The organism is Halolamina rubra (assembly GCF_000739555.1).
Lineage (GTDB): Archaea > Halobacteriota > Halobacteria > Halobacteriales > Haloferacaceae > Halolamina > Halolamina rubra.
The window spans coordinates 1-56,122 of sequence record NZ_BBJN01000020.1 but is presented as its reverse complement, the minus strand read 5'-3'; the positions used below and the strand labels follow the sequence as shown (position 1 = coordinate 56,122).

Here is a 56,122-nt window from a genome sequence, read left to right as displayed (position 1 = left end):
GGATGTATTCGAGCATGTCCATCACGATCGAGGGGCCGATCTTTCTGTGCTGGTTCAGTTTGTACCAGAGGACGGCCATCTCCTTCGCCAGGTCGCCAGTTGTGAGTAGATCCTCAAGCCCCCAAACAGCCGCGAAGTTGTTGTCACCATCCGGATCGAGCAGATCCGTTCTAACGCCATCCTCAGTAGCGAGGTCGGGGACAGGGATCCGAATGAAATTGAATCTGCGCATGAACGCGTAGGACATCTCGTAGAGGGAGGCTTTGTCGTAGGTGTTCATCGTCCCAATGAGGCGCCATGCCGGTGTTACTGGGAAGATGTCGGGATTCGATGCGATGGATTCCATCTCCTCCTGGTCATCGACCCATCGGATCTCAACCTGGTTGTCCCGCCGATAGGGCAACTCGACTGAATCGCCTGAAAGGACCGAGAACAGCTCCCCGAATGCCTTGTCGATATCTGAGCGATTCAACTCGTCAATGACGAGCCACTCGTTGACTATCTCGCCAGGTTCCCCTGGAGAAATCCCCTCTTCTCGGAAGCAGTTCAGGAAGATCCGGGGCTGGAACTCGATTCCATTACCATCATCTGCAGGCACATGGCCGCCGATCGTATCGAAACTAGTCCAGTCGGACGTTGCGGTGGTGAAAACGTAGTCATCGACGGCCTCCCGCTGGGCCGCCGTCTCACCCAGTGCCGTCGCAAGTTCTGTCTTTCCGGTCCCCGGTGGACCTGTGAAAATGATGTTCTTCCCCGAATTCAGCGCTGCCTCGACTTGGCGTCGGATTCGGTCGCGGTCGTCGAAGTAGAGGTATTCGGGAATCGTGAAGGAGAAGTCGTCTAGGTTGGCTGTCGACGGGGTGGAACTAGTTGTTGTCGTGGTTGTCCCTGTACCTGAAACCTCGATCGTCTCCAGCGGGAGTTCTTCGCCGACCTCTTCCTGGAGCACTTCGTCGATGAGTGCAGCAAACTCATCGGGAACTTCGGTACAGTAGGCCCCTTGGTTCAGGTTGAGATTTTTGTTGAAAACGACGTTGTACTCCTTGCTGTCCTGAAGGGGAAGCAGCCGCTGCTCATACTTTGGGTGAAGAACGTCATTTACCGCGAGCGGGGATGCGAACTCGTGATACTCTTCGAGTGGGACCTTGTATGCAGGGCGCTCGCCACGATCGAGGCCCATCTCGGTGACGCCGTCATTATCCCACTTCGTGTCCTCCGGGCACGTTGTCTCCTGATACGTGTCCGCTGCGCGGGCGTATCCGGTAAAGACTCGGTCGCCTTGATCGAGGAGAAGAATGATGTCACCCGGCTTGATCTCTTTGAGGTTCCGATAAGCGACAATATCGCCCCCACCAGTCGAGGTCTGTGGGCACCAAAGCGCATCACCGACCCCCCATCCTTCCCAACTTCTGTCTTCCCGGTGGTGCTTGCTCTTCTCTATCCACACATTCGGTTCTCGGGAGTTCGCTTCAGCGTCACCGCGTTCCGAACCTTCCTGATCAGTTGGCCCAGCAGAAGAAAGAGAGCTCTGAGTCCCTTCACGTTCAGACATGTATTCGAGTCTAAACACCCACCCTAATCAAAGCTGGCTAGCGAGGCGGTAATAAGTTACAACAAGACCACATTATCGACGGCGAGCGTCAAGACGTACGTCGGCGAGACGTTTTGGGAAACAACCCTCGGCGATCAGGCTAGGCCCTGTACTGACTTCCTGCAGGAGACTGACATTCTGGGCCTGGCGTCGACATCCGTTCACCGGCTGTCGTTGTGAGATTCCTCCGCGACCTGCAGATGATACCTTCTGTGGGATGTCACAGTCAATGCAGTCAAACAGTGCTCACCCGTCGATGTTCGAGGCGGACTACACTGGTGGATATCGTACGTGATTGCCTTCCCATCGTAGTCGGCCCGGAGGAATACCGGTATCACTTCATCGAACTGCGCTGCCTCGTTCGAGAGGGCAAATACTGGGTAGGCGAGTTTGTGTTTTGGAACGGCTCCTGTGGCTCCCGTTTTTGCTTCGATGATCAACAGTACACGCTGGCCATCACGCCGCGTGACAGCGATTGCGTCGATCTCAACGTGGCCAGCATTGTGTGACAGCACGGTATCGATCGATTCGTCCGGGACAAATTCGAAGTCGAACGTCGTTGAGACCGTCGCCGGAGCTGCACCGATTGAATCTGGGTCCAAATCTAGGGCGTCACTCACGATGCCCGCCGATAGGGCGAGGTTGACTAACGAAGCCTCGGAGAACGTCGGGAGCAATCGATACCCATCGAGGATATCTCGACGGGCTTGATCGAGCCATTCGATATCAGCTCCGCTGGGTCGCATGTCCCACGACTTCGTCGGGTTGTCGAATTCGGTCTCTTCATCCAGGAAGAACGCCGAGAGGCCGCTGGGAGCGCGGACAAGTACGAACTGTGTACCTCGTTCACCAGGTGATCGGCCGAGTCGAAGCACCATCGTCTCGGCGTCGGTGAGTGCAGGCGCCAGGTCACTCCTATCGTTGATGGAAATATGCCGTGGCGTCCTGAACCGTCCCGAATCCATCCCGTGTGTCTCCAGATAGCCGTTGAAGGACGTTGGACCATACATCCCAGTGGTGGATTCATCCAGCGCCTCGAGCGCCGGGGTCCAGTCTACAGTTGGCACTGGTGACGTTCGACTCGGTGTGGGCAAAAACAGTCCGATGAATTTGGCAACTATTGACAGTCGGACGGTCTCAGAAGAGGCAGTAACGCTTTTTTCTCCAACCGATGGTGTGTCTGGAAGATGGCTGATTTCGAGATCCCGCCTGCTGGCATTCGCTTGATCCGTGAAACTCGCGAGGAGGATCGAGAGGAGTTCGCCGACGTGTTTGGCGTAACCTCAAACACAGTCGGCAACTGGGAGCGTGGTGATACCACCCCGAGAGAGGATCTCCGTGAGGCCATGCACGATGCAATCCCCGAAGACCTCACGCTGGACGAAGTTCGGGAGGCAGAGGGACAGTTCGACGACCAACCCAGTTCATACGATAACGAACAGCGGTTGTTCGGGTCAAAGTGGCTGCAGACACTCCGTGACAAACCCCGCGTTGGGGAGGAGCTTGGTGATGGGAGAGGCGTGGCCGTGCTCACTGATCAACAGCGGATGTTCGTCAAGCGATTGGACGTGACCGGTGTCGGTGGCGCTAGTCATCGCGATAGTGACCGCGTGACGAAGGTCTACTACCTCCACGGCGACGAGCGACGCGCACTCCGGCGATTCATCGAGGAGAATGAGTCGATCGTTCGCGATCAACTGCAAGATGCACCCAATCGATTCAGTCACGAATGGGACGAATGGCTCTACGGACTGCTCGAAGAGGAGTTCCGGTTCTGGCTGTACAAGTGAAGTCAGGGGCCGGAACTACTAACCGCTGAGTACACGATATACGGGTATGTCTAATCGTCGGCTTCTCGCAACCTTAGCGGTTGTTGGAGTGGTCGTTCTCGCGGGGTGTGCTGGTGGGATCAGTACCACTGACGCAGGCCCAGCTTCGACAGCCACGACGGACGACCCATCGACGACAGCGCCTGAGACGACGGAGACGGCAACGCCCGAGGGTGAGTTAGCTGTGCACCAGCTGAACGTCGGGCAGGGATCGAGTACGCTCGTGATCGGGCCAGGTGGAGAGACGATCCTCATTGATACCGGCGACTGGCGAGATGACGGTGAGGAGATCATTGCCTATCTCGAGTCCCAGGGTGTGACTCGGATCGATCATCTCGTGACGACCCACCCTGATGCGGACCATATCGGTGGTCACGAAGCGGTGATCGACCACTATGAGACTGAACTCGACGGCGTCGGCGCCGTCTACGACCCCGGGATCGCATCGAGTTCGGGCACGTACGACGAATACCTCGACGCCATCGAGCGCCACGACGTGACGCTCTATCAGACTCAAGCAGGCGATTCGATTCAAATGGATGGCGTCGACGTCCAGGTGCTTGCACCACCCGAGGGGTACGTCGCGAACGAGGACTCGAACGAGAACAGCATCGTACTGTACCTTCAGTACGGTGCGTCGAGCTTCCTCCTCCCAGGTGATGGGGAAACGGCAAGCGAGGAGTATCTCGTCGAGACCTACGGCAACAGTCTGAATGCGACTGTGCTCGCTGTTGGCCATCACGGCAGTCGATCCAGTACGAGCGAGGCGTTCCTCGATGCGGCCTCACCGCAGGCAGCTGTGATCTCGAGCGCGTATGATTCCCAGTACGGGCATCCCCACGAAGAGGTCCTCACTCGGTTGGAAGCCAACTCGATACCGACGTACTGGACGGCCACCCATGGGCGAGTGGTGTTCACCAGTAATGGATCGGCGGTGACGGTCGCCACCCAGCAGACTGCGCCGACGACGGCGACACAGCTCCGTTCGGGCGATCCGATTGAACCTGGGACTATGGGGGCGGTGACGGAACGGCTCGTTATCGACGCCGATGGCTCCGGCACGGCGCCGATTACGGACCCAGCGGAGACGACGACTGACTCGACGGCGACGCCAACAGCCACAGATGGTGGTACTGCCCTCGAGCTCGTCAACGTCCATGCGGACGCTGAAGGAGATGATGGCGAGAACCTGAATGACGAGTACGTCGTCTTCGAGAATACGGGTTCATCGTCGGTCGATCTCTCAGGGTGGACGCTTGCCGATGCAGCCGATCATACGTACACGTTCCCGGATGGGGTCGTTCTCGATCCCGGTGACCAGATTACGATCTACACCGGGAGTGGGACTGACACCGAGACTGAACTGTATTGGGGCGAGTCAGCCCCGGTCTGGAACAATGCCGGTGACACCGTCATCCTTCGCGATGAGACGGGAACAATCGTACTCGAGGAGACCTACTGACAATGTCCACCCACACATTCACTGGCGTAATCGATCGCTTCGAGGAGGATCTGGCCGTCATACTGATTGAAGCAGCTGGCCAGGTCGTCGACGAGATCGTGCTGGATCGAGCGGCACTGCCTGCTGAGGCGGCACATCCTGACGCAGTCCTTGCAGTCACGCTCACTGACGAGGGGGAGGTTACGGAGATCGAGTACGAACCCGCCGAGAGTGCGGATCGGAAAGAACAGGCTCAGTCCCGGTTTGACCGGCTTGCTGAACGGCCGCCGAGTGATGACGACGACTCGTCGTAGACAGCAATAACCACATTGACGTTTTTACTGTCTTCCCCCTCAATAGACCCTATGGACCACGATATCAAAGACATCCAAGAACACGAGCTTCGTTCAGTCTGGAAGCACGAGGAACAGGACTTCACCCGATGGCTTACAGCAAACATCCAACTCCTGGCCTCTGCACTGGGAGTCGAGCTCGAAGACGCCCGCGCTGAGGAAGCAGTCGGCGATTTCTCTTCGGACATAGTTGCCAAAGAGATGAACACTGGTGAAACAGTCGTCATCGAAAACCAATACGGCAAAACCGATCACGACCACCTCGGGAAGCTCCTAACCTATTCCTCCGGGAAAGACGCAGGCTTCTCCATCTGGTTGTCCGAAGATTTCCGCCCAGAACACCGGAGCGTGCTTGAGTGGCTGAATGAGAGTGGCCCGAAAGATGCGAAATTCTTCGCGGTCAAACCGAGGGTCGTCAGTATCGGCGACTCCGATACCCGTGGCTTCGAATTCGACATCGTCGTCGAACCCAATGAGTGGGAGCGTGAACTCGGTGGGGGCCAGTCACTCACGGAGTCGGAGCGCAGCTACAAGGAGTTCTTCACCGAGCTCGTCGACGCCTACGCTACGCAACGCCCTCACTGGAGTAAACTGAAACCGGGCATTCGGAGATATCTGACCTTCGGGGCTGGCAAAGGTGGCGTCAGCTTCGGGTGGGTATTCCACCAGGGGCCAGAGTTCAGCGTCGAACTCTACATGTCCAGAGGGGCGAAAAGCGAAAACGAGGCGATATTTGAGTCACTACAAGCAGATAAAGCCGAAATCGAATCAGCTCTCGGTGCCGAGTTAGTCTGGGAGCGGCTTCCTGAAAAACAGGCCTGTCGAATCAAGTACCCAAAGCAGATCGACGCGCGAATCACTGGGCTCTCCGAGGCGCAGCGTGCTGACCTCATCGACTGGGGGATAGAGACGATGGATCGGTTCCAAGACGAGCTGGAACCTCGTGTCTCCGATATCGAACTGAATGAGCCGTGAGCGACCTGGGCGAAGTTTGCCCTCGCTACTGTTTCCTGCAGGCCTAATCTCCCCGCACCTCGAGTAGCCCCAGGCTCAGAATGATTGTGAATACGCCGGCGTCGACTATCTCTATACAGCTCATCAGATCAAACCCATACTCAGCGTCCATCCCCTACTTTCGACACCGACAAACAGAGATCTCGCATACTCTACTAGCTAGATTCTGGGCTGTCACTGGGATCAGTAGAGACTCTGAGATTTGACCCCGCCAACTACGCGCGCACTATAGACCATGCATCCTGCCGCGCCCCGGCACCTGATGAAGACAGGAAAATCGGCTATTCATTGAGGGAGTCCCACGGCACTTCGAGCGCTTTCTCGCCGAGTGGGGTGGTTTCGTACCCGCCGGTCTCCGGGTCCTTGACGATGCAGCCTTTGATCTCACCATCGTCGCTCGTGAAGTTCCGGATCGCGCACCCCGAGACGCTGCAGTGGGTCGCGATGTCGCCGCACGTTCCGACACGCCGATCGCGAACGACTCGCAGCACCTCCATCATGTTCTCACGCTTCCCGTTCTTCACGTACGCCAGTGCTTCCAGCGGCGCCGGGACCTCGTACTCATCAATGCCTTCCTCGATGCGTTCTTCCTGGGCATCCTCGGCGTCGCGGATCGTCGTCGTGCGCTCGGCGCGAAACTCGGACACATCGCGCAGGGAATGGTCGCACTGGACCGGGTAGTCCCGACGATATCGGAGGATCTGGTGGACGACGGACGTTTTCACACAGGATAGTAGCGAAATGGTTACCGAATGTATATGTTTTCACCTTACTATTATTACTAGTTAGGTATAGCACATATTCGCGGTAGAGCCCTGTCAGAGGCAGGCCCCCCGTCAGACTTCCTTCGCCCGTAGTTTCGAATTGCTCCCAACAATCGTCTACTGCCCCGAACTCCCGAGTTCCGTGTCAGCCAAAATGCCGGCGACGCCATAGACTGCGGTACACTTCTCTCGATTGGGCCGGAAGATTCTGCCAATGCTGTAGTCACTTTCTAATTTTACCATCTCAAGCCCGATACCCATCCAATGGATATCCGGCCCAGAACGCGCCGATCGATGCTTATCTCCATCGCGGTAGCCAGTACTGTCGGCATCGCTGGGTGTGGCAGCGACGGAGACAGCAAAGACGTCACCGACGAGTCCACCGATAGGAACGGGGTATCGACCGACAGCGAAACGGACGGTCCCAGCGACACACCCCCCGAGGGGGAAGGTACTGAGAACGATCCTGGCCAGGTAGACGACATTGATGTATTTCTCCGCGAGGCCAATGGGGACGAGGTGACAATCCCGCCGGGCACCTACGAGTGGCGTGGGACTGGTCTCACGGCAAACTCAAAGATCGTGGGCGGTGGCGATCAGGGAGACGTCGTCCTCGAACTGGTCTCCGGGACGATGGACGGGACAGTCCACGGCACACTCGAGAACATCGTCGTCAGGGGTCGAAATCTTGAGTCGAAGGCGGGGATCGATTTCCATCCAGGCGGCGTGATCGATGGCTTCTGCTGGCCGGAGGGCGGCAATCGTGATCAGGACCGAGCCATCTACCATCCCACCGGCGGCGAGCGAACCGTTATTCGGGATACTTGCGTGGCAGGGCTCGCCAACAACGGCGCCTATGTGGACAAAGCACCGGTGACTGTCGAACGCTCGGCGTTCCTGAACAACAATATCGCCAACCTACGGGTCGGCCACGCCGATGTCGACACAACCTCGAAGAGCGTCATCCGCAACACGCTCATCGCCGTGACGAGTTCACCCCGCGTCGGCGTCGATGCCAGCACACAGAACCCTGTCGGTCTCCGTATCCGCCATCCTGGGCAGTTTGTGATCGAGAACTGCTGGTTGGTGTTCACGGAGGACGGCTCCTCGGCAGATGGGCTCGTGGAACTGCGAGGCGACGATATCGAAGCCGAGTTCCGCAACACCCACTTCTACAACGATTCCGAAGCCCCTCTCATCGCGAATATCGGCTCGAACAACAGTGTCACCCTCACCGATTGCACCGCGACCGGGTGTGGCCGGATGTCGACGGCTGCTATCGACTCGGGGTCGTTCACCGAGTCGGACGCACCGGTCCCGCTCCCGTCCACGGTCACCAGCTTCCCACAGGCCGACGAGTCGTACGGGTTCGACGCATCCAACGAAATTTTCGGTGCGGGCGGCGAGATCCCGGAACATCCTGGTGAGAACGTTTCCAGTGAGCAGGGCGGGAACTACGAGTCCGAGATCGAACACCGAGAATTGTGAGAGTAATCTCCCGGCGTGATCCGGGTGAACTGGCTCTGTTGAAATCCTATTGGTCAGACACTATCTGCTGTGAAACAGCCGGTAGGTGGGGTTGCACAGTTAGCAGTCGTGATAAGAGTGCTCTGACGAGCTCCGCCGTTTGAAACGGAGACCGTGACTACCCTCGCATCAAATTCATCACTTCGTCGGCGACGTCCGGTTCGACAGCAACGACGTAGCGGCTGCCGGGTGTCAGCGTTGTGTCGCGGCGGGCAATCCGGTGGCCGTCGTCGTCAGAGATTATCAACGTCCCTTCAGGAAAGCGCACATCAGTCAGTTGCTTTCCGGCGGCCGGAGCTCCCTCTGCGACGCGAACGAGTATGATGTCGAGGGTGCCCGTCACGTCCGCCAGCGTCTGGACGTCGCCACCGATGATCTCGTTCGCCGCCACTTGGGCGCCGGCCCGCTCGGGGAAGAGGACCGCGTCCACAAATCGCGTGTAGGCCTCGCCAGTTGCGTGGTCGATGCGCGCAACGGTTCGGATATCGGGATTGAGCTCCGAGGCGGCCAGACAGACCGCGAGGTTCAGCCCTGCTTCACCTGTGAGCGCCGCTATCACGTCGGCTCCCTCGATGTCAGCCTGTTCGATGATGTCGGGATTCGTCGCATCACCCTGGATGACCGTCGCTATCCACTCGTCGGCGATTTCCGAGACAACCCGTTCGTCGCGTTCGATAATCGTCACATCGTGACCGCGGTCCGCGAGTATCTCCGCTGTCTGAAAGCCGACGCGCCCACCGCCTGCGATGATGGTGTCGAGATTGCTGGTCATGGTTCAGTCTTCAGCCTCCGTCGTCATTCCGGTATCGGTAGTTGTCTGACCGCTTTCGGACGGCACTCGGAGCCGCTCAAGTGCGAAATAAGCGAGGCCCCCGAGCAAGATCCACGCCACGCTAAGCGCCAGCGCCAGCGGGTCAGTCCGGATCAGGTACTCTACGAGCACCCCGGCCAGAAGCAGGTTGAGAGCGATTCCGAGCACCGCCGGAACCGGGTAGTAGGGCATCTCGTAGGGACGGTTCATATTCGGTCGCTCCCGACGCAGCCTGATCACGGCGACGTTGACGATAATGAACGACAGCAGAAAGAACAGGCTCGCCATATTCCCGGCGCTCTGCGTCGGGAGTGCCACTGACCCGAGCATCACGACCGCGCTGGCGAGGATCGCAACGAACGGTGTCCCGTATCGGTGGTGAATTTGGCCGAACGAGGGCAGCAACTGTCCCTCTCGACCCATCGAAAACGCCACCCGTGAGGAGGCGATTACGACCGCATTGAGGGCGGTCAGCGTCGAGAACACCGCCCCAAAGACGATGAGCGCCCCGCCGTTCTGGATGATTGGTAGTCCAGTCGGCATGAACGACGTCGCCGCCGCAGCGATCCCTGCCTCGCCGGCGTCGGCGAGCCCCTCTGCCCCGAGCGTGCCGACGGCAACGGTTACAACGGCCAAATAGACTATCACGGTCGCAATCAGACTCACGAAGATCGCTTTCGGGATGTTCTCACGAGGGTTCTCGACTTCCTCAGTGACGGTCGTGATGAGGTCGTAGCCCTCGAACGCGATGAACGTAAGCCCCATCGCCGGCAGGATCGCGGTAGCTCCAGCTCCCTGGGGGAACAGCGGCTGGAACTCGGCCCCTGAGAACATCGGTGAGGCAAAACCAAAGGCGACGAACACAACCAGGATACTCACCTTGATAATAGTAAAGATCGTCTCAGCGCTTCCACTGGCAGCCGTCGAGACCGCGTTGAGTGCCACCATGCTGAGAACAGCAACGAACGCCAGCAGGAACGCAAGGGGTACCCCTACGTCAACAACCGGCAGCATGACAGCCCCCACCTCGTCCGGCGGCGGAACGATCCCATAGACGTGCAACAGTTCGAGAAAGTTCGGCGCGAAGCCGAGCGCGTACAGTCCCCCCGCGATCATATAGGCGAACCAGAGCATCCAGCCCATGATGAACGAGGGGAGATCCGAAAAGATCTCCCGGACGAACGCATATCCGCCGCCACTTTTCGGGATCGAGGCGGCCAGCTCTGCATACGAGAGACCGGTGAATGCGGTGACGACGCCGTTCAGCGCGAAGACGAGGATTGCCGCCGGACCTGCGATTTCGGCGGCCAGCCCAGTCAGTACGAAGATGCCAGCCCCGATCATCGCCCCCATACCGATCATGGTCGCGTCGAGTAGCCCGAGCTCAGCCTCCGGGGACCGGGTCTGACTTCCGCTCACTACTCACACTCACCGATTCGGTCGTCGTGTATCATACGGTTAGATAGTCTGTTAGGGCACTTAATAACCGTAGGAGGATTCTTTTATATTGAGAATTACATCGGGGTTTAATAAACCTTCAGAAGGTTCTGCGGCGCTCGAGGGGCGCGCCCGATCGCTCGGGACCGAATTACGATCGGAAACGAGACACTCGGAAAGGCCAAGCGCTGACCCAACCGAGTCGATCACGGAGTTTCTGGCACCGGAGGGGGTTGGGCAGAACTGCTAACTACATCCTCTAAATTCACGCTCTCGACGTGTCAAATTAGACTGTAAACATTATACATCCAGACAGACCTTTTGGTGGTTTTCACTAGAACGAAATAGACTGAGACTCCCCATCAAGAGTGAATGAGTTGTTCGATGATTGGATACTCTCAGAGTCATGGCTATTGCCAAACGATTCGAGATATTCAGAAGCTCCGGAGACAGAATTCTCCGTGAACGCGATCTCCCGGATATTGTCCACGAAGAACGCCTCACGGCCGTACGGATAATCGAGCTCGTTGACCCCCTCAACATTGTTTTGCTGGATCGTTATACCTCGTCCATCCTGGATCGTCCCGACACGGAACCCGAGGTCCTCAAATGAGTTGTCGACGATGTCGATGTTTCTGTGCGGATGGCCGGTTGTTTCGACTCCTTCTGCGGGGGTATGAACGATTAATACGCCAGCAGGTCCCCCGCCACCGAGATACGACTTTCCAGAGTCACGGACGCTGTTGCCCTCCACAATCACATCGTCCGTCCATCGTTCGGGGGCATAGGTCCCAGACGTATCACACAAGAAATTGATCGTCTGGTTTTGTGAGCCGTGGAGCGTATTGTCGATGATTTTGCCAGGACCACCACTAATCCGAATCGAGTTGGCTCGGTTATCTCGGACTGTATTTTCACTGACGACGAACTCTGAGTTCGCCGTTGCCGCATTCGATAGGTAATCACCCGATTGCACCTGATCGGCGACAGATGACTCAAATTCGATTGACGCAGCTGGAGAGACGCCGTTTTGCGCTTGGAACTCCGGAGTAACTGAGTCAATAGCCGGCAATGACCCACCCCGGACACCCTTCGGTGTCATCCTCTCGATGGTGTCGCCGGTCTCGGGGGCGAATACACCGATGGGATCGACATATACCGTATCGCCCTCGACACGCTCGACTGGGGCCATGAGTGACGAAACGATAATCCCATCGTCGAGAAGCCGTTCGACGTGACAATTAACTACCGTTGGGCCGCCTCGACTGTTGAGGAAATGGATTCCGTCCGCATCTGACCCAATAAGTCGGTTTGAATCAGCCGGTGGACGAACCTGAACTCGTTCGACGTGTGGGGACTGACAGTTTGCAAAGAGAACAGCGAATGACGGGGATGCATGCACGCTCACGTTCTCCAATCGAGGTTCCTCGATGTTGCTGAATTTGAGGGCCTGTGCGGATCCGGGGGGGTCACGTGCTGTAATCGCGATCCGTTTTCCTGCGCTGATCCCACGGGTTGTCGAGTTCTCGTTGAGCGTCAATCGCCACCGTCGATCGCCGAGTGACTCCATCGACGAGAATCGCTTGATTGGGAGCCCTCTCGCTCGCGTGGCGTCGATGAACGACCCGTCCGAGTCGTGGATACTTGCAAAGACTTCGCCCTGCCCGAACCGGTCCGCATTCAACGAGGGATAGTCGTCATTGAGTTCAATTACGAGCTCTCGATTGGATTCCGAGAATGACGCGATCTTCCCCTGAGTGAATGGCAACGAGTCGTAATCAAAGCTCAGATTTCGAACCGTCAGCGATTGACTATCAAACAGGTGTAGTCCACCCATTCGTGGTTCTGTGAAATAGATTGTCGAGCCGTTGCCGTCGATTGTAATCTCGTCTAAGCCAGCCGCCTTCACGTGTGGTCCCGGTGGCTTGTCGATGTCGTAGGATTCGACCGGATCAAACGCATACATTCCCTCCTCGAACCGAATCGTCGCACCCGGACGCCAGGATGCCTCTCGGAGCACCTCGCGAAACGCAGTCGTCCCCCCTCCATCGAACGTAATTACGTTGGGTTCAGTCGTGAACTGCCTCGGTTCGGCACGAACACGCTCGGCACCGTTTGCAACGGCCCGATACTCGTAGACCGTGTCAGAGTCAAGGTCTTCAATCTCGGCTTCAAATTCATCAGATTGCAGTATCTCTGTTTCAGTCCATTCCCCGTTCTTGGGGCGCCATTCGAACAATGTTTGAACGTCATCCTTGTCTGTTGCCCCTTCGAGTGATCCCTGAAGAACCGCACTATTGTAGTCTATCTCCGTTGCTGGCTCAGTCGTTACGGCGAGTGAATCATCGGCCGTCGCTTGATCGTCTGAGTCTGGCTCAGAGGTCGGGGTAAGCTCCTCCGGCGTTTCCGTTCGCTCACTCTGGCCATTACAGCCGGCAATCACCCCGAATGAAGCGCCAACGGCTGCGAGATAAGCCCGGCGAGGTATTTCACTCATCTTGGCAAACTGTTAGCTGAAGATAAATAGATTTTCTGTACTTCCAGCTATCCGACTTTCTATTCTTAGCCACTCACGCATCGCCCCTCGAGGACAGCGACAGTCAGGATAATTGTGGTGCCGTCGACGCCGACGATCTCGATACAGCTGATTGGCCCGAGCCCGATCCTCCGCGTCCCTCCCCAACATTCTATACCGACAAACAGGAACGATAGCTGCACATACTCGGCGAGATTCTGGCTTTCATTGGGATCAGGGCTGTCGCTGTGATGCGACCCCACCAACCACGCGCGCACTATAGACCATGCATCCTGGCACCCCGGCGCCTGATGAAGACAGGAAAATCACCTACTCATCAAGGGAGTCCCACGGCACTTCCAGTGCCTTCTCACCGAGCGGGGTGATCTCGTACCCGCCAGTATCGGCGTCCTTGACGATGCAGCCGTTGATCTCTCCATCGTCGCTCGTGTAGTTGCCGATCGCGCTGGCGGAGACGCTGCAGTGGGTCGCGATGTCGCCGTACGTTCCGACGCGGCGATCCCGAACGACTCGCAGCACCTCCATCATGTTTGCCCGCTTGTCGGTCTTCACGTACGCCAGCGCCTCCAGTGGTGCCGGGACCTCGTACTCCTCCAGGCCCTCCTCGATGCGTTCTTCCTGAGCTTCCTCGGCGTCGCGGATCGTTGTCGTCCGCTCGGCGCGGAGCTCGGACACGTCGCGCAGCGAGAGGTCACACCGAACCGGGTACTCGCGACGGTCTCTGAGGACTTGACGAACGAGTTCCTCGTCGATGTCCTCCCGAGTCGTCTCCTCGGGAAAGTCCCGATCGAGCAGGAACCAGTCCGAATAGTAGTCACGCACCGCTGGCTTCTCGTCGCCGTCGCGAACGTCGACCTCGTTCACCTCGACCCACCAGTCGACATCCTCGTGGCGGTTCAGCCACCGGTCGCGCGGGTCCTCGCGAACCCGTGCTCCCCACGCCAGGCCGTAGCGATCGAGCCAGCCGCGGTCCTTGTCCGACAGGCCGCAGCGGGCACCACCGAACTCCACCGGCCAGCGCTTCCAGGATGGCGTGTGGATCAAGCCCTGCCCAGGATCGAAGCCCTTGATGACCTCGGCGCCGCTCTTGCCGGAGCGGCCCACGTCGTCGATGTTGATGCTCTCCTTGAGCGTCTTGATGCCCTCGTCCTCGTTCGAGAGGACGATCTTGTTCCGCATGTTCACCCGAATCTGCCGGCGGACGTCGTTCACCTTCTGGGTCGAGCCGACCAGCAGGATGCCCCGACTTCCGCCCTGCGAGGCGATGTCGAAGATGGTCTGGGCCGTCGATCGACGCTCGGCGCTGTACTTCATGTTCTGGGGCTGGCTGGGGGCAACGTTCTTCAGTTCGCGAATCTCGAGTGCCACCCGCGGCACGTTCTTGTGTTCGTCGGCGGCCTGCCAGATGAGCTGCATCCAGAGGTCCATGATGACGTAGTGCAGCGCGCCGTGGCCGTCGTCGAGGAAGTTGCAGTTGAGGGCGGCGACGCGATCCTGCGCATTCAGCACCTCCGCCATGTCGATGTTCGTGTCGGCGCCCACGTCCTCGATCAGGCCATCGCCGGCGTACTGTGCCAGCGTGTTCGCGGCCCGCTGGAGGGTCTCGTCTTCCTCCATCTGGTAGGTGATGTCCCGGAGACTGTCGTCCTCGGGGTCTTCCATCGTGACGGTGGCCTCCATCTCGCCGGCCATCTCCTGGAGTTCCTCGACGAGGCGGTCGACGGTGCCCGAGCCCTTCCGAACCGACTCAAGCGCCCGGTTGATCCGGCGCTCGGTCGACCCGCTGGCGGTCGTCTTCCCCGCCAGTCGGAGGATAATCTCTGGCGTCAGCGTGTCGACGCCGATGGTAAACAGGCGGAAGTTCGAGGGCAACCGGTCGGGCACGCCCGGCATCGCGGGGACGTACACCCGCGTGTCGTACGCCTTCGGTTGCTGGCCCAGTCGTTCGAGGCTGCGGCGGATGGCGCCCTCGTCGTTGGGGATCGCGATCATCGGGAGTTCGTTCCGGCCGTCGTCGAGGATGCTCACCCACTTGTAGCCGTGCTGGTCCTTCAGGTTGCCACAGATCCGGGCGTTCGTCGAGTCCTTCCCCTGCCGCGGACTGGCAGTCGTCAGGATGTGGTCGCAGGCTTCGTGCGGGATGGCCGCGCTCATGTACTCGATGCTCGCGGTGGAGTCTTTTCGCATCCGCTTCCGGCCGATCGGGAGCACCGCCTCCTCGTCGACTGGCGAACTGTAGCCCTTCTTGTCGACGTGCTCCAGCGTGATCGGCGCGTAGTCAGTCTTGTCCGTGGCCGCCGAAAGGTAGCCCTGGGCTTTGGCGACCTCAAGCAGCACTGGGTACTCATCTTCTGGATCGGGGCGACGCCCACGGGTGCGGAGCCGGTGGATGCGCGTGAACTGGCTGGCCGCCCAGTTCGGGAGCTCGTCGCCCCGGAGTACCGCCTGTCGGTCGGGGTCGAGCCACAGCATCCAGTGGGCTCGCGAGAGCAGCGCCTCCGGATCGTCGTCGGTCTGGCCGACCAGGGCGGCCTCGGCGTCGCTGATGAGCGACCGAACCTCGGCCTCGATCTCGAGGTTCTCCTGATAGAGTTGGTGTTCGACACGCTCCTTCAGGAGGTTCTCGGCGGCTGTTGCTGTGTCTGTTCGATCGCGGGTCTGGATGTCGTCGTAGCTGTTGCTCATGGGTTTGGGAGAACTAACTATGTTGAAAGTGTGTATTATTCTGACTAAGCAGCGTTCATAGATCCTGCATAGAGGAAATTAGTTCACTGAACAATAGAGATACCAGTCCAAACTAGTACGAGAAAAACTGTCCATTGATGCGCCCGAGTCCTTGCATGGTTCATTACAATTTGCTCTAACTCATCAAGTTCGAGAACGCTCTCAATTTCAAAAGGTCTCTGTAGCAATATTTGGTTGTCTCCGTTCTCAAATTCGGCTAGGAATACTGCTTGCTCAATACTTCTAACGCCGCCTCCCCCAAAGGCTATTCCTGACTTACTATCGGGTTTATCAGAATGCACCTGAACAAACTGCCTAACCGTCCGATTCGGGGGGATGCGGTCATCGAGGGCGGCTTCAATCTGAGAAAATCCAGTATCATCCGGTTCCAGATAGCTTTGTTTCTCTACTCGATTATTCTGGTTGTCCCCTATGCCTGTTTCGTCCCAGTTTCTCAGTGACTCGATACCGATACGAGCCTCTTTGATATACAGAGAATATTTCGGGTAAAGGATGGGCAATACCGCAATCAAAGCTGCCAATACTACAGATGAAACCTCCGCACCGGAAAGACCGGAAATCATTGGTTTACACCTTTAACCCGAGTTTGATGATAAATATTGTTGGGTGAATCAGAGTTGTTAGGTTGATTTTGTTAACAGGGAATTGGTCGCATTAGATTTTTATTGCTTGTTAGATATCATAGTATGATGAGTGGATCTGTTGACGATTGGCATCCAGGATTCTTAGCACAAATTTACGAGCAAATCACTGGGACGGAAGTTGAAGTAGAGGATGACTCATCCAAACAGGTCCCTCCGCCTAAAGTGACTAGAGTCGATTCTACCGCCGAATCTATAGTAGTCGAATTTATTGCTGTGAATCCAGACACGATGAGCGTCGAAAACTACAAGAAACGTATAGACAGAGACGACGTGGTCAGAGCTACAGAAAACCACCCCCGAACTGATCTCTGAATTGTTCACCCAGTTTGATCTGGGTGAAGGCCAACTGTCTCGCCGACCTCTGCTATTCGCAACTCGGAAGCCGAAAGCCACGAGTCGATTCATCCGGCTCGACGGCCGGAAGGCTGTACCGGTCGGGCATCTGCCGGATCGGGAAGCGATCGGAGAAGCTGGCCCGGAGTTTCGCCACGTCTGGCGGTAGCGTCTCCGTCCGGGCGCGGACGGTCGTGACCTCCCGTGCTGCGTCGGCGCCCGGATCGTGAACTCGTGTTCGACGAGTGTGTTCGGCACGAGTTCGTCGTAGCACTCGGCGACGAGATCGGGGTCGTAGCCCATCCCGACGAACCGCAGGCCCATCCAGATGTACTGGCGGTCGTGCTCGACGACACGCTGGGCCAAGACCTCCTTCGGGAGCATCCCGTCCTCGGAGTCGAGCACCGTGTTGACGAGCTGGTCCATCACCTGCGGCTTCTCCATATTCTCCCGCCAGCCGGCGAAGTTCAGGATGTAGCGATCCAGACACCACGCGTAGCGCTCCTCGATCGCCGGCGATGGGTGGTAGCCGTAGGCACGTTCGAGCGCCCGCGTCGCGAGCGTGTCGATCAGCTCCTCGCGGTCCGTCGACGCGTAGGTGCGACCCGCGAGAAAGCCCATGTGGCAGGTCATTCCCTCGGCGTCGACAGTCTTCACGAGCACCGCGATCTCTTCCCACGTCTCGCCGCCGCGATCCTGCCGAAGACTGCGCAGGCGGCGCTGTCGGAGCCACTGGTCGCCGCGATAGACGCCGACGCCGACCAGCAACGCGCCAGCCAGCAGCGACGGGTAGAGCCACCACTGGACCCAGAACTGGACGAGGATGAGCTCGAGAACGAACACGATCCCCGCCGGGACCAGCAGCTTCCAGATCACGTCATCCGTCCGAAGGCCGGTCGCGAGGTCCATCCGCCACAGCTTGAACCGCTCGGCGTTGCTGGGCGCGTCCTCGTCTGTTTCCTGTTCCGGTCCGCCATCGTCGTCGGTCGCCCGCCTCGGGAGATTCATGTCGTCCGAGGCGCCGCCTGGCTCGTCGACGACCTCTCCCGACGGTTCGGTTTCTTCGTCGAAGGAGATCCGGTCGTCCTGACCGTTGAACGCCTGACGGATGCGCTCTCGAGCGCTCTCGGTGTCGTCGTCGCCGAAGATGATCGCCCGGTTCGTCCCGTCGGTAGTGCGGATCTCGTCGGCCATCCGTCCGACAGTCTGTGGCTCGTGGCCGGTCTCGCGGGCGGCCTTCACGATCCGGGCCTTGCGGATGCCCCAGATCGACCCGCGGCCGAAGACGATCGCCGCGAAGACGTAGCCCCAGCCCGACGTGGCCCACTCCAGGACGGCCGAGAGGAGTGGTGCGCTGGAGGCCGAGACCTCGACCTCGGCCTGGGTAATGTAGAAGACACCCGCCCCGGCGACGCCGGCGAGAGCGAACACCACGACCAGCAGCGCCTTCGACGCCGGCGACGCCGTCCGGATGCCCGTCACGGCGTTCCAGAGCTTCTTCGGGATACGGAACGGGAACAGGACGAGCCGGAGGAGTAGCCTGAGCAGGCCCTTCAGGAACGCCACCGCACTGGTGAGTAGCCCCATCAGTCATCCCCTCCGGTGCCGGCGTTGCCCGGCCCGAACATCATCTGGTCTTCCTCTTCGACTTCCTGGATCAACTGGGCCACGTCATCACGCGTGTCGCGGTAGAGGTGGCCGAGGTTGTGTTTCGTCTCCATATGTTCGAGGGTGGCCTTGATCTCGCCGAGAGCCTGCTTCGCCGTCGGGATGCGGTTCGAACGCAGGACGGGTTCGAGCCACGAGTCCTCCAGTGAGTCTGTATCCAGATCCTCGACGCCACCGTGAACCTGTTCGAGCCCGTCCTCGGTCTGTCGGTGAGCGCCGAAGGCGGCCATGCGGGCGAGTTGCCCGGCGCTCCGGACGCCGTGGCCGTCACGCCAGTAGACCGCGTTCGAACCGACCGCCGGCACCTCTTCGAGCGGCACCTCGTCGGCGGTCTGCTTCTGCTCCTCGTAGGCGAGTTCGAGCTCGCGGCGCTTGCGCTCGGCCCGGCCCACGTCGTTCTGCAGCGCTTCGAGCAGGCCACCCCAGCGCTTCTGAATCCACTTCGCGACCAGGGCGATCAGGCCGAGCAAGAGCAGCCAGAACAGCCAGTTCATCGACGCCGCGATCGCGAGCGCCATCAACTGGGCTGCCGACTTCGTGAGGAAGCCGTCGATCAGGTCCGCGCGCTCGTTCACCCACGAGAGGTAGGCCTCCAACTCATCAGGCGAGGTCCCGTAGCCGTGCTGCTCGGCGACCTCACGGAGTTCTTCGAGCAGCGGGGCGTACTCCTGCAGTTCCGAGGCGCCGACGGAGACGCCCGTCTGGCGGGCGTAGAGTTCGATCTCTTTCGTCGACCCGTCCGTGAAGAACAGTTCGAGCGTGTAGAGGCTGGTCTCGCCCGGCGGCGCGGCGTCATCGGCGTAGGAGACCTTCACCTGTGTCCCGCCCGCGAGTACCTGCGCCTCCGCGGGCTGTTGGCTGATCCGGGCGGCCTCGACCTCGCGGGAGAGCGTGAACAGCGCAAACGGGCCGGTGGTTTCGAACACCGAATCCGATTCCCGGACAGTTACTGCGAGGAACGGTTCGTCGAACTTCTCGGGCGTGATCCGGGCCTGGCCAGCTGCGGTGGGGTTCGCCGGATCGTCCGGGCTCGTTGTCGTCGTGTTGTTCGCGGTCGGTGTCGCCGTCGGCGCCGGCGTCGGTGTGGCCGTCTGTTGCTGGGCGACGGCGGCGCCGACTGGGGCCACCGCCATCGAGAGTACCAGGACGACGGCCAGGAGAAGATGCCGGCGCATCAGCGATCCACCTCGGCGCCGTTCTGCGCGACTTCACGCTGGTCTTTCGGGAGGCGCTGGGCCGCCCGCTCGTTGCGGATCTCGACGTTCTTCTGGCCGGTTGGGAGCTGTGTCAGAATGTCCATGATCTCCTCGCGGGCTTCCTCGCGAGAGCGGATGTCCTGGGTTTCGAGGCGACGCTGCAGCTCTCGGAGTTGCGTCTGTGTCTCGCCCAGGATCGCGTCTTTCGTGTCGAGTCGGCTCTCCAGCTTCTCCATCTTCTCGCGTTGCTGGAGGTAGGACTCGTAGGGCAGTTCGATCGGCGTTCGGTAGCGGTAGTCCGCGGCGTTCGAGACGCCGTTCGTGACGATCCGCTCCTGGGTTTTCACCAAGAACTCGTTTTCCTTCACACGGATCGCGTGGTCGGGGATCTCGTGGGCGACGATGTCGCTCAGGATTCCTCGCTCGGCCCGGAGTTCGCGGTCGTGGGCGACCAGCTTTCGCCGGCCGAACAGCCCGAAGATCCGCGTCGGGAAATGCTCGTAGATCACGAGGTTGCCGTCCTTGTTCGTCGTCGTCTCTGAGGGGTCGAAGTACACCGTCTCCGTCCCGTCCTCGTTGGAGTCGTCGTCCTCGTAGATCACCTTCAGCTTCCCGCGCTGGGCATCCTTCTTCCCGCGGTAGGCGACGCCGCCACCGATCGCGACGGTCGCGATCCCCGCTGCTTCGAGGTAGTTCGCGTAGGGCACCTCGACGGGCGCGCCGTTCTTCAGCGAGAAGTACGCGAACACGCCCGTCGCGAGGACGAGTAGCCCCAGCGAGATCGCCAGCACCTTCGCTGGAAACGTCAGCGTCTTGTGTTTCTTCAGCAGTGAGACGCTGTAGTCACCCTCGCGCCTGGCTTCCTGCTTCACGCGGTCGGTCCCGCTCTCGGGGTTCTCCCGATCGTCGCCGAAGACGTTCCAGCGATCCAGCGCACCCAGAATCAGCAGCACGATCACGACGGCGATGATGCCGACAAGGAGGACGTTCACCATTTACCGGCCCTCCTGCGTCGCCTCGGCCTCGACGCGAGCACCCTCGTCGGCCTCGTCGGTGAACCCGATCGTCACGTCGCTCTCTTCGAGCAGGTCGAGGCCGCGTTCCTGGAGCTGCTGATACTGCTCGACGTGGTCCGACAGGGCGCCGGTGATCTGGTGACAGCCGACTTCCTCGGCGTAGCGTCGGTAGGCCCGGCGCTTGTCACTCGTGTCGGCGTCGGTGTGTTCGAGTTGGAGTTGTTCACGGCGGCGCCGACGCTCCACCGGGTCGACGAACACCGGGCAGCGGGTCCCGTAGTGGGGGCAGCCCTCACAGGAGTCGGGGAAGTTGTCCGTGCCGTCGCCGTCGACGCGCCGCATCGCGAACTCGCCCATGCCCTCCTCGTCGTCGGGCTTCTCGCGAACTGTGCTGAGGTGGTGGTCGACGATGTCCAGGACGTCGCCACCGGGGAGCTCGCTCACGTCGCGGAGCCACTGGTAGATGCGGCCCTTCAGCTCGGGGTCGTCGACGAACTGGACTTCTTCGCGGAGTTCTGCAGACAGCCACGAGATGCTGTCGGGGCGGTACTGTCGCTGGTCGGTCGTAGGTTGCATGATGAATCAGGTCGGTTACTCGTCGAGGACCGCCGCGAGGTCCTCCATCGTCGGCGTCACGTCGGGGTCGATTAGCAGCAGTCCCACGCCGCTGATCGCCCGCACTTCGAAGTCGTCACCGGGGTTGAACACGCAGTCCTTGCTGACTTCGTGGGGTATGTAGAACTGGATCTGCCCGACCCCGACCTCCGTTACGGTGTGGGTCGCCCGGCACATTTGCGGCGTAGGGCAGCTCTCTCGGTCGAAACCATTACAATGTCAGCGCAATGAATGAAACTGGGCCCGCTGGCCCGCTGAAAACAGAGGCGGTTCATCCGGCGATCTTCTTTCGGAGGCTGGTTTCCTGATCGAGGTTCTTCGCGTGGGTGCTGCCGAGAAACACGGCAACGATGATGAGCAGTCCGCCGAGAATCACGAGCGGCCACGCGCCCGACATCAACAGGAACACACCGATCAGCAGCGTCGACGCGTTCCGGATGAGGCCGAAGCTCGCAACGGCCACGTTGCCGCCACTCGAGAACCGGGAGAACAGCCACAGGCCGACTGCGATCGAGAGTAGCAGCGCGGTGGCGACCGTGATGAGCTCGGCCATCTACTTTCGCCCCCAGTCCTTGCCGTCCTTGCCTCCGCGAAGGGTACTGTTCACGTCGAGGCGGCCCGCCTTCTTCCCCACGTTCTGCTGTTCGTACAGGCGGAATCCGTACCGACCGCCGTAGAACAGGAACAGGATCGCCGCCGCGATCGCCGCCGCGACGAGGAAGCCGCTCATCACGGTTAGCGCCGGGATGAACGCGAGGACGGCGAGCCCCCAAGCTACTCGTTCGAAGTTGCTAGTCATGGGTGTGGATCAGTCGAAGAGTCCGTCGAGGAAGTCGTCGATCACGTCCGTGCCGGCGTTCCACGACTCCCACTGGTGCTGCATCTTGTCCCACCGCGTCGGTCGCGCGGTGAACCGTACCTCCGCATCCGGGTCGTTGAACACGAACTGCACGCGGTAGTCGTCGACCTGGCGGTAGAACACCGGCGCCTGCGAGTCCGTCGACACTGGCCGCCAGCTCGACGCGTTGCTCGTCCGGTACATCGCCTGCCACTCATCGACGACCTTCCCGGTCGACTCATTCTGCAGGGAGATCGTGACCGTCTCCGTGGTGTTCGTCGCCGAGAAGCGGTAAGTTCGCTTCTCGAGATCCTCCTCCTCGTCGCCGATCGAGAAGTTCGAGATCGACTCCCACCAGGAACTACCGGTGTCTTTCACCTCGCCCGTCCAGGAGAGGCTCTTCACCCGCACCGTCGACGGCGCGAACGTTGCCGTCTCACCGGGGCCGAGCGTGAACACGACCTGGGTGTAGGTCTCGTCGCGCTCGAAGTCGTGGACGGCGTGCCAACCGGCCGTGCGGTTGCCGTCGTTGCTCTCGACATCGCCGAGTTCGGCCGGTGAGACGATCTCGGGCGCGATGTTGACCCGGAACTCGACACAGTAGCCGTTCGGGTTGCTGGCGTTGATCCGGAGGAACCCGGTGGCCTGCTCGACGCGGACCTCCGTGTTCTGGGCCGTGACGGTCGCCGAATCGTTGGCCGCGGCGTCGACAGTCGCGTTGTCGAACCGGAAGGCGTCGTACGTGACGCGCGTCGAGCAGTCCGACTGTGTCGACGCCGTCGCCGGAATCGCCAGTGTGGGAGCGACCGTCGCGACGAGTAGGACCGCCACGAGCAGGCCCACGCGTGGTCGGACCATCAGCGGAACTTGCCCCCGCGGTCTTCGAGCTCCTCGTAGGCCTGTTCGCCAGCCTCGCCGCTGTAGAGTTCGTACGCGTTCTCCCGGATCGTGTTCATCGGCAGGACGACGTAGAGCATCTGGGCGAGCAGGACGCTGGCGAGTAGCCGACGGCGATCGCGTCCGCGGCGAAGGAGAGCATCACCGCGACCAGGAACACGCCGATGAAGAGTAGCCGCGACCCCCAGCGGAACGCGCTGCGGACCGTCACGTCCCCGCGACTCGGGAGGTCGACCGATCGGAGGCGGCGGCGAACGTCAGTCACGCTTCCACCTCGGCAGGTCGTAGTCGTTCTTGATTGAGAGCGCCGCGATCCATTCCCCGTATTCATCGTTCACGGCCGGGATGAGCCGGGCAATGCCGATGCTCCCGAGAGCGATCACGATGATGACCGTCCCGATCAGCGCGCCACCGGTGAGAAAGCTGGCCAGCAGCGCGAACCCGATGACCGAGATCGCAGCGCCGATCTGTTGCCACGGCGTCGCTCCGCGGATGCCCAGCAGCTTCGGGATGGTCTCGATCGTCCACTGGATCATGTCCCGGATGCTCGGCGGGAGCAGTTCGTCGAAGGTGAGGTAGTCCCACGCCCGGCCGAGGTTGCGGCGGGTGCCGGAGACCTGCCGGCGGAGGAAGCCACCCGCCCGGCGGGTTCCGGTGCCGAGCATCCGGGCACCACTGCCGAGGGCTCCCGCGGCGCTCTTGATCGAGCGCCAGGCGGTTCGGAGTCGGCCCTCGTTGGCCTTCTTCGCGGCCTCGGCGTGGCGCTTGCTGTCGCCGTACCAGCCGCGTCCTTTGTCACTCATGCTTCCTCCGTGGTGTTCCACATCGACGACTCCGGAGCCCCGTACTTCGCGAGGTAGGCGGCCTTGTCGCCGGGGGAGAGATCCTCGTTCGGCTCGGCCTGGTCCTCAACGAAAGTCTCCAGCTCGTCGCCAGCCGCGCGTGACTGGTACCAGTCCAGCGAGACCCACTGGTCGGCCGACCGGTTGGTGGTGTCGAACTCCGCGGGCGTGAGGACGCGGGCGTTCGTCCACGAGCCGTTCTCAACGTCCGAGACGACGTACCGCGTGACGTTGCCCTCCTCGCGATCGTGGAAGTGAACCGCGAACACGTCGTGGTTCGTGTCCGCCGTCAGCCGCTCACTCGCGAACGCTTCGAGGCTCGCGTTGTGTTCGTTGAACGCGGTCGTGAACTCCTCCGCGTAGGTGCTGGCGTTGGCCCCGTCGCCGAGGTAGGCGGCGTAGGTCCGGGAGGCGCCACTGGTCGCGCCAGCGACCCAGATGCCGACCTCCTCGAGGATGCCCTGGTCATCGTCGTCGGCGATCAGGCCGTCGAAGAAGGCCCCGTCGTCGGACTGGGCGGCGACGCCCATCGACCCGGCGCCGATGGCCGCGGTCACGACCAGCAGCGCGACGACCAGGCGCCGGATCATGTCATGATCGCCTCCGTGAACAGGGTGCCGCAGTCGTGGTCTGTTGTCGGTGCTCGGAGTCGGTCAGCAAGCTGGAGCATCTGTTCACCTCAAGACCCGCTGCCGGGCTCGACCGGCGATGCGGCATGGCTACCGAAGCGGGTTATCTGGGTAGGGGATTTTGGCTGTCAGAACACGGTGCGGCGCCGAGGGCTTACGCCTCCAGCGCGTCGCTCACGAACGTCGGGTTGCCGTTGTAGTCGACACCGGCACCCAGCGCCGTCCAGTACGCACCACCGGAGGTGTCGTACTGGTCAGCGGTGAGCATCGAGCGGGCGTTCATGTACCCGAGCGACTCGTCGCCGACCGTAGTCACGTTCATCGTCGCCGAGGACTGCCCATCGTCCAGCAGCGCATCGGGGTTGTGGATCGTCATGGTCTGCCCGTCCGAGGAGATCGTGGCGTAGGTGTCCTCGGTGGTGTTCAGCCACTCGTGATCCTCGTTGGCGGTCTGGTAGTAGACCGGGACGTACTGGCTGTCGTCGCCGATGGTGAGCTGCGTGTAGCTCGACCAGACGAGATCGCCAGCCGACGCGTCCGACGTGGACTCACTGAACGCGGTGGTGAGGTTGCTGTTCAGCGTGTCCAGCTGGACCTGGGTGGTGTTCTGGGTGACCGTCGTCGAGTCCGTCGAGAGGACGGTGCCGACATCCTCCGTGTCGTCGCTGGTGTCGCTGAAGACGTTCAGCGACGCGAGGGAGAAGCCACCGAAGAAGCCGGCCTCGGTGTCCTCACTCTCGGCGTTCTCGCTGGCGATCAGCGCCCGCGTGTCGGTGTTGCTGTACGTGTAGGAGATGTTCGTCGTGTCCGAAGTGGCGGCGGTCGTGTCGTTCACGAACGTCACGTTCAGCGTGACCGACTCACCGGCGCCGACTTCGAGACCGTCGTAGTCCGACCCGTCGTCGGCGAGGCTGACGTTGTAGTACCACAGGTCGGGGTTCCCGTCGGACCCGGTGTCGGTCGAACTGTAGAAGTCCGGCGACGCCGTGTACAGGGTCTCGCCGTCCTGCGTGATCTCGACCGACGAGTTCGGGCTGTCGGCTTCCCACGCGAGGAGGGAACTGGTTGTGTCGTTGTACGCCTGCGTGCCAGCGTCCGTGAGGTCGCTCGTAGTGGTCGTGTTGGTCGTCTCGGTGTCGACCGTCGGGGCCGCCGCGAGGGCACCGCCGGCCGCTGCGACCAGCATGATCGCGACGAGCAGGACGCTCTTCGTCGTCTTGGTGTTGAACATCAGTGATGAAGGAATCGGGGTTAGTGAACGGGCGATACGCCTGTCGGGATTGGGTCAGCCGTAGGGCGGGGGCACGCCACCGCCACTCCAGCGGTGTCTGAGTCTATCTGAGTGCTGCAAGGCCCGCGGCCGGAGTCGAACCGGCCTGCTCCAAGCGGGTTAGAACGCCAGCGCGCTGCTGTCGGCCTGATCGGCGCCGACCCAGCCGAGGCGGTAGACCGCCGACGCCAGCAGTGCGTCGGTGGAGAACTCGCCGACGGCCGAGCGCCACCAGTGGGTCCGGGCCTGCATCGTCGCCGGGTCGGTGACGGTCCCCGGTTCGAGGCTCTCGTCGAGACCGTTCGAGAGCAGGCCGCCGAACTCCTCGGTGAGGTCGTTCACCTCGTCGAACGAGGTCGCCGAGTCGGCGTCGACGCTCTGGTGAGCGTAGAAGTGCCAGGGGTCCTGAACCGAAGCCACGGGGTGCTCGCCGTCCATCGTGATCGACGAGGCGTTCTGTCTGCCGGCCACCCAGTGGTAGGCGTCGTAGATCACCTGCTGCGTCTCGCCGGTCTCCGGGTCCGAGAGGACGTAGTACCACTCTGTGTCGCCGAGGTGGCTGTCCGAGAGCATCTGCCCGATCGTTCCGAGGCCGTCCTGGTGCGTGTAGAGCGCGACGTAGACGTGGTGGTCGTGGTCGTACTCCTGGCTCGTCGCCGTCCAGCCCCAGAGCCCGCGGAACTTCTCACGTGCCTCTTGGCTGAGTACGAGGCGCGGCGCGTAGGAGACCAGCGTCGGCTCGTCGTACACCAAGGACACATGGTCCGGTTGCGCCTGCCAGTGGTCGTACTCCTCTTGGGCGGCCACGGTGCCGATTGCCACCGACCCCGCGGCGACGCCGGCGGCGCCACGCAGCACGTCCCGTCGCGTGTAGCTCATCCGCCGATCGCCTCCTGAACGCTGGCCCACCGGCCACGCGCATCGGCGGCCAGCGTCTCGTAGATCGCGTCCCGATCCGCGGCCGCGGCGATGCGGGCCTCGCGCTGGTCAGCGTAGTAGTCCGTGTCTGGGTCGGGCTGGGTGTCGAGCGCCTGCTCCACGTCGACCATGCCGGCGCCGACCTCGTGGTAGCCGCTGCCGTTGATCGGCGTCGCACCGTGGGCGAGGCGCTGCTCGACCTCGCTCACGTTGGCGTCGGGGTGCTGGTCGAGGAGTAGCGCCGCCGACCCGCTGACCAGGGGCGTGGCCATGCTCGTCCCCGACAGCGTACTCTCACCGTCGGCGGTCTGGGCGGTGATCTCCATGCCCGGCGCCGCGACGGTCGGATCAGCGCCGCGCGTCGCGCCGAACGTCGTCGATGCCGCGCCCGGATCAGGCCCACGCTGGCTGAAGTGCGCGACGCCGGCGTCGGAGGCGTTCGCCGTGACGTTCGTGGCGGCGACGGTGATGATGCCGTCCTGTTGTGGGTCTTCGCCCAGCGAGTCCGCCGGCGACGCGATACCGACCGGGATCTGGCCGGCAGAGTTCCCGGCCGCGATCACGACGACCGTTCCGTTGTCGACGAGGTCCTGCACCGCGGCGTCGATCGCCGCGTTGTACATCTGGGACCCGAGGCTCATCGAGACGATGTCCACGTCGTGCTCGTTGGCCCAGCGTAGACCGTCGACGATGTCGGCGGAAGTTCCTCCGTTTGCGCCCATCGTCTTCCCAACCAGGATTTCGGCGTCCGGGGCGACCCCGACGAAACTGTCGTTCGAGGCGTTGGCGGCGATCGCTGATGCGACCCAGTCGCCGTGGCCGTTCGCTGAGGAGACGTTCTCCCAGTTGCCCGCCGCGGTCGCGTCCCGGTCGGCCACGAAGTCGTGACCGTCGACGATCCGGTTGCCGTAGAGCGTCGAGTCGTAGGTCACGCCGTCGTCGAGGACCGCGACCGTGACGCCACTCCCGTCGGCCGTCGTCGCGTCGGCGTTGATCGTCGCCCGTGCCTCGGCGAGCGTCGAGCGGTTGGCGTCTTCGGTGAACGCGATGCCCGCCGTCGCGTAGGAGGGCCCGCGCAGGTCGGCGATTATTCCCCGATCGGGCGCCTCGAACGTCTCACGGCTCACCGGCTCCGGTGGTTCGGGTGTGTCGACCTCCTGGACAACCGCGATCGACTGCACGTAGTCCCGCGCGTGGAGGCCGTTCCCGAGTAGGCGGTCGAGGTAGCCGGTGCCGATGTGCGAAGCGGGCGCCGCGACGACCGACGTGTTGTGCTCGGCGTCGTAGCTCAGGATCTCTCGCTGGTCGCTGCTGTTGGCCCAGTCCTCGAGGGCAGAGCGATCGTCGACGGCGACGTGCCAGCCAGGGTCACCGCCGAACGTGGCGACCTCGTCGGGGAGCTGGTCACCGCCGAAGAGGCCGCCACCGGTCTGCTGGGCGAGGCCGCCGAGGCCAGAGTCCGGGTCGACGCCTTGGGCGCCGAAGGCCGCCGCGGAGGCGCCGCCGATCGAGGCCAGGACTGTGAGCGATGCGACTACCAGAACGAGGGTTTTGCGTTGCATGAGTGGATCACCTCGGAAGAACGGCGGACGCGGTGGGGGTGGTGATGGTGGGCGTCGGCGCGGCCTGTGGTGGGCCAACCCAGCCGACGGCCCCACTCACGTCGAGTGGGACGGTGGGGAGTCTCGGAACCTGCAGGATGCCCAGCGAAAACTCCGGCGTGTTCCGGTCGAGCCACCAGCTGATGCGCTCGAACCGGCTGGGGTTGCTGTTGGTCTGGAGTTCGAGCGACCCGCGGGCGTCGGTGACCGTGACGATCGTCGTTTCGTCGCTGGTCGTGGCAACCGACGCGAGTTGGCCCTCACCGTTGCGCGGGAGTGCCTCCTCGCCGCGGTAGAGTGTCGGGTTCTCCGTCGTGATGGCCGGCAGGTGGGCCGTGATCTCGACGTGGCGCTGCACCGCTCGCTGGTTCTCACCGCGGACGATGTTCACCGACAGTGTGCTGGTCGGCGGGAGGTCGGTGCTGTGGGCGTAGAGGTGGGTTCGGGCGGGCGCCTCCTGGTCGGCGCCGATCTGGGCGGTCACGTCGATTGTCGAGCCGCCGTTTCGCACGTCGACGCTGCCGGCCTCATAGCCGTCTCCGACGACCGCGAGCGTCCCGAAGGGCGTGTCCTTGATCCGGATGCCCGGCGGCATGGCCTGGTCCGTCTCGCCGGCTGCGATGCGGTGGGTGAGCGTTCCCGCCTGGCCGCTGGCCGTCTCGAAGGTGATCTCGACGTAGTGGCGACCTTCGCCGCTGGTGGTGAACGTCGCCGTCCGCGTGCCTGTGGTCGTGTCCAGTGTCGAGCCGTCAGGGGCCACCGCGCGGGCGTTCGTGACGTTCGCGACCTGGGTTTCGTCGTCGCCGATCAGCGTCACGTCGACCTGTTCGTCCGGGCCGGGTCTGAGGGAAGAGAGCCTGATCGCGTCGAGGCCGATGCGCTCGGCGCCGGGTTTGAGCGCGTTCGTCGTGGTCTCGCCGATGCCGTTCGGCGTGACGACGACGTAGTCGAACGTGACGCCACTGGCGTCGCCAAGTGGGTAGTCTTCGACGGTGATCTGCGTGCCTCCCTGGCCGACGAACGTGGCGGCCGACTGGTCCAGCGTGATGTACTGGTCATCGACCTCGCGGGAGGTGCCGTTCGGGAAGTTCGCGACGACGCGCACCTGATCCTTAGTCAGTTCCTGTGCGAACGTCGCCGTCGACGAGGCGACGCTTTCGTTGATCGAGGTGTCCGTTTCCGTCGCCTCGATCGTCGACCGGAGTTCGGAGATTGCCTGCTGCTGGGCCTGGATCTGCTCCATCAGCTCCGCATCGCTGGAGTCGTTGATCGTGATCTCGCTCAGGTCGCGGTTCATCAGCTCCTCGACGCGAGCCTCAAGCTGGGAGTTCTCGTTGGTCAGGCGCTGGAGTTCCTCGGCCGTGTTCTCGAGGCTGTCCCGGTCGAGTTCGTCGAGGCGCTGCTGGATGCTGCTCGGGAGTTCGCTGTAGCTCAGGTTTTCCAGCAGGGAGCGGAACGCCTCGGTCGCGTTCCTGAACCGGCCGAGCTCAGCGAACTGCGGCGCTTCGGTCTCGACCACCTCGACGCGGATGTCGCTATCCGGGACCGCGTAGGTGCCCGCGTCGGCCGGCATGACGTAGCTGCCGTTGTACTCCGTGACGGCGTAGAACTCACGCACGTCCTGCAGTGAGACGTTCTGTGGGTCCTGGTTCAGGCCGGGCGGGGCTTTGTGGGCTTGTACAGTCACGCGGGTGACGCTGGCTCGTACGTCCGTCGACCACTCGCCCTGCGAGTTGGTCGTCGTTTTGTACTGTTTCAGAACGTCGTCGTTCATGTACTCGCGAACGTCCTTGGCCTGGGCGGTCAGCTGGCCTTTCTCGTCTTTCAGATCCGCTCGGATGGCGCCGACGATCTCGTCAGGATCACCGACCACGATAGTGTACCCCGTCTCCGGACTGCCTTCGGGGTAGACGTGGTAGAACCCTGCCGGCAGTTCGGTCTGGGCGATCTCGACAGAGTAGGTTGACGCGCCGAAGATCTCGTTCGAGTACGTGGTGTTGGTGCCGATGATCTGTCTGTCGACAGTGCCGCCCTGATGGTCGATCGACTCGACGACGATGTTCGTGTCATCAACGGTCGCGCCAGGGAGCTGTCGGTCGATTGCGTTCTGTGCGATTCCCGTTTTTGTTGGGTCCCAGACAGAGAGGACGAACTCTTCGTCCGCCGGGACTTGAACCCGCGGATTGCCCAGCTCGGCAGTATCGCTGTAGGCTGTCACACCCCAGTCGCCCTGCGGGTGGACCGCGACGTAGTCTGTGGCGGCGTCGCCAAACAGGCCATCGGAGCTTGCGAGCCGGCGATCGGGGTTCCAGTCCGGCGGTGCAGCGGTGGTGATCTCCTCCTCGATCTCGTTGATCCGCTCGTCGATCTGGTCGGGGTTGACGGTGATCTGTTCTTTGTCGATACCGGTGACGGTGACCGTCGCGTTCGCAACCGGCTGGCCGTTCTGGTTGATGACCACGCCGGAGAGGGATTCGGTGGGGGTGAGCGTCGTCGCCGTGACGGGCGTGGTCCAGCTCGCCGTCGTGTGTTCGGTCTGGGTCTGCAGGCGGACTTCGTACTCCGTTTCGTCTGAGAGGTTCGTGATGTCGATCGTCGTGAAGTCATACGGGACCGTGCTCCAGGTGTTCCATGTCGACGCGCCGGTCTCGCGGTACTGGACCTCGACGTTTCCGTAGTTGGTGGTCACCGTCTCGCGGTCGACCGTGATCTGGCCCTCAGCCGGCGTCGAGAGCATCGGTTGGTCTTCGGCCGGGAGGGTGGTGGTGGCGGAGGTCGTGCTCTTGACCGTCGAGTCGGAGTCGGAGACAACCCGGAAATCGTACGCCTCGCCGTTCTTCAGGCCGGTGAGTGTCTCCGTGGTGGTCGATCCGGAGAGCGTTGAGAAGGTGGTCCAGCTGGAGTCAGCGGTGGGTTTGTACTCGACGGTAGTGGTATCTATTCCGGAAGCGTCCCAAGACAACTGGGTTGAATCTTCGGTAGTAGAACTGGCACTAAGACCTGACAAAACCTTTTCTTCGCCGCCCTGGATTGAAATATTCCCAATTGTCGGGTTCCCAGGACCACCCTCATTAATTCGGAACTCGCCTACGTATGATGTCGAGTGGCTAACCGTTAGTTTTCCAGTTGTTTCTGTTTCTAGATTTTCGTAATATAGTACCCCAGATGTGCTGTTCGACTCAAAAGAGAATTTGAACCAATCTCCGCCGTTTATTGTAACTGACTTATGTTTGTCTACTACAGTAGCACCACTATCAGCATTGTAGTGAATTTCCAGTTCATTATTGTACGGGTCAACAAACACCCATATTCCGGCATTATTGCCGTCATTTTGTTGAATACTGAAACCTATATCTCCATGGTTCCCGTCGTAAGTATCCCCCACTTGGGTTACTGCCGAAATGGAGAAATTATCTGACGAATAGTCGTTACCATTGGAAAGGAATCCATCATACTGAAGTCCGTTATTCGTATAATTGTTAGATACATCAACTACGGTACCAGAAGTCCACGGTCCTGGACTTGTAGTATTAATATCGTACTGGTCAAAGTCGTCATATAGTTCGCCTCCTGTATCGGCTATAGCACGTCCAAACTCGCCGGTTTCAGTCGGTTGCGTCCCAACAAGTACAATCCCACCAAATGTGGACGTGACGACGATTAGCGCGACCGCTGCAGGTACACCTCGCCGGCAAGCTTGTGCTAGTGCCGGTACCGATATGTCCCGCCGAACTTGAGGCAGGAACGGAGAGACTATCGCGAAGGTTGCCGCGAGAACCGCCGGTGTGGACGTGGCGAGGACCTCCCCAACAGGGAACGACGAAAGTCCGACTTGGTACAGTCGTACGACGTTAATCGAGAGGTCGGCGACGGAGAAGCCGGCGAGACCAATTCCGCCAGCCACCGCCCAGTGTCGGTACCCCCTCGAGTCAATGCTACGAAGTACTGCGAACGCACCGGCGGTTACGACGATCCCGACCAGCCCGGTGCCGGTCCAGCCGACGCGAGCGGCGAGCTCAGCCGTGACCGGGTTGGCCTCGTGGACCAGCCCAGTTTCAAGGAGCATGACGGTCAGCACGAACGCCAGCGCCGTCGTCGACAAGGCGGTTAGTTCGAGCCGTCGCAGGGTGAGCTGACGAGCGATGCGACTCAGAGTGGATGTTTCGTACATGAATTGTGTTCCTCGATTATGAGGCAATCAGCAGTGCCAGCGTCATGCTGGTCAACCGACGGCCAGGTCGTGGCTTGATGGGGTCGCTCATCATTCTCGGACCGACTCAATCACACGGGTGAGCACATCCACATCCCGCAGCTCGCCCTGTTGTTTCAGGCGCGCCGCGAGCTGGCGGGCCTCACGTTTCTCCGATTCGAGCAGATCCGTCCTCCGGCCGGCCAGCCAGAGCTGAACGACGGACATGAAGGCATCGAGGGGGCGGTCTTGGATCAGCACGCCGGTCGAGTGCCCACCGGAGATGTAGCCAGCTTCGCGGTTGATTCGTTTCCGGTGCCGCTGATCACGAGCGGTCGCCGTCGGGGGCCGAACTTCAGGGTCCGTGAGTTCGACAGGCTCCTGCCGGTAGTGCATTACCTGGCTTCGACCGTCGAAGTCTGGATCGTCATCGAAGACGAGCGCGATCGCCTCCGCAAGCCGGCCCCCGTTCCAGGGCTCCTCGAGCAGCGTGGTCTTGCAGAGCATCGACGCCGTATCGCGGAGCAGTCGGTGGGCGATCAACTCGTTCGGATCGTTCGGGTCGGGGCGATTGGCGGCGTTGACGCGGCTGTCGGCATCGATATCGGCATCGCCCCACCAGTTGTCGCGGCGATACCCGTCGCTCTCGGTGTTCGTGGACATGGCTCTGTGTGGTTGGTGCAGTGGCTACTCGCCACAAGACAGCGACTCCGTCACCGGAGGATCGTCACGTTTCCCGAGCGGCCATCAGTGGCGGCGCGGGTGTATCCCTCGCTGGGGCCGTGGCTGTCTGCTTACTAGTGAATTTGGCGAGATCTATCTTAAAGGCACGCCGAGAACGCTGAAAGCTGTGCCCGGGTGAGGTAATTGTCTGAGAGAGTGTCGAGTCTCACAAGCGATAGACGGGCCGACGACGTTTTACCACCCCTTCCCAAACTCCCAATAGCCCTCAAGTAACGAGGGCGTCTTGTAACCCGGCAGTCCGGGGGCCCTACCCCGGCCCCCGAATGCTGTCTGGCAACAAGTAGCAGTTCCATACTGGCTTTCGGGGCTGATAATTTGGTCCCGGCTTTTATGTACCAGTTCCGATTCTGAGTGAGTAGACGCGGTAGCACAGGGGCCGCGCCCACACGCGGTAGAAAGCCCCTACTGCCGGGTTATGAGACCAGACATGATTTCGAAACTCAAAGCAGTACTCGACGACGATCGTGGCGTTTCGCCTGTGATTGGCGTGATCCTGATGGTTGCAATCACCGTCATCCTCGCCGCTGTGATTGGAACGTTTGTCCTGGGGCTGGGCGACAGTCTCGAACAGGCGCCGCAGGCACAGCTGGACGCGGAGTACGAGAGCACGAATAATAACATCGTCCTGAATCACAACGGTGGAGATACGCTGGCAATGGGCGATATCTCGATTAGCTGGGGGGGCGGGACTACCGCTGACGATCTGGCCTCGGACCTCAGTGTTGGCGATTCGCCAGTAGTCGTTGACATGTCCGACGATAGCGAGTCAGGAAATACCTTAACCGTAATCCACGAACCGTCAGAATCGATCCTGCTCGAAACCGAACTGGAGTGGTAAAGTTCTAACAACGAATATATACTTTTACAATGAAACAAAAAGGTTATTCCGACGATAATCGCGGTGTGAGCCCCGTGATAGGCGTTATACTGATGGTTGCAATAACCGTCATTCTCGCCGCTGTGATCGGCGGCTTCGTCCTCGGGCTCGGTGACAGTCTCGAGTCCGCACCGCAGGCGCAGATCAGCATTGACGCTGAAGCTGGGAACGCAGGTAGTATTGTCGTTTCCCATGACGGCGGAGATGCGCTGACCGCAACCGACATCCTGATTAAAACGGACGCCGGCGACTCCGTGGACTTGGAGGTCCCATACGCTGAAGACGAGCTCAGTGTGGGTCAATCCGCTACGATAAGCGTATCCGAGGATGCGGATCTCGTCGTTACGATCATCCACGAGCCGTCCGAGTCGGTGATCGCTGAAGCAACAGTCGACACGTCTCCGTAATCACGGATCGGCAGTCGGTCCGCGTTCATTTTTCATGCGTACAACCAACCACCAAGTAGCTACTCAACATGACCCTCGTTGACGCCGGCGCCCTCGCGCGGACGTACAACCACCCCAGCAAAGACCCCGTAGCAGCAGTCGAACTCTATCGGGAAGCGGCGAAAAAACCAGAGAACTGGGGCAGCCAGCGCGTCGCGAGTGCCATCAATTCAGATCAGTCGAATGAGTTCGAAGGCATCTCGCGTTCGGAAGTTCGAGCCTGGGTCGATCGCGACAGCAAGCCCGACGCCGCCCGTGCCGTCGACGAGGCACGCGACCTCGGCTGGACCGCCGACGAGTGGACTGACACCGTCCGAGCGCTCGCCGAGCTCGTGATCGGCGTCTATGCTTTTGGGTCGATCAACAAGCGAGACTACTTGCCATCCTGGAGTCCGGATAACGACGCAAATGAAAGGGCGATCGAGGAGGCGCTCGATCGCGTTGGCGTCAGCTCCCAGCACGTCGAGCGCGGCCACGAGGCCCAAGGCGACGAGATCAAACCTTCCTGCGACGGGACGCTACTTGGCCGCGCACTTGTCGTCGCTGGCGCACATGTCGGCGACAAGAATGCCGACTCAGTCCGTGGTTTGCCCGACTGGATTGTCGACGCACCTCGAGTTTTGCAGATGGATCTTGCATTGCTGTTCGTTCGGGGGCGTGGAAGTCAGCATCGAGGCAAAGCGACACGACAGATCCAAGCTGATCGACCACGCCAGTACTTCGCCGATGTTGCACAGTTGATCGAGACTGTGACCGGCAAGGCGGCAACAGTTAGCGACGCCGGCGTGACGGTCTCTGCTGACGCAGTACGCGAACTCGGATTGGCGTAGTTACCGGCAGCTACCCACATCGAGCCGGCGGATGGCAATATGATGTCTTTTAGGAACTGATAATCAGGTCCTACTCTTTATATGATTTGGTGGAGATGTTATATCCAGACACGGCTACGTAGGCATATCCACTATAGGATATGTTCCTACAACCGGGTCGCAGGAAAACCAATGATTTCAAAACTCAAAGCAGTACTCGACGACGACCGTGGTGTCTCTCCGGTAATCGGAGTGATCCTGATGGTTGCCATCACCGTGATTCTCGCAGCCGTCATCGGGACGTTCGTGCTTGGACTGGGAGACAGTCTACAACAGGCTCCGCAGAGCCAGCTTAGTGTTGAGGACGCCTCCGCAGATTATAACGGAGGCGGTGCGAATCCAGGTAATGCTTTCGTAGTCTCACATGACGGTGGAGATGCACTTACGATGGGCGATATTCGGATTGTGTTCGAGGGCCCGTCTTCGACATACACATTCGAATCCGGTGCATTCGCCGCTAGTCAGCGTGACGGTGTTGATGGCGTAGACAATGACAACCTGCAGTTGGAAAGTTCGCCCGGCACCGCTGTGACTGACTCGTATGAATTCAGTGTAGGTGACACACTCACCCTTGTCGATAACGATGGGGGTAGTACACTAGATGAAGGCGATTACGATGTTCAGATCATTCACAAGCCGTCGGAATCGATAATCGCTGACACCACTGTCGAACTGGTGTAACTCCCGGTCCGAACCGATTTTCTTTTTTTTTTTTTTTTCATTTGCCGTAGACGCATTTCTATGGCTTCCTAACGGATGTACCCTCGAATAGGATTGGCCGTCAACAAACCCTCACTTCCTGATGCTAGCTCCAGAACCCCGTTCGGAATCGCTCGGGTCCCGGCCGTCTCTTGATTCTGACCACTCGGAACCGTTCGGAACCACCTGGGCGGCGGTTATGGCTCTACAGTGGTGAGTGGACGTATGGCCGCTTGGAAGCCAACCGGTGCATCGACGTCGATGCCCATCGACGCTCGGGACGACGAACTCCTGGCGTGGGTCGACCCACATCGCGACAGAATCAGCGGGTGCTGTACTGGGGTGGCTGCGTGATCGACCTCGACGACGACGCCGTCATCCCGGCCGGCGGACTCGACGCGGCGCCGCCGCGGCACAAGCGCCAGATCGTCGACGTGGATCTCGAGCACATCGACGACACCCGCCTCGAGGGCGCCGTCCACCACAAGGCGTGCCAGCACTGTGGCGACGCCGTCGACCTGTTGGAGTCCCACGCCTACGCCTGTCTCTGGGTGCCGGCGAAGGTAGGGCGGATGATGTACAAGCCGGTGTTCTGTGGGCAAGCGTGCTGGCTGGAGTGGTTGCGGACGGGTGAGACGGACAGGTAGGGGCCTTACGAGGGGTCCGGTTGGATCGCTCGCCGAGCAGGTACTGTCAAGGGATGTTCCCACCCGGAAGAGGTGTGCGCTGAGCCAGCGCCGTACCCGCATATTTATCTGGAGACGGTGTTTCCCACGCAGTATTCAGCCGGCTGACGAAACTATGTCTACGAGTTCCCCTTCAACGCCGACCGAGTTCGTCGCCGAAGCGTTCGAAACCAGTGTCAGCGACGCCGAAGCCGACGCACTACTGGAGGCAATCGACGAAGCCGTCCACAACCTCCGCGAGCAGATCGACGACGACCACCTACTCACAACCCTTCGGAAAGATCCAGGCTCGTACCAACTCAAAAGTGAGTACACACGGGACGGCCTGCAGCCTGAGTCGTTTACCCAGGACGCCGTCATCGAGCCACTCCTCAACGCGCTCGGGCACGAGTACCGATCGGAAGCTGGCGGCCTCTCCGGCGGGCAGACGCAGGTTGCTGACTACACCATCTCACTCCGGGACCACGACAATATCGATTCCTCCCGACTCCTCGTCGAAGCGGAACCGATCAACAAGGATCTCGATAGCCGAGATCATGGGATCGGGCAGGTCAAGGACTGGCTAAGCCAGCGCGAATTCGAGTCCGACTTCGGGTTCGCTACCGACGGGATCCGGTGGGTGTTCGTCCGGTATGATCCAGACTCCTACACGCACAACGTCATCGAAGAAGTGGATTTGGGCCCGGTCTTCCTCGCTGTATTGGAGAACCAACTCGGTGCCCGTGACGACCTCTCGGACGTGGTTTTCGATACCGACCGCGAAGCGGTCGTCCGACTCATCAGGACCTTCGAGTTCGAGAACTTCGTCTCCATCGCGGGAGACGCCCGTCAGGTCATCAAACAGAAGAAGGAACAGATAACCGACGAGTTCTACGACGACTACGTCGAGTACGTCTTCGGGATCGTCGACGAGGATGAGGAGACCACCCGATCGCTGGTCGGCGATGGCGTCGTCCGTCCAAAGGCCGCCAACGAAGATGACGCCCGCTTGTTCGCTGTCGAGTTGATGAACCGGCTCGTCTTCGTGAAGTTCCTCGAAGACAAGTCGCTGGTCGAGCCGGACCTCCTCCGAACGCTGAAAGACACCTACGAGGACGGCTTCTACACGGGCACCTTCTACGAGGAGTTCTGTCAGCCGCTGTTCTATGACGTGATGAACGAAGAGGTGGACAACCGTTCTGAGCAGGTCCAGCAGATCGAGTTGTTCCAAGACATTCCCTACCTCAACGGTGGGCTCTTCCGGCCGACAATTAACGGTGACGAGGGCGAGTTCGAGGAAGAAGACTTCGACGTTCGGAACTCGGTGCTGTTCTCGATCATCGACCTTCTGGAGCGATACAGCTTCTCGGCAGGCGGCGCTCCGACGGACCTCGACCCGAGTGTGCTGGGGAACGTCTTCGAGAAAACTATCAACTACATCAGCAGCGACAATGCAGACACGAACAAGGAACTCGGTGCCTACTACACGCCCAGTGAGATCACTCGGTTTAGTGCCGAGGAGACGGTTCGGCCGGCGCTGCTCGATCGCTTCCAGACGGTGTTGATGGACGAGCGTGATTGGCCCGAAGCCGAGGTCGAACGGTACGATTCTGTCTACGAGCTGATCAACGACGTGCCGGGTAGTTGGAGTCTGATTAGTGCGCTTCTCGCCGAAGTGGATGACTTCCGTGTGGTGGACCCTGCCTGTGGGAGTGGGCACTTCCTCACGTCTGTCCTCGAAGAGATTGTTAACGTCCGGAAGGCGCTTTACAGTCGGAACGCCGACGAGGACGACGATGAGGAAGCGTTCCCTGACGAATATCGGCTCAAAAAGACGACCGTCCTGAACAACATCTACGGGGTGGACCTGATGGGTCCGGCTGTCGAGATCGCCAAACTCCGGTGTTGGCTCTCGGTTATCGCCGAACTGGATACCGAGAACGTTGATGAACTCGCTGCTGATGACGACCTTGCCCTCCCGAACGTCGCGTTCAACCTTCGACAGGGGAATAGTCTGATCGGATATACGGGCTTCCCCGAGACAACCGACGACGGCAAGCAGTACCAGATCGGCAGTTTCAGCGAGGACAGCGTTCGGGATCGATACCAGGACATAATCCAGGAAATCGAAGCCCACGAACAGGCCCTCGATGGCGAAACGGCCAAGGAGCACCGTGAGCGTGCCAATCAGAAACTCCAGAACGCCCGTGAGGAACTCGTCGAGGATATTCACGGGGACTTCGTGGAAGCAGGAATCGAGGACATCACGACCGATACGGTCGAGCAGATGGACCCGTTCAACTGGGTTCTGGAGTTCGCGGAGGTGTACGCTGACGGAGGGTTCGATGTAGTCGTCGGGAATCCGCCCTGGGATCGCGTCAAGCCTCTCCGCGACGACTTCTTCGTCCGGTATGATTCCGACTTCCGCACGCTACTCCCCGAAGCAAAAGACGAGCGGCAGGAAGAACTGTTGGAGGACCCGGACGTTGCCGAGGAGTGGGAGGAGTACAAACGGACCATCAAGATCCAGGCCGACTACTTCAACAATGCCGAAGCCTACGAACTCCAGCGGCCGACTGTCGCTGGGCGAACTGAGGGGACTGAAAACGACCTATCGGCGCTCTTTCTCGAACGGGTCTTCCAGATCGCAAGGGACGACGGGCACGTAGCGCAAATCCTTCCCGGGACGATCTTCACCGGATCGTCCGGCAAGGACCTCCGGATGCACCTCCTCGAAGAGACGCGCGTGGACGTGCTGGCTCACTTCATGAACCACGGCATCTTCGAGAACATCGACACCCGCTACAAGTTCACCGTGCTCACATTCGAGAATCAGGGTCAAACTGATCAGATCCGGAGTCTCTACAGGGAAGGTGATGCAAACGTACTACGGAATCTGGACGCTGAAGCCTTCCTCACACCCCGTTCTGTCTTAGAGCGGTATTCGCCGGAAGCTCGCGTGTTCCCACTTCTGAAATCTGAAGAGGAGAGTGAGGTGCTTGAGAAGGTTATTCAGCACACCTCAATTGGAGAGGAAACAGGTGAGGAGTGGTACGCAGACCCCTACCGGGAGCTCGATCGAACGAACGATACAGACAGGTTTGTTGAGTCTGAGGCCGAAGGCGATTATCCGGTCCTTGGTGGGAAAAACGTCTACCAATTCATCTATGACTCGACCTACTTCGGTATCTCCGGACCGGAATTCTGGAGCGTCGAAAGTCCCCAAGAGAAGAGTGCAAAGTACCGAATAAGAGAGAAGAACATTCGGAACCTGAAACGTACAGTCTACGATGCCTTTGATGGGACCGGTTCGCAGGTCGGGTTCGTAAACGATCTGTTAGAAGAGCGTCGTGGAGAGCCGCTGGACGAAGAGGACGTGTTGCTTGACTGCACCGAGTATCGGATCGCCATCCGGGACGTGACGAGCGCAACGAACGAGCGAACGATTCTCGCCGGCGTCATTCCCACCGGTGTTGTCTGCACGAATACGCTACACACGCTTAGACCATACGAGATCGAGCCAGAAGAGAACGATCTCGAAAACGACACGCTCCACAGCGCATACGAGCGGGTGTTTGGTGATAAGGAGCTCTTTGCAGCCATCGGCCTGATCAACAGTATCCCCTTCGACTTCCTGATGAAGACAAAGGTGGACACCCACATTGTGATGTACAAATTCACCGAATCGCAGGTGCCTCGGCTCACCGAAGGCGACGAATGGTTTGACTACATCTCCACCCGAGCAGCCCGGCTCAACTGCTACGGCGAGGAATTCGAGGAGATGCGGGAACGCCTCGGTGGTATCGAACCGGCGACAGAGATGGACGAACGCCGGGAAGTACAAGCCGAGATCGACGCCGCATCGTTCCACGCTTATGGGCTTAACCGGGACCAAGCTTCGTTCGTGTTAGACGACTTCCACCGGGTACAGGACCCACGTATGATGGACGAGAACTACTTCGAGATGGTTCTGGGGAAGTACGACGAGCTAGCCTAAGTCAGAATCGGTTCTTTCGGTATCGGTACATTGCGACGAGAAGCCCTAGCCCGAGGGCGATAGAGACGTTGAACATAACCTCCCAGAATCCGCCCGCCGCCAGGAATTCGTTTATCGGGAACGGCGTCAGTTTCGAGATGTAGTAGTTGATGGCAACGTTCAGCGCCCCCTCAAACGTCTGTGTCTGAAGTAACCCAAGTAAGAAGTTTAGCGTCGTCAAGATGGCACTCCCAAACACGTACATATTGAACGTGTTACCGAACAGTGATCCGATGCCGTAGTTTATGGTTGCTGTATTCCGCCTCATCGCCCCGTAGTACGGTATTAGGATTCAAAATGGTAATTATACCAAGGTGAAAGTGATTCTTAGCGTCGATGTCGAGAGCCGAATCCCAACGAGACTTCGTGACCTAGCCCCGACTGATGGGGTGATAGTTAGATCACCCGCTGCTCCCGTAGCGGCGCCGCCAGCGTCTCGTCGACGGCGATCCAGCCGTCGACGGTTTCCTCGATAAGGTCGTATTCATCGAGCTTTCGCCGATACTTAACCGTCGTTTGCCGCGAGTGTTCCCCGCCCAGCCGGTCGTAGTGCTCGTAGATCTCGACCGGGCGCAGCGGGCCGTGTTCTCGGATGGCGCGATAAACGAGATGGTGGCCACGGCTCAGACTCTCCAGTTGCTGTTTCCGAATCCGCTCGTGTGCGCGTTCGAAGCAGTCGTCGATGTCTTCCTCGCGAACTGTCGTATGGCCGCGGTCGATACCGAGATCGACAGCCGAGCGGAGTGCCTGGACGCCGAAACGGGCCGACCCGCCGGCTTCGGCGACGATGCGGTCGAGCTGGCTGTCGTCGACGACGCCGTGCTGGAGGGCTACCTCTCGTCGGGCGTCGAGGATCGTGAACAGGGCGTCGTGGCTGTAGGGTTCGAACTCGACAACGTCGGCGTAGCGCAGGCGGTCCACGCGATCTGGGACTTGTGAGAGGGCATTCGCTCGGCGGTGTCCGATCAGGATGAGCGACAGCCATTCCGCATTGGCGAGATCTGCTAGCAGCGCTGGTTCGTCGAGGCCGCCGATCTCGTCAAGGATCACCACGAACGGCTTGTCGGGCAGCGCGATCAAGTCGGCGAGTTCGGAAGTGCTCTTGTTGTCCTCTGCGATCACCGCCGGATGGTCGTCGGCGATCTGTTTCAGAACCTGCCAGCGCGTGTTCGATGTACACGAGACGTAGGTCCAGTCGACGCCCCAGTCCTGCGCTTCGTCGAGGAGGAACTTCGCAGTGGAGGTTTTGCCGACGCCGCTCGGCCCGATCTCCCAGCACGACTCAGCCGGCTGTCCCTTCGTCGCCGGCTCAAGTACATCGCTGATCCGCTCGAGTTGTGGCTCGCGGCCAGGCATCGCGTTCGGGAGGTAGTTTTCTTCCAACTTATCCGCAGCCAGATACATCGTTGCTTGGTGATGCGTGGGTGGATGATAAAGGGCCGCGGAGGGGGGTTTCAGTCTGTATCGAAAATCGAGTTATCTGTCATAACCAGTCGACCCAATACTACAGCGATTATGGAAAAGTCGGTTCTGTAGAACCCCTCACCCGAATAGGTTTGAAATTGATCGGTAAATACAAGCTCCTCATTTGAAGAGCAGGGAAGCAAGCCGAAATCAAAATCGAACCAATTACGATTCCTCTTTGAGATATTCTTCCTCCGTTGGTTCGTTTTCGGTCTCGTCAGCGGTGTTATTTGATTCATCGGAGGCTACCTTCGATTCCAAATCTTGAAGAATATCGCTTTGAGCTTGGCTTCTTGTTACTAAATCTTCTAATGAATCTTTTTGAGACCTGAGCAGTTCATTCTGCTCTTTGAGTAAATCAATTCGTTTCTCTGAATTATGAGAAGTTATCAAAGATATAATCACAATTGCGAATGAAGCTAAAAATACTCCAAGCCGCGGGCCAAGTTCAAAAGTCGGTGTAAGGAAGACTAAAGTTGTCAGTATGATAAATAGGGAAGCTCTGAGGATGGATGTTCCTATTTCTCTATCTTCGATGATAGAGGACAACTTCTCTCTCATAATTCACCAACAATACTGCCGATTAGTATCACAATACAGGCAATAATGAAAAGCCCGCCCCAAAGTGGCCCTTGTGTTTGGAAAATTATGTCCGAAAATACATACACTAACACAAGAGCAACAAATGTCGCAAAAACTGCCTCAATCGCTCCCTCAGGGTCCATCTTCTCATTATTTTACGAATGGAACCGTAAAAATCCCACTCGTCAACATGCACCCCCTACTTACCCGTTATTCCGCTGTCTAGTCAGTTTGGAATAATCGGGTACACAAGCTGATCTGCCTGTCCCCGTTGACCGGGTTTTCGGTCAGAACACATCTTGTAAGGGGCCAGCCTGTTGGACAGTTTCGTGAGTCTTTCGCACATTTTCAAAAGATAGATACCCGAGACTACAGTGCTCAGCTGGCTCCAACACATGTTGGAAAGTCGGGCGGCTGATTTCTTCACGAACTTTGTCCTCGTCGTCCGTTGAGGCAACGATGTGCATGTCGACGGCAATATTCGGGACTTTCACCATGAAGTCAGTCATTCGCAGGATACCGCTGTAGATGCTCGTCGTGCTTTCGACTTCGAACATCTTTGCGATGAAGTCATCATCAAGCCAAATCACGTCAACATACTCGATAATACGAGTGGCAGCTGGGCTGAACCCGGGAAGATTTAGATTCTCTATACAGTCTTCCCCCAGTCGGTTGCCCTCATATTCTCGATTCTTATCGTTCCGAGCAACGTAGACATCGTAACCGTGTGCCAGCCCAAGTTGGATTAGTTGCCATTGGATTTCGGTATGCTCACGCGGTGAATCCTTCCCTTCATCGGACTTCTCTGGCCCATCAGGCCCGTTATCGGCTTGGAAATCCTGGAAGGCCTCCTCGATCGAGTTGTACTGCTGGAGGAGACTGTTCACAGCGTCAGGTGAAACGCGAAGAAACCGTTGGGGGTACCAATTCTCTTTATACCCCAATAAAAGAGCGACTTCTTCTCGCGGCACCGAAATCTCCTGGTAGTCGCTCACCGTATATATAAATCGACTCTCAGAGTTGTTCCAGAGAGTCTTACCTACGTCCTCATCTTCAAAAGCGGTTCCAACCCTTCCTGCAGCGAAAAACTTGCCTTCATTATAGAACAGTAGTCGGTCTCCGGATTCCATCTCCTCGAAGAACCTGCGTTTTCGTCGGCCCTCGGTAGTTCCCCATATCCGAACTTCCTCTTCTCTTTGGAGATCGTCGGGAGCAACGTCCGGAACTGGCACTTTGGATTGAACAGTATTCTGGAAATTGTCAATCCAGTTCTTCCCAATCGGTACAATGTAAAGACGAGTCACGGTTATCAAAATAATGTGATATGGTCTTGTAAGTTCGGGTGAACCATTGTCAGGTGGTGTGAAGGAAGCGCGCCGCCCCTGATCTTACGCCAACTTCGGCAGGCCTTTTCGACTCCTACAACGAATCTGTTCTCGACACACTTGACGACTGGTAGCGGCTTCTCTCTTCCTAGATAAATTCGAGGGGATGGTTGTTGCACTTGCAACCCCCCTTATCGGCCTTATACCATCCCACAGACCCACAGGCCAGGTATGGCAACGCAGTCGCCACAGTCGAGCCGAAAAGCTGGTGAGTTCTCGATCGACCTTCGCGACCATGGTTTCTCGGATGGGCCAGCACAGGTCCTCGTCGAGATCAGTCCCGTCCGTCGCGGTGTCCTGATGGCGGTCCTCGCCGCCGGCGCCGACGGGCGGTACAGTTTCGACTTCCGATTCACCGACGGTGAGATCGATATCTTGCGAGCCTACGTCGAAGGGATGCGCGAATCCGTCGACGGGCTCCCCGAGTGGATCAAGCCGGTTCGGGAGGAGATCGAACAACACCTCACCGATCACGAGACAAGCGAGGCCCCGTCGCACATGGCCATGCAGCCGGAAACGGACGGGGGGGAGGACCCCGATGCCTGACGCCGTCTTTCCGTTCCCGGGTGGGAAGAGCCGCCTGGCGAGCTGGATCCTCAGGTGGGTGCCCGAGCACACGTGCTTTGTGGAGGTTTTCGGCGGCGCCGCCGGAATTCTCGTGAACAAGGACCCCGATACGTCGTCGGTCGAAGTCTACAACGACCGTGACGGTGACCTGGTCCACTTCTTCGAGACGCTCCGTGAGCAGCCCGGTGAGCTCACTGAATGGCTCGCCGACGTTCCCTTCTCGCGGGAGGTGTTCGACGAGTGGGCAGAGCTGTACTACCAGGGCTACCGGCCGCGTGGCGATGTCGAGCGGGCAGGGCGGTTCTTCTACCTGCGTTACGCGAATTGGGGCGCAACCTACAGCGGAAAAGGTGGCTTCGCCACGGCGACGACGAGTAGTAAAGCGGCGACGTTCTCGAACAAGACTGACCGCCTCCGTGAGTTCGCCGACCGGTTCGACGACGTCGTGATCGAGAACCTCGACTGGTCAGCCGTCGTCGAGAAGTACGATCGCGAGTACACCGTCTTCTACGCCGACCCGCCGTACGTCGAGACGAGCGACTACTACCCACACTCAGAGATCGATCACGATGCCTTACTCCAGGAGCTAAACGACGTCGAGGGGTACGCGCTTCTCTCCTTGGAGAAGATCCCTGAGGGCCACCGAGAGGACTGGAGGGTCACCGGGCAAGACGTGAAACGCGGCATCAATTCGGGGAAGTCCGGCTCGGCAAAGGACGCTCGTGAAAACCTCCTGCTGAACTTCGATCCCGAGGTGGTAGAGGGATGAGGACGAGCGGGCAGGGAAGCGGTGGGTTCGGCTGTCAGAACCCGATGACCCCCCGCGTCACCTCCGGCGCCCGAGGTGTAGTTGAGATCACGGCACAGTCCTGGTTGGCCAGCACTTGCACTGCGGCGGGCGACAGTCGGTCGCCCGTAATGGTGGCCTCAAGCGTCCACTCCGCCCGCGGTCCCTCGTTGGGGTCGAGCACGACGGCGCCGAGCACGTCGTCACAGGCTTCGAGGTCAGCCTTGACGCGGTCGGCGCGCTCGCGAGTCGATCGCGGACACGGGCTCATTCGTCCTCGGGGCCGGCGACCGCGCGGGCTTCAGCGAGGAGTTCGTCGCGATCGCGCTCCCACGGGAGCTGGGGCGTCATCGGTCGCCCCCCGTACAGGCCGGGCAGTGCAGACAGCCCGTCGCGTCGGTGGTGAGTCGGCGGTCGTGATCGGGACAGCGGCGCGCCATTCAGTTCACCTCCGGATGGAGCGTGAGTTCGGCGTCGAATCGGTCGCCGAGGCCGGCCGGGTGGAGTTTGGTCGCCGGCGCGATGCAGGCCCGTGGCGCCGTCTCGATCCCGCGCGGGAAGTAGCGCTCGACGGCGCGGCCGTCGGTCGTCAGGTAGAGAACCGCGGTCGGTGAGCGTCATCACGCCGACGCGGTGGGCAACAGCGAAGGCCAGCTGGCCCTGCTCGACCATGGCGTCGGGGTCGGCCATCGATGCCAGCGTCGCGTCGTCGACGCGCGCGATGGGTTCGGTTGCGGTAAACGGATCACCTCGGTCGGTGCCCTTTTCGGGCGCGGAGTGCGTAGTCGACATCGTTCTCGGGTCTACGAGAACAACCGGGCCGCGTGCTGGAACACGCGGCCGACCATTCATTCGGTGAAATGGCCCGCTAGCGCCCGGTGTTCTCAACTAAACGTATGCAGCCGGAGCTACTTAGGGTTTGCGTGTTTTCATGCAAACTTTCGCGTTTGCCTAGTTGCTGTCGAACGACTCGATAGCCTCAACACCAGCATCAGTCGCCATGAAGTACCCTCGGTTGCTTTCCGATTCCTCAATTTTCCCTTCCTCCAAAGCATCCGGGTCAACTATGGCGACCAGCCCTTCGTCAACCAACTCATCGAGGTAGTTGTTGACAGATCGTCGCTCAAAAGTAGCACCTCGAAGCTTCGCATTTCGGAAGATCGCTGCAGGCGGCAGTGCGAATCCGCTGTCTACCAACAGGCGGAGAACCTGCCGCTTGCGGTCTTCCTTCCCCATATTGTCATCCTCGGGAAACCGACCCATATTTCTACTGTTCGGTGTTTTTCTGCAAGCCACTTTGCGTTTTCGTTGGTTAACAAGCATAGTTGCTTGTTATCGTGCAAACCGTTAAGTATGTGGGGGGTTACGGAATCGACACGCGACGCTGCTCGAGACGGAATCGGTGCCGACTGCAGAACGGCGCCGTCGGGGTTGTGGCCCCGTCGACGCCTCGGGCCGTCGCGAAACGACATGCGACCACCCACCGCGCGGGCGCTTGAACCGCCCGCACTGTCGGTCACTGGCTGTGACCTGGCCCACGCCGACGCGCCCACCCTTACCAAAGCTTGGCGCGCCGGCGCGAGGGTCACGGCCTCGAACAGCCCGCAGAGCACCCCTGGAGAGGGTCATCTCCAGGCTGAACGAGACCAATGAGTTCTCAGGAAACCCACGTAGATAGTTGCACCGACGACGGAACCGACGAGGAGCGCCGCACAGTCCTGGCGTGCCCGGAGTGTGACTCCTCGGACATCCGGACCAACAACAACGGCCTGCAGGGCTGCAAGGCGCCCGCCGATCACGTCTGTCGGGACTGCGGCCACGCGTTCAACGACGCCGACGCAGTCCGTCGCCCCCTCAAGCGATCGGGAACGACGCCACCCTCGATCGCGCGGAGTCTGGAGACCGCCAGCCCCGAGGACGTGGGCAAGCCCATCACCGACGGGGGTCACGAGCCCGACTACGACTGTCGGTACTGTGACTGGGCGGGCGACGAGTGTGACCGTCGTGATCACTACCCAGTCTGTCCGGACTGCAGCCGAATCGTCGAAATCCGCCAGCAGCTCGTCGCCGATGGCGGCGTCCCAGAAACGTTCGACGATCTCGCGGGCACCTGCGAACACTGCGGCGAGGACGTGGATCCCGAGCGCCTGATCGAGGGCGAGTGTCCGGGCTGTCACTACCGGCCCGTCGCCGACGGCGGCACCACCTGGACGAATCTCACCGGGTTCAAACGAGACCTGCTCGAGGCGATCCGCCGGCTCGAGAACGACGACGAGACCGTCTACGGGCTGGCGATCAAAGAGGAGGTCGAGTCCGTCTACGACACCGAGATCCTCCACGGCCGCCTCTACCCCAACCTCGACGACCTCGTCGAGGCCGGCCTGATCGAGAAGGGCGAACTCGATCGCCGGACCAACGAGTACCAGCTCACCACCCAGGCCGAGGCGATGCTGGAGCAGCGCGTGCGCGTGCTCGCCGATGCCTGCGGGATGGAACAGCCAGTCGCCGACGGGGGTGCAGAACAGTGAGCGAGTCACTCTCCGACCTCGACGGCGAGACAGACGTCGAGATCGAGTGTGCAGTCGGTATCGACGAGCCAGACTACTGTGACGGCTGGAGCGAGACCGTCGAACTCAGCGAGCCGGCAGAGTACGATGGGGAAGTCGGCCGGATCTTCCTCCCCGGCCTCAACTGGGAGTGTCCGGAGTGCGGACAGCCACACGAGTTCGAGGTCGAGGGAATCCGGGTGAGTAACCTTGTCTGAGGAACTCGCCACCGCCGGTCGCGAGCACGGCCTCCCCAGCGACGATATCTGGTCGGCCTATCGCGACGGCGAGATCGCCGTCGGCGACGTGGTCGTCGATCTCTCCCGTGGCGTCTCCCTGCAGGTAACTGGCGTCGCGACCAAGCGCGCGGGCGATCATCCCGAGGTTCGGTCGGACCCCACGGCCGACCTGTTCGATGCCGATGACGAGGAGCTCGTGTTCAATTGCGTGTTCCTGCCCGATGGCGATGGATCGATCGCGCCGCCGCCGAGCAAGACCTACGCGTACCCAGCAAGCCGGCTGCTTCGCTACCCGGTCGAGGAGGCGACGCCGAAGGAGCGCCTGCAGCGAGAATGGCTGACGAACGTCCTCGAGGAGCTGGCTGTCGAAGCCAACGAACTCGGCGCCCAGCACCGAATCTCCCTGCGAGAGGTCGTCACCAACGCCTTCGGGCCCGAGGTGGCTGGGCTTCTCGATGAGTTCGTCGAGGCCGCCGGAGGTGAGGCCTGATGGCTGGCGCGTACAGCGACGCCGAGCTCGCGAAGCTCGAGCGCGTCGGCCAGCGCCGAACTGCAGAGGCGCGGATGGACATCCGCCAGCGCCATCTGACCGAGTTCGACGGAGGTGGACGATGAGCCGACTCGAACTGGTGTCTCTGCTGTCGCTACATCAGGTCCCGGGCAGCGCGAAGAATGTAGCCAAGAATCACGCCTGCAAACAGAATCAGCGGACCCTCCGTCATGTTCCCACGGTAGACAAGGAAGGCCATCCCCACGAACATCACGAGGACGATCAATGTCACCGCCGCGAGGACAGTGCCACGCCACGCGGTGGTTCCGGCCTTCTTCAGCTGGTCCTTGGGCGTCTCTTCGGCCATATCGGGGGTGTTCAGGTTCATGCCTGAAAGAGACACCGCTGTCACTGATTGCCTCAGAGAAGCGTCTTCCGCCCAGTTCGACCGGTGGATGGGCCTAGCCGCCGAGAACATCGACGAGTGGGGCTACCAGGATGAGGAGACGCTGCTGCTGGCTCTCCAAGAGGAACTCGGAGAGCTCACCCAGGCGTACCTGGAAGCCAGGTCCGAAGGTGCTGCCCCAAAGCGCGTCGACGAGGAGTTGGACGATCTCGGTGCGTTGCTGATCCAGTTCCAGGAGGTCCGCAACCGGGGTGAGTCGGCATGAGCTCCGAGCACCAGACGGCAGAGGACGCGACCTACAGCCTCTCGACCAGCATCACCCCACCGCGGGAGCCCTCGGCCTACCGGATCACCGATCACTTCCGCTACCGGATGAACCACCGGCAGAACCCCAGCGTCGACGGCGACATCATCCGGCGCTGCTTCGAGCACGGCCGGATCAAGAACACCTCCCAGGCCGATCGGTTCATCTTCGAACTCGACGCCGAGCACCGATGGTGGGTGATCGTCGAGCTCCGAGATGTGGCGTTCTTCCAGGAGGCAGAGAAACACCGCGCGCTGACGGTGTTCGCGAAAGGCGCGGACCACGATCTCGACGAGGGGTGGTCGCTGTGAGTATCGACATCCACAGCCGGGAGGACGGCAGCGACGATCGCAACCTCCGGGTCATCTGTGAGGAGATCGTCGAGGACGACGGCTTCAGCGATCGCGCCCAGAGCATGGCTCAAACACTACTCGAGGGCATCAAAGAGGGCCGAATCGATGTCAACTGAGGTCGAGCCAGCGGTCGATCAGGTCCGCCCGCGCTTCGGGGTCTTCCCGGACCTCCTTCCGCAGGTCCATGAGCTGCTCGGCTCGCTCCGGGCCAGATTGGGCGATCTCTTCGACCAGAAGATCGTCGACAGCCTCAGCCTGCTCGGCGGCGCCGGGTTCGAGCGCCTGCCCGCACCAGACACAGAGGGAGCGCTCCCGCGGCGTCTGCTCGCCACAGCGCGGACACTCGATCGGGGCGATCTCGTCGTCGTCCTGGTCGGGGACTTCGGCGCCGTAGACCCGAGCGAGTTCGCGATCGGACTCCTCGGCGAAGACGCTGACGTAGCGCGAGGCCACGGAACTCCCGCGGACCCAGCCGTGGTGATCCTCGAGGTGAGCCTGGTTCATCCCCTTCGAGGCCAGGTGCGCCGCGCTGGACTTCCGGAAGTTCGTCGGCGTGACGGGTTTGGTCACGCCCGCACGCTCGGCGACGCGCTTCAGGAGGTCGTTCTTCATCGTGCGAGAGACCTCCTCGTTGCGGCCGAGTTTGGACCACAAGGGGGCCGACGGGTCATCGCCGGCGGGGTGGTTCCGGAGCCAGTCACGGACGTAGGGAACCGACGGGATCAGCGTTATCGAGCGCTGGCCACGCTTCCCGTTGACCGTGACCTGGAGACCGTACTCCGAGTCGGCAATGTCGCCGACGGTGAGGCTTGCGTACTCACCACCCCGGAGGCCGGCATCGAACAGCAGGGCGACAGCGGCCGCATCCCGAGTGTTCATCGCCGCGTCGAGCATGTCCTGCACTTCGTCATCCCACCGGAGCATCTCGCCCGGATCGGGAGCGGGGTCGTACGTGGAGGACGTTCCGGAGGGGACCCAGGACAGACTCTCGGGGATCTCGTCACCATCGGTAACGTGGCGGCCGAAGACGCGGATCGCGGCTCGGTAATCGCGGTTGGTCTCCTCGTTGGTGAACTCCCGGTTGATCCAGGCCACCGTCTCCTCGGCGTGGGAGCGATCGTCCGGCAGGCTTGCGACGTCGCCGTAGCGTTCAGCCAGGAGGACCAGATGCCGGAGGAGTTTGATCTTCCGGTTCAGGGAGTACCGACTGGAGAGCAGGTCGAGCTGGCGTCGGAACTCGTCGAGAACATCGCGATCGCTGTCGGCGATGTCGTCGCTCTCCTGGATCCTGTCGACCAGGTTTTCGTAGCCAGTTTTGCTTCCCATGCAGCTACCGAGAGAGCCCAGTCTTTTATAAGTACAGCTTCCAGCTTAGGGTTGAAAGCTCTCCTCCGGCTTTTCTGCCGAGCGTAGCGAGGCTGAAAGCCGAGAGAGGGATTTGAAGCAGGGAGGTCGCGCACAGGCGAGCGGAGCGAGCCGAGCACGTCCGACCGCGGTTCACGATCCCTCCTCCGGCTTTTCTGCCAAACGAAGTGAGACGAAGAGCGGCACGTCGGGTTCGAACCAGGGAGTGAGGCGAACGTAGTGAGCGGAACGACCGTGGTTCAGGATCCTCCCACCAGCTCGACGCCGACGAACAACATCCGGAGCTGCAGCCACGGACGACGATCGCGACAGTCGTCAGCTCTCCGTCGAGTTCGTCGGCGTGGGAGTCAGCGTCGCGGTCGTTGTCTCGGTCGGCGTGGGTGTCAACGTCGCCGTCGTGGTTTCGGTCGGCGTGGGTGTCAGTGTCGCCGTCGGTGTCTCCGTCGGCGTAGGGGTCAGCGTCGCAGTCGGGGACTCCGTCGGCGTAGGAGTCAGCGTCGCCGTCGTTGTCTCAGTGGGGGTCGACGTTGGCGTCGGCGCCGAGGTTGGCGTCGGCGTCGTCGTCGAGGTCGGAGTGGGAGTCCCCGTCGTGGTCGAAGTGGGCGACGCCGTGCCGTTCGGCGTCGCTGTCGCGTTCGGCGTCGGCGTCGCCGTGGAGTTCGTACTCCGTGTCGACACCGTGGGAGACGCCGTCTCGTTCGGGCGCTCCGTCCGGTTCTCGGCGGTCGTCGGCGGCCGCTCCGTCGTGTTCGCCGGCGTCGCCGTCGCGTTCGCGGTGGAGGCTCCGCTGTCCGAGGCCGCGCTGTCGGCCACCGTGACGGTGACCCGGCCGACGAACTCGCGGTCGTACGTCCACCAGCCGCGGACGACGAGCTCCTGCTCACCCGTGCCGTTTGCGAGTTCGGTGACCAGCCGCGCCGACAGGGCCACCGTACACTCGTCGTCGCAGGTAACGTTCGACGCCGGGATCGCGACGGCTCGGTCGGCGTCCGGCACCGAGACCGTGAACTCCGCAGGGTCCACGTCCTCGGGCGCCCGGACAGCCAGCGTCACGGTGACCGTCTCGTTACCGTCGGCCGCGACGGTGTCCGGCGACACCTGCGCCGACCCGATCTCGACGGAGAGGTCGCTCGCGGCGGCGAAGGAGCCGCCTGTGGTCTCCTCGTCTTGCAGCAGCCCCAGTGTGTGGCCGACGCCGCCGGCGCCGACGACCGCCCACGCGAGCAGGCAGAACGTGAGGAACAGGACCAGGTGGCGGCTGGAGTCGGTCACGGCTGCTCACCCAGGTTCTCGGCGTCGGCGCCGTCGGCGCGCGCCGCGGCGACCAGCGTCCACAGCTCCGAGGCGACCAGGAGGAACCCCGGGACGGCGACGAACGCGAGCACGCCCGCGTCGCTGTTCGCGAAGGAGAACAGCCGGCCGACCTCGGGGATCGTGAACTGGATCGTGCCGATCACCGCGTCCGCCGGCACCAGGTGCGCGTCCGGTTGCTCGTTGGCGTCACCCTTCGTGCGGAAGTAGCGCTCGCCGTCGCGCTCGACCACCTCGACCACGCGGTGGGTCGTCCGCTTGTCGTCGCCGTCGACGCGGTCGAACGCCATCACGTCGCCGGACTCGATACGCTCCGTCGGCGTCTCCGCGACGACGACCACGTCGCCGGCCTCGATCGTCGGCTGCATGCTGCCCGAGAGGACGACGTAGCTGTGGTCGGCGCCGACGACCGCCGGGAACGCCACGACGGCGGTGACCACCAGCGCGACGACGAGCAGGACGGTTCCGACGACGTTGAGCGCGCGCCGGAGGCGGGTTTTCGTCGTCATGTCGGCGGCTCCTCCCCGACGCCGAGTCGGTGATTCGCGTCGTAGTGGCAGTGGTAGAGTGCCGAAACCAGGAACAGCGACGTGATGATCGCCGCCAGCCCGAGCCCGGGGATCCACGTCAGCGGCACCACGCCCACGCCCGCCGAGAGCACCGACAGCGCGGAGAGCCCGCCCAGCCCGGCGTAGTACTTGCTCCAGCGGATCTCCTCGTGGGGCACCACGTCGAGATACACCTCCAGTTCGGCGGCCTCGTCGGTGAGCTCGATCGTCCCGCGGTTCTCGTCGAAGTCGACGAGCCCCTCGCCGTGGAGCTTCGGGAGGTGGAGCTGCCGGAGCGACGTGTACACGCGCATGCGTTGGTCGTACGTGACCGCGCTCGGCGGCACGTCGTTCTCCCAGGCGGCGAGCCGCTCGGAGAGCTCCCGCAGCTCCACCGTCCGCTCGGTCCGGAGCAGGTGGTGGAGCACGTGGCGGCGGCGTCGCGCGCTGAGCACGTCGAACGCCGTGCGCTGGGAGACGCCCGGATCGTCGTCGACCGGCTTCGGGACCCCCGTCGCGGTGCTCACGGTCGCACCACCCCCCGTTCCCTATCGGGGTCCGTCGACGCCCGAGTGGGACCGCTCGATTCGCCCCTCGCCGGTGTGAACGCGTTCCGTCTCATCTGAACTGACTCGAGAGTGGGTACCGGAACTGTAGGTTTTGTTATTGCTCGTATATCGGTTTACGACACGATCGTTTACGGATGGTTCACGCGATTAACCGGTGGTTTACCGGCAGCGAGGCGTCTCGACGCCGTCGGCTTGCCGGCGCGTCGCCGTCGGCACGGAACCCGCCGAAAGCGGCGCGGTTATCCGGCCGCTGACCCGCCACAACCTCGCCATAGCGGTTGCTACGCCGACCCTCGCGGTTCTCACGCCGAGCGTAAGAACCCATCAACTCACTCATATATACTGGGGTGTCCGGGGTATCACTCCTCGTCCGCCTCGGTGGTGCCGCCGGCGTGTCCCGGCCACGGGCGCCGCCGAGCGACGAGAAAACCATGTCCGACGACAACAAGTTCGATCTGACGCGACGCAAGGCCCTCGCGGGCCTCGGAGGTATCGGCGCCGGCGCGGCGCTCGGCGGCACTGGAACGATGGCGTTCCTCAGCGACTCGGAGGAGGCTTCGGGCGTGATGACCGCCGGCACGCTCGACCTGATCGTGGAGTACTACTCGCACTGGCACCAGGGAAGCGGCGGCGACTACGTCTCCGGCAGCATCAACGGGGAGGCGGTGACCGGCAATCTCAGCGACGTGAAGCCGGGTGACAGCGGACTGATCGCGCTGTGTCCGCGCGTCGAGACCAACCCCGCGTACCTGTGGCTCTGCGGCGAGCTCACCGCGAACAACGAGAACGGGATCACGGACCCCGAGAGCGAGGTCGACTCGACGGGCGGCGACGGCAACGGTGAACTCGCCCAGAACGTCGAGGTCACGGTCCAGTACTGCGATATCGCCGACGACATCGGCGACAGTTTCGACGAGGACGACGTCGAGAGCTCGACCGACGTCTGGTCGGGGACGCTCGCAGAACTGTTCGACGACATCCAGTACGGCGTCCCGCTCGACGGCGATGAGGACACCCCGGACGACGACGACAACGGCGGCTTCTTCGAGCCGGGCGACCAGGACTGCTACCCGGGTACGGGCGACGAGGGCGAGGGGCCCTGCCTCTGTCTCGACTGGAAGGTTCCCGACGAGGTCGGGAACGTCATCCAGTCCGACAGCCTGAGCTTCGACCTCCAGCTCTACGCCCAGCAGTGCCGGCACAACGACGGCACGGACAACCCGTGTGCCGGCATCACGACCGAGACGGGCGACGACTTCGCCAAGCAATCCGAGAACTTCAACGACGACGGCACGATCAGCGGCGGCGCCCGCGCGCGCTACGGGAACAACGGCTCCTCGGGCGCGTGGGAGCTGGCCGTCGGCGACGAACCGGGCGTAGACGGCGAGTTCTCACAAGCGAACTACACCTGGACGAGCGGGGATCCCGTCGACTGGACGGTCTCCTACGACGAGGCCAGCGACGAGCTCTCGTTCACGTTCGACGGCAACACCATCACCGACACCCTCGACGATCCGCAGCCGGACGGCCGGATGGCGATCCAGGGGAAGGCCGACGACGCGACCGTCGACGCGTCCATCGACAGCCTGTCGATCGGCGGCAGCTCGGTCACGCTGGACGGTCCGAACGCCGTGACGGCAACGAACGACGGGGACGGCCGCCAGGTGCGGTATCTCCTCGTCGACACGGCGCTCGACGGGTCGACTGACTTCGAACTCAGCGGCGAGGCGACCGTGACCGTCCAGGGCGACTACGGCGGTAGCGAGGAGGGCGTCGCGTTCGACGTCGTCTTCGAGTAACTGCACGGCCCGCAGCCTGACACCCCCCACGCCGGTGCCGGTCCTCCGGGCCGCGGCGGTTCGACTCCGCCGGTGGGTCTCCCCGTGACGGGGAGTGACAGAACATGGCAGACGACAACAGCAAGTTCGACCTGACGCGACGCAAGGCCCTCGCCGGCCTCGGTGGCATCGGCGCCGGCGCCGCCCTCGGCGGCACCGGGACGATGGCGTTCCTGAACGACACCGAATCGGTCGAGGGGAACACGATGACCGCGGGGACGCTCGACCTCAAACTCGACTGGCAGCAACAGTCGTACGGGTCGAGTGCTCCTGGGAGTACGTCAACGCGCACCCGGACCACGGACGGCGACGGCGAGCAGTCCATCGA

Annotated in this window: 58 protein-coding genes (1 of these 58 cut by a window edge); 22 read left to right on the top strand and 36 right to left on the bottom strand. The window is 61.1% G+C overall.

The features are described 5' to 3' along the window. Both ACP95_RS05645 and ACP95_RS15645 read right to left on the bottom strand, forming a co-directional pair. A protein-coding gene (locus tag ACP95_RS05645) for an AAA family ATPase (protein WP_082224595.1) crosses the window boundary here: on the bottom strand, positions 1–1,552 show its 5' portion. It extends 230 nt beyond the left edge of the window; 1,552 of the gene's 1,782 nt are visible here — the first part of the coding sequence; it begins with the start codon at positions 1,550–1,552; the stop codon falls past the left edge of the window. 200 nt (positions 1,553–1,752) lie between these two features. Beyond that, positions 1,753–2,658 (bottom strand): DUF6997 domain-containing protein, encoded by a 906-nt coding sequence (locus ACP95_RS15645; RefSeq protein WP_154018466.1) that lies wholly within the window; start codon positions 2,656–2,658, stop codon positions 1,753–1,755. A gap of 120 nt (positions 2,659–2,778) precedes the next feature. Here ACP95_RS15645 and ACP95_RS05640 point away from each other — a divergent pair, with 120 nt between their 5' ends. Genes ACP95_RS05640 through ACP95_RS05625 form a run of 4 tightly spaced genes read left to right on the top strand, consistent with a single transcriptional unit; the run spans position 2,779 to position 6,189 of the window. Next, positions 2,779–3,381 (top strand): hypothetical protein, encoded by a 603-nt coding sequence (locus ACP95_RS05640; RefSeq protein WP_049980275.1) that lies wholly within the window; start codon positions 2,779–2,781, stop codon positions 3,379–3,381. 46 nt (positions 3,382–3,427) lie between these two features. Continuing rightward, positions 3,428–4,882 (top strand): lamin tail domain-containing protein, encoded by a 1,455-nt coding sequence (locus ACP95_RS05635; protein ID WP_049980274.1) that lies wholly within the window; start codon positions 3,428–3,430, stop codon positions 4,880–4,882. A 2-nt stretch (positions 4,883–4,884) separates the two neighbouring features. Beyond that, on the top strand, positions 4,885–5,175 hold the full coding sequence (locus tag ACP95_RS05630) for a DUF3006 domain-containing protein (RefSeq protein ID WP_049980273.1): 291 nt from the start codon (positions 4,885–4,887) through the stop codon (positions 5,173–5,175). Between the two features lie 51 nt (positions 5,176–5,226). Further along, entirely contained in the window at positions 5,227–6,189 is a 963-nt protein-coding gene (locus ACP95_RS05625; RefSeq protein WP_049980272.1) for a DUF4268 domain-containing protein, read from the top strand. A 320-nt stretch (positions 6,190–6,509) separates the two neighbouring features. On the opposite strand, the gene ACP95_RS05620 is transcribed toward ACP95_RS05625, so the two are convergent. Beyond that, positions 6,510–6,953, bottom strand: coding sequence for a hypothetical protein (locus ACP95_RS05620; protein WP_154018465.1), 444 nt, complete (start codon positions 6,951–6,953; stop codon positions 6,510–6,512). Positions 6,954–7,286: 333 nt separating this feature from the next. Here ACP95_RS05620 and ACP95_RS05615 point away from each other — a divergent pair, with 333 nt between their 5' ends. After that, the gene (locus tag ACP95_RS05615; protein ID WP_154018464.1) at positions 7,287–8,480 is read left to right on the top strand and encodes a hypothetical protein; all 1,194 of its coding nucleotides are present in this window, start codon (positions 7,287–7,289) and stop codon (positions 8,478–8,480) included. A 157-nt stretch (positions 8,481–8,637) separates the two neighbouring features. Here ACP95_RS05615 and ACP95_RS05610 read toward each other — a convergent pair whose 3' ends face one another. From ACP95_RS05610 to ACP95_RS05525, 21 genes are all read right to left on the bottom strand, one after another. Then, positions 8,638–9,291 (bottom strand): potassium channel family protein, encoded by a 654-nt coding sequence (locus ACP95_RS05610; protein WP_049980269.1) that lies wholly within the window; start codon positions 9,289–9,291, stop codon positions 8,638–8,640. Positions 9,292–9,294: 3 nt separating this feature from the next. Further along, entirely contained in the window at positions 9,295–10,749 is a 1,455-nt protein-coding gene (locus tag ACP95_RS05605; protein WP_049980268.1) for an APC family permease, read from the bottom strand. Between the two features lie 352 nt (positions 10,750–11,101). Beyond that, positions 11,102–13,264: a hypothetical protein gene (locus ACP95_RS15640; protein WP_154018463.1), complete on the bottom strand. Its 2,163-nt coding sequence runs from the start codon at positions 13,262–13,264 to the stop codon at positions 11,102–11,104. A 348-nt stretch (positions 13,265–13,612) separates the two neighbouring features. Continuing rightward, positions 13,613–15,988: a hypothetical protein gene (locus tag ACP95_RS05600; RefSeq protein WP_049980267.1), complete on the bottom strand. Its 2,376-nt coding sequence runs from the start codon at positions 15,986–15,988 to the stop codon at positions 13,613–13,615. Positions 15,989–16,071: 83 nt separating this feature from the next. Beyond that, entirely contained in the window at positions 16,072–16,611 is a 540-nt protein-coding gene (locus ACP95_RS15635) for a hypothetical protein (RefSeq protein WP_154018462.1), read from the bottom strand. Positions 16,612–16,827: 216 nt separating this feature from the next. Next, complete coding sequence (locus ACP95_RS05595) at positions 16,828–18,612, bottom strand: hypothetical protein (protein ID WP_049980266.1); 1,785 nt, start codon at positions 18,610–18,612, stop codon at positions 16,828–16,830. Beyond that, positions 18,612–19,868, bottom strand: coding sequence for a hypothetical protein (locus ACP95_RS05590; protein WP_154018461.1), 1,257 nt, complete (start codon positions 19,866–19,868; stop codon positions 18,612–18,614). The genes ACP95_RS05595 and ACP95_RS05590 overlap by 1 nt, the downstream gene beginning before the upstream one ends. After that, entirely contained in the window at positions 19,868–20,884 is a 1,017-nt protein-coding gene (locus tag ACP95_RS05585) for a hypothetical protein (protein ID WP_049980264.1), read from the bottom strand. The genes ACP95_RS05590 and ACP95_RS05585 overlap by 1 nt, the downstream gene beginning before the upstream one ends. Next, positions 20,885–21,481 carry a hypothetical protein gene (locus ACP95_RS05580; protein ID WP_049980263.1) on the bottom strand — a complete coding sequence of 199 codons (597 nt, stop codon included), beginning with the start codon at positions 21,479–21,481 and terminating at the stop codon, positions 20,885–20,887. A 15-nt stretch (positions 21,482–21,496) separates the two neighbouring features. Then, on the bottom strand, positions 21,497–21,697 hold the full coding sequence (locus tag ACP95_RS05575) for a hypothetical protein (RefSeq protein WP_049980262.1): 201 nt from the start codon (positions 21,695–21,697) through the stop codon (positions 21,497–21,499). A gap of 94 nt (positions 21,698–21,791) precedes the next feature. After that, positions 21,792–22,073, bottom strand: coding sequence for a hypothetical protein (locus ACP95_RS05570; RefSeq protein WP_049980261.1), 282 nt, complete (start codon positions 22,071–22,073; stop codon positions 21,792–21,794). Further along, the gene (locus tag ACP95_RS05565; protein WP_049980260.1) at positions 22,074–22,319 is read right to left on the bottom strand and encodes a hypothetical protein; all 246 of its coding nucleotides are present in this window, start codon (positions 22,317–22,319) and stop codon (positions 22,074–22,076) included. 9 nt (positions 22,320–22,328) lie between these two features. Continuing rightward, positions 22,329–23,216: a hypothetical protein gene (locus ACP95_RS05560; protein WP_049980259.1), complete on the bottom strand. Its 888-nt coding sequence runs from the start codon at positions 23,214–23,216 to the stop codon at positions 22,329–22,331. 94 nt (positions 23,217–23,310) lie between these two features. Next, positions 23,311–23,520 carry a hypothetical protein gene (locus tag ACP95_RS15630; RefSeq protein ID WP_154018460.1) on the bottom strand — a complete coding sequence of 70 codons (210 nt, stop codon included), beginning with the start codon at positions 23,518–23,520 and terminating at the stop codon, positions 23,311–23,313. Continuing rightward, positions 23,513–24,058 (bottom strand): hypothetical protein, encoded by a 546-nt coding sequence (locus tag ACP95_RS05555; protein WP_049980258.1) that lies wholly within the window; start codon positions 24,056–24,058, stop codon positions 23,513–23,515. Before ACP95_RS05555 ends, ACP95_RS15630 begins: the two co-directional genes overlap by 8 nt. Continuing rightward, positions 24,055–24,687: a hypothetical protein gene (locus ACP95_RS05550; RefSeq protein ID WP_049980257.1), complete on the bottom strand. Its 633-nt coding sequence runs from the start codon at positions 24,685–24,687 to the stop codon at positions 24,055–24,057. Before ACP95_RS05550 ends, ACP95_RS05555 begins: the two co-directional genes overlap by 4 nt. Positions 24,688–24,880: 193 nt before the next feature. Beyond that, a complete protein-coding gene (locus ACP95_RS05545) occupies positions 24,881–25,957 on the bottom strand; it encodes a hypothetical protein (RefSeq protein WP_049980256.1) in 1,077 nt (358 codons plus the stop codon). Between the two features lie 159 nt (positions 25,958–26,116). Next, the gene (locus ACP95_RS05540) at positions 26,117–26,875 is read right to left on the bottom strand and encodes a hypothetical protein (RefSeq protein WP_049980255.1); all 759 of its coding nucleotides are present in this window, start codon (positions 26,873–26,875) and stop codon (positions 26,117–26,119) included. After that, on the bottom strand, positions 26,872–28,476 hold the full coding sequence (locus ACP95_RS05535; protein ID WP_049980254.1) for a S8 family peptidase: 1,605 nt from the start codon (positions 28,474–28,476) through the stop codon (positions 26,872–26,874). The genes ACP95_RS05540 and ACP95_RS05535 overlap by 4 nt, the downstream gene beginning before the upstream one ends. A 7-nt stretch (positions 28,477–28,483) precedes the next feature. Beyond that, positions 28,484–32,686: a fibronectin type III domain-containing protein gene (locus ACP95_RS05530; protein WP_082224594.1), complete on the bottom strand. Its 4,203-nt coding sequence runs from the start codon at positions 32,684–32,686 to the stop codon at positions 28,484–28,486. Positions 32,687–32,776: 90 nt separating this feature from the next. After that, positions 32,777–33,367 (bottom strand): hypothetical protein, encoded by a 591-nt coding sequence (locus ACP95_RS05525; RefSeq protein ID WP_049980252.1) that lies wholly within the window; start codon positions 33,365–33,367, stop codon positions 32,777–32,779. A 508-nt stretch (positions 33,368–33,875) separates the two neighbouring features. Here ACP95_RS05525 and ACP95_RS05520 point away from each other — a divergent pair. From ACP95_RS05520 to ACP95_RS05500, 6 genes are all read left to right on the top strand, one after another. Further along, positions 33,876–34,286 carry a type IV pilin gene (locus ACP95_RS05520; RefSeq protein WP_154018459.1) on the top strand — a complete coding sequence of 137 codons (411 nt, stop codon included), beginning with the start codon at positions 33,876–33,878 and terminating at the stop codon, positions 34,284–34,286. A gap of 29 nt (positions 34,287–34,315) precedes the next feature. Next, positions 34,316–34,732: a type IV pilin gene (locus ACP95_RS05515; protein WP_082224593.1), complete on the top strand. Its 417-nt coding sequence runs from the start codon at positions 34,316–34,318 to the stop codon at positions 34,730–34,732. 68 nt (positions 34,733–34,800) lie between these two features. Next, positions 34,801–35,601 carry a hypothetical protein gene (locus ACP95_RS05510; protein WP_049980249.1) on the top strand — a complete coding sequence of 267 codons (801 nt, stop codon included), beginning with the start codon at positions 34,801–34,803 and terminating at the stop codon, positions 35,599–35,601. A gap of 171 nt (positions 35,602–35,772) precedes the next feature. Next, positions 35,773–36,321 carry a type IV pilin gene (locus tag ACP95_RS15255; protein WP_082224592.1) on the top strand — a complete coding sequence of 183 codons (549 nt, stop codon included), beginning with the start codon at positions 35,773–35,775 and terminating at the stop codon, positions 36,319–36,321. Positions 36,322–36,635: 314 nt separating this feature from the next. After that, entirely contained in the window at positions 36,636–36,986 is a 351-nt protein-coding gene (locus ACP95_RS05505; protein WP_154018458.1) for a hypothetical protein, read from the top strand. Between the two features lie 154 nt (positions 36,987–37,140). Continuing rightward, on the top strand, positions 37,141–41,001 hold the full coding sequence (locus ACP95_RS05500; protein WP_049980247.1) for an Eco57I restriction-modification methylase domain-containing protein: 3,861 nt from the start codon (positions 37,141–37,143) through the stop codon (positions 40,999–41,001). A 1-nt stretch (position 41,002) separates the two neighbouring features. Here the strand turns inward: ACP95_RS05500 and ACP95_RS05495 are convergent, their stop codons facing one another. The 5 genes from ACP95_RS05495 to ACP95_RS15615 form a co-directional block, all read right to left on the bottom strand. Continuing rightward, complete coding sequence (locus ACP95_RS05495; RefSeq protein WP_049980246.1) at positions 41,003–41,308, bottom strand: hypothetical protein; 306 nt, start codon at positions 41,306–41,308, stop codon at positions 41,003–41,005. Positions 41,309–41,436: 128 nt separating this feature from the next. Further along, a complete protein-coding gene (locus ACP95_RS05490) occupies positions 41,437–42,444 on the bottom strand; it encodes a Cdc6/Cdc18 family protein (RefSeq protein WP_049980245.1) in 1,008 nt (335 codons plus the stop codon). A gap of 225 nt (positions 42,445–42,669) precedes the next feature. Beyond that, positions 42,670–43,065 (bottom strand): hypothetical protein, encoded by a 396-nt coding sequence (locus ACP95_RS15625; RefSeq protein ID WP_154018457.1) that lies wholly within the window; start codon positions 43,063–43,065, stop codon positions 42,670–42,672. Further along, positions 43,062–43,229, bottom strand: a complete 168-nt coding sequence (locus ACP95_RS15620) for a hypothetical protein (RefSeq protein ID WP_154018456.1) — start codon at positions 43,227–43,229, stop codon at positions 43,062–43,064. The genes ACP95_RS15625 and ACP95_RS15620 overlap by 4 nt, the downstream gene beginning before the upstream one ends. A gap of 144 nt (positions 43,230–43,373) precedes the next feature. Then, entirely contained in the window at positions 43,374–44,390 is a 1,017-nt protein-coding gene (locus tag ACP95_RS15615) for a hypothetical protein (protein WP_154018455.1), read from the bottom strand. Between the two features lie 252 nt (positions 44,391–44,642). On the opposite strand from ACP95_RS15615, the gene ACP95_RS05480 reads away from it, so the two are divergent. Both ACP95_RS05480 and ACP95_RS05475 read left to right on the top strand, forming a co-directional pair. Next, positions 44,643–45,017: a hypothetical protein gene (locus tag ACP95_RS05480; RefSeq protein WP_049980243.1), complete on the top strand. Its 375-nt coding sequence runs from the start codon at positions 44,643–44,645 to the stop codon at positions 45,015–45,017. Beyond that, on the top strand, positions 45,010–45,807 hold the full coding sequence (locus ACP95_RS05475; RefSeq protein ID WP_049980242.1) for a DNA adenine methylase: 798 nt from the start codon (positions 45,010–45,012) through the stop codon (positions 45,805–45,807). The genes ACP95_RS05480 and ACP95_RS05475 overlap by 8 nt, the downstream gene beginning before the upstream one ends. Positions 45,808–45,841: 34 nt before the next feature. On the opposite strand, the gene ACP95_RS05470 is transcribed toward ACP95_RS05475, so the two are convergent. Beyond that, on the bottom strand, positions 45,842–46,096 hold the full coding sequence (locus ACP95_RS05470; RefSeq protein ID WP_154018454.1) for a hypothetical protein: 255 nt from the start codon (positions 46,094–46,096) through the stop codon (positions 45,842–45,844). Positions 46,097–46,776: 680 nt separating this feature from the next. Continuing rightward, positions 46,777–47,061, bottom strand: coding sequence for a hypothetical protein (locus ACP95_RS15610; RefSeq protein WP_154018453.1), 285 nt, complete (start codon positions 47,059–47,061; stop codon positions 46,777–46,779). 413 nt (positions 47,062–47,474) lie between these two features. Between ACP95_RS15610 and ACP95_RS15250 the strand changes: the two genes are divergently transcribed. The 4 genes from ACP95_RS15250 to ACP95_RS16440 are packed head-to-tail and all read left to right on the top strand — an operon-like array spanning position 47,475 to position 49,225. Then, positions 47,475–48,353 (top strand): helix-turn-helix transcriptional regulator, encoded by an 879-nt coding sequence (locus ACP95_RS15250; RefSeq protein ID WP_082224591.1) that lies wholly within the window; start codon positions 47,475–47,477, stop codon positions 48,351–48,353. Further along, positions 48,350–48,589 carry a hypothetical protein gene (locus tag ACP95_RS05460; RefSeq protein WP_049980240.1) on the top strand — a complete coding sequence of 80 codons (240 nt, stop codon included), beginning with the start codon at positions 48,350–48,352 and terminating at the stop codon, positions 48,587–48,589. Before ACP95_RS15250 ends, ACP95_RS05460 begins: the two co-directional genes overlap by 4 nt. Beyond that, the gene (locus ACP95_RS05455; RefSeq protein WP_049980239.1) at positions 48,582–49,100 is read left to right on the top strand and encodes a hypothetical protein; all 519 of its coding nucleotides are present in this window, start codon (positions 48,582–48,584) and stop codon (positions 49,098–49,100) included. Before ACP95_RS05460 ends, ACP95_RS05455 begins: the two co-directional genes overlap by 8 nt. Further along, positions 49,100–49,225: a hypothetical protein gene (locus ACP95_RS16440; RefSeq protein ID WP_272913165.1), complete on the top strand. Its 126-nt coding sequence runs from the start codon at positions 49,100–49,102 to the stop codon at positions 49,223–49,225. The genes ACP95_RS05455 and ACP95_RS16440 overlap by 1 nt, the downstream gene beginning before the upstream one ends. Positions 49,226–49,254: 29 nt before the next feature. Here the strand turns inward: ACP95_RS16440 and ACP95_RS05450 are convergent, their stop codons facing one another. Then, entirely contained in the window at positions 49,255–49,488 is a 234-nt protein-coding gene (locus ACP95_RS05450; RefSeq protein WP_161782057.1) for a hypothetical protein, read from the bottom strand. Between ACP95_RS05450 and ACP95_RS05445 the strand changes: the two genes are divergently transcribed. From ACP95_RS05445 to ACP95_RS15605, 3 genes are read left to right on the top strand one after another with little or no spacing between them, the layout of a single operon-like run. Next, a complete protein-coding gene (locus ACP95_RS05445) occupies positions 49,487–49,771 on the top strand; it encodes a hypothetical protein (RefSeq protein ID WP_049980310.1) in 285 nt (94 codons plus the stop codon). The two genes, ACP95_RS05450 and ACP95_RS05445, sit on opposite strands and share 2 nt — an antisense overlap. Continuing rightward, a complete protein-coding gene (locus tag ACP95_RS05440) occupies positions 49,768–50,121 on the top strand; it encodes a hypothetical protein (protein ID WP_049980237.1) in 354 nt (117 codons plus the stop codon). The genes ACP95_RS05445 and ACP95_RS05440 overlap by 4 nt, the downstream gene beginning before the upstream one ends. Continuing rightward, entirely contained in the window at positions 50,118–50,279 is a 162-nt protein-coding gene (locus tag ACP95_RS15605; protein WP_154018452.1) for a hypothetical protein, read from the top strand. Before ACP95_RS05440 ends, ACP95_RS15605 begins: the two co-directional genes overlap by 4 nt. Here ACP95_RS15605 and ACP95_RS05435 read toward each other — a convergent pair. From ACP95_RS05435 to ACP95_RS05420, 4 genes are all read right to left on the bottom strand, one after another. Beyond that, entirely contained in the window at positions 50,272–51,489 is a 1,218-nt protein-coding gene (locus tag ACP95_RS05435; protein ID WP_049980236.1) for a tyrosine-type recombinase/integrase, read from the bottom strand. The two genes, ACP95_RS15605 and ACP95_RS05435, sit on opposite strands and share 8 nt — an antisense overlap. Before the next feature lie 354 nt (positions 51,490–51,843). Next, on the bottom strand, positions 51,844–52,800 hold the full coding sequence (locus ACP95_RS15600; protein ID WP_049980235.1) for a hypothetical protein: 957 nt from the start codon (positions 52,798–52,800) through the stop codon (positions 51,844–51,846). Continuing rightward, positions 52,797–53,348, bottom strand: a complete 552-nt coding sequence (locus ACP95_RS05425) for a signal peptidase I (protein ID WP_049980234.1) — start codon at positions 53,346–53,348, stop codon at positions 52,797–52,799. Before ACP95_RS05425 ends, ACP95_RS15600 begins: the two co-directional genes overlap by 4 nt. Further along, positions 53,345–53,914: a DUF7344 domain-containing protein gene (locus tag ACP95_RS05420; protein WP_049980233.1), complete on the bottom strand. Its 570-nt coding sequence runs from the start codon at positions 53,912–53,914 to the stop codon at positions 53,345–53,347. Before ACP95_RS05420 ends, ACP95_RS05425 begins: the two co-directional genes overlap by 4 nt. Positions 53,915–54,387: 473 nt before the next feature. On the opposite strand from ACP95_RS05420, the gene ACP95_RS05415 reads away from it, so the two are divergent. Together ACP95_RS05415 and ACP95_RS05410 are read left to right on the top strand one after the other, a co-directional pair. After that, a complete protein-coding gene (locus ACP95_RS05415) occupies positions 54,388–55,755 on the top strand; it encodes a choice-of-anchor W domain-containing protein (RefSeq protein ID WP_049980232.1) in 1,368 nt (455 codons plus the stop codon). Between the two features lie 104 nt (positions 55,756–55,859). Further along, on the top strand, positions 55,860–56,122 hold a 263-nt coding region (locus ACP95_RS05410; protein WP_237560405.1), incomplete at its 3' end, for a SipW-dependent-type signal peptide-containing protein.

Excerpts from the sequence above, each read along its gene's own strand:
- ACP95_RS05500 (WP_049980247.1), top strand. The coding sequence starts at position 37,141 with ATGTCTACGAGTTCCCCTTCAACGCCGACCGAGTTCGTCGCCGAAGCG.
- ACP95_RS05470 (WP_154018454.1), bottom strand. The coding sequence starts at position 46,096 with ATGAGCCCGTGTCCGCGATCGACTCGCGAGCGCGCCGACCGCGTCAAG.
- ACP95_RS05540 (WP_049980255.1), bottom strand. The coding sequence starts at position 26,875 with ATGAGCTACACGCGACGGGACGTGCTGCGTGGCGCCGCCGGCGTCGCC.
- ACP95_RS05640 (WP_049980275.1), top strand. The coding sequence starts at position 2,779 with ATGGCTGATTTCGAGATCCCGCCTGCTGGCATTCGCTTGATCCGTGAA.
- ACP95_RS05415 (WP_049980232.1), top strand. The coding sequence starts at position 54,388 with ATGTCCGACGACAACAAGTTCGATCTGACGCGACGCAAGGCCCTCGCG.
- ACP95_RS05565 (WP_049980260.1), bottom strand. The coding sequence starts at position 22,319 with ATGACTAGCAACTTCGAACGAGTAGCTTGGGGGCTCGCCGTCCTCGCG.
- ACP95_RS05595 (WP_049980266.1), bottom strand. The coding sequence starts at position 18,612 with ATGGGGCTACTCACCAGTGCGGTGGCGTTCCTGAAGGGCCTGCTCAGG.
- ACP95_RS05525 (WP_049980252.1), bottom strand. The coding sequence starts at position 33,367 with ATGTCCACGAACACCGAGAGCGACGGGTATCGCCGCGACAACTGGTGG.
- ACP95_RS05615 (WP_154018464.1), top strand. The coding sequence starts at position 7,287 with ATGCTTATCTCCATCGCGGTAGCCAGTACTGTCGGCATCGCTGGGTGT.
- ACP95_RS05580 (WP_049980263.1), bottom strand. The coding sequence starts at position 21,481 with ATGCAACCTACGACCGACCAGCGACAGTACCGCCCCGACAGCATCTCG.
- ACP95_RS15640 (WP_154018463.1), bottom strand. The coding sequence starts at position 13,264 with ATGAGTGAAATACCTCGCCGGGCTTATCTCGCAGCCGTTGGCGCTTCA.
- ACP95_RS05480 (WP_049980243.1), top strand. The coding sequence starts at position 44,643 with ATGGCAACGCAGTCGCCACAGTCGAGCCGAAAAGCTGGTGAGTTCTCG.
- ACP95_RS15250 (WP_082224591.1), top strand. The coding sequence starts at position 47,475 with ATGAGTTCTCAGGAAACCCACGTAGATAGTTGCACCGACGACGGAACC.
- ACP95_RS05560 (WP_049980259.1), bottom strand. The coding sequence starts at position 23,216 with ATGGTCCGACCACGCGTGGGCCTGCTCGTGGCGGTCCTACTCGTCGCG.
- ACP95_RS15620 (WP_154018456.1), bottom strand. The coding sequence starts at position 43,229 with ATGGACCCTGAGGGAGCGATTGAGGCAGTTTTTGCGACATTTGTTGCT.
- ACP95_RS15635 (WP_154018462.1), bottom strand. The coding sequence starts at position 16,611 with ATGATTTCCGGTCTTTCCGGTGCGGAGGTTTCATCTGTAGTATTGGCA.
- ACP95_RS15625 (WP_154018457.1), bottom strand. The coding sequence starts at position 43,065 with ATGAGAGAGAAGTTGTCCTCTATCATCGAAGATAGAGAAATAGGAACA.
- ACP95_RS05510 (WP_049980249.1), top strand. The coding sequence starts at position 34,801 with ATGACCCTCGTTGACGCCGGCGCCCTCGCGCGGACGTACAACCACCCC.
- ACP95_RS05635 (WP_049980274.1), top strand. The coding sequence starts at position 3,428 with ATGTCTAATCGTCGGCTTCTCGCAACCTTAGCGGTTGTTGGAGTGGTC.
- ACP95_RS05575 (WP_049980262.1), bottom strand. The coding sequence starts at position 21,697 with ATGTGCCGGGCGACCCACACCGTAACGGAGGTCGGGGTCGGGCAGATC.
- ACP95_RS15610 (WP_154018453.1), bottom strand. The coding sequence starts at position 47,061 with ATGGGGAAGGAAGACCGCAAGCGGCAGGTTCTCCGCCTGTTGGTAGAC.
- ACP95_RS05535 (WP_049980254.1), bottom strand. The coding sequence starts at position 28,476 with ATGCAACGCAAAACCCTCGTTCTGGTAGTCGCATCGCTCACAGTCCTG.
- ACP95_RS05490 (WP_049980245.1), bottom strand. The coding sequence starts at position 42,444 with ATGTATCTGGCTGCGGATAAGTTGGAAGAAAACTACCTCCCGAACGCG.
- ACP95_RS05550 (WP_049980257.1), bottom strand. The coding sequence starts at position 24,687 with ATGATCCGGCGCCTGGTCGTCGCGCTGCTGGTCGTGACCGCGGCCATC.
- ACP95_RS05475 (WP_049980242.1), top strand. The coding sequence starts at position 45,010 with ATGCCTGACGCCGTCTTTCCGTTCCCGGGTGGGAAGAGCCGCCTGGCG.
- ACP95_RS05495 (WP_049980246.1), bottom strand. The coding sequence starts at position 41,308 with ATGAGGCGGAATACAGCAACCATAAACTACGGCATCGGATCACTGTTC.
- ACP95_RS05630 (WP_049980273.1), top strand. The coding sequence starts at position 4,885 with ATGTCCACCCACACATTCACTGGCGTAATCGATCGCTTCGAGGAGGAT.
- ACP95_RS05590 (WP_154018461.1), bottom strand. The coding sequence starts at position 19,868 with ATGCGCCGGCATCTTCTCCTGGCCGTCGTCCTGGTACTCTCGATGGCG.
- ACP95_RS05555 (WP_049980258.1), bottom strand. The coding sequence starts at position 24,058 with ATGAGTGACAAAGGACGCGGCTGGTACGGCGACAGCAAGCGCCACGCC.
- ACP95_RS05585 (WP_049980264.1), bottom strand. The coding sequence starts at position 20,884 with ATGGTGAACGTCCTCCTTGTCGGCATCATCGCCGTCGTGATCGTGCTG.
- ACP95_RS15255 (WP_082224592.1), top strand. The coding sequence starts at position 35,773 with ATGATTTCAAAACTCAAAGCAGTACTCGACGACGACCGTGGTGTCTCT.
- ACP95_RS05520 (WP_154018459.1), top strand. The coding sequence starts at position 33,876 with ATGATTTCGAAACTCAAAGCAGTACTCGACGACGATCGTGGCGTTTCG.
- ACP95_RS05450 (WP_161782057.1), bottom strand. The coding sequence starts at position 49,488 with ATGAACCTGAACACCCCCGATATGGCCGAAGAGACGCCCAAGGACCAG.
- ACP95_RS05600 (WP_049980267.1), bottom strand. The coding sequence starts at position 15,988 with ATGAGCAACAGCTACGACGACATCCAGACCCGCGATCGAACAGACACA.
- ACP95_RS05440 (WP_049980237.1), top strand. The coding sequence starts at position 49,768 with ATGAGCTCCGAGCACCAGACGGCAGAGGACGCGACCTACAGCCTCTCG.
- ACP95_RS05530 (WP_082224594.1), bottom strand. The coding sequence starts at position 32,686 with ATGTACGAAACATCCACTCTGAGTCGCATCGCTCGTCAGCTCACCCTG.
- ACP95_RS05515 (WP_082224593.1), top strand. The coding sequence starts at position 34,316 with ATGAAACAAAAAGGTTATTCCGACGATAATCGCGGTGTGAGCCCCGTG.
- ACP95_RS05610 (WP_049980269.1), bottom strand. The coding sequence starts at position 9,291 with ATGACCAGCAATCTCGACACCATCATCGCAGGCGGTGGGCGCGTCGGC.
- ACP95_RS05570 (WP_049980261.1), bottom strand. The coding sequence starts at position 22,073 with ATGGCCGAGCTCATCACGGTCGCCACCGCGCTGCTACTCTCGATCGCA.
- ACP95_RS05445 (WP_049980310.1), top strand. The coding sequence starts at position 49,487 with ATGCCTGAAAGAGACACCGCTGTCACTGATTGCCTCAGAGAAGCGTCT.
- ACP95_RS05435 (WP_049980236.1), bottom strand. The coding sequence starts at position 51,489 with ATGGGAAGCAAAACTGGCTACGAAAACCTGGTCGACAGGATCCAGGAG.
- ACP95_RS05545 (WP_049980256.1), bottom strand. The coding sequence starts at position 25,957 with ATGTTCAACACCAAGACGACGAAGAGCGTCCTGCTCGTCGCGATCATG.
- ACP95_RS05625 (WP_049980272.1), top strand. The coding sequence starts at position 5,227 with ATGGACCACGATATCAAAGACATCCAAGAACACGAGCTTCGTTCAGTC.
- ACP95_RS16440 (WP_272913165.1), top strand. The coding sequence starts at position 49,100 with ATGGCTGGCGCGTACAGCGACGCCGAGCTCGCGAAGCTCGAGCGCGTC.
- ACP95_RS05425 (WP_049980234.1), bottom strand. The coding sequence starts at position 53,348 with ATGACGACGAAAACCCGCCTCCGGCGCGCGCTCAACGTCGTCGGAACC.